The 57671-nt window shown below is 23.4% G+C and carries 74 protein-coding genes (2 of these 74 cut by a window edge); 56 read left to right on the top strand and 18 right to left on the bottom strand.

Features of this window, described 5'->3' with window-relative positions:
- Nucleotides 1-557, bottom strand: partial view of an HAD family hydrolase gene (locus AACK81_RS04290; protein WP_338962981.1) — the 5' portion only. 268 nt of this gene lie to the left of the window's left edge; the window shows 557 of its 825 coding nt (coding positions 1-557); its start codon is at nucleotides 555-557; its stop codon lies beyond the left edge, outside the window.
- Between the two features lie 10 nt (nucleotides 558-567).
- Nucleotides 568-909 carry a thioredoxin gene (gene trxA / locus AACK81_RS04285; protein WP_338962978.1) on the bottom strand — a complete coding sequence of 114 codons (342 nt, stop codon included), beginning with the start codon at nucleotides 907-909 and terminating at the stop codon, nucleotides 568-570.
- Nucleotides 910-1430: 521 nt separating this feature from the next.
- Here trxA and AACK81_RS04280 point away from each other — a divergent pair.
- From AACK81_RS04280 to AACK81_RS04245, 8 genes are all read left to right on the top strand, one after another.
- A complete protein-coding gene (locus AACK81_RS04280; protein WP_338962976.1) occupies nucleotides 1431-2813 on the top strand; it encodes an MFS transporter in 1383 nt (460 codons plus the stop codon).
- A 265-nt stretch (nucleotides 2814-3078) separates the two neighbouring features.
- Nucleotides 3079-4020 carry a rolling circle replication-associated protein gene (locus AACK81_RS04275; RefSeq protein WP_338962974.1) on the top strand — a complete coding sequence of 314 codons (942 nt, stop codon included), beginning with the start codon at nucleotides 3079-3081 and terminating at the stop codon, nucleotides 4018-4020.
- 1191 nt (nucleotides 4021-5211) lie between these two features.
- Nucleotides 5212-5811: a hypothetical protein gene (locus AACK81_RS04270; RefSeq protein WP_338962972.1), complete on the top strand. Its 600-nt coding sequence runs from the start codon at nucleotides 5212-5214 to the stop codon at nucleotides 5809-5811.
- 113 nt (nucleotides 5812-5924) lie between these two features.
- Entirely contained in the window at nucleotides 5925-6929 is a 1005-nt protein-coding gene (locus AACK81_RS04265; protein WP_338962969.1) for a hypothetical protein, read from the top strand.
- Between the two features lie 201 nt (nucleotides 6930-7130).
- On the top strand, nucleotides 7131-8855 hold the full coding sequence (gene ptsP / locus AACK81_RS04260) for a phosphoenolpyruvate--protein phosphotransferase (protein WP_422397367.1): 1725 nt from the start codon (nucleotides 7131-7133) through the stop codon (nucleotides 8853-8855).
- Between the two features lie 84 nt (nucleotides 8856-8939).
- Entirely contained in the window at nucleotides 8940-9449 is a 510-nt protein-coding gene (locus tag AACK81_RS04255) for a PTS glucose transporter subunit IIA (RefSeq protein ID WP_338962965.1), read from the top strand.
- A gap of 108 nt (nucleotides 9450-9557) precedes the next feature.
- Nucleotides 9558-10520, top strand: a complete 963-nt coding sequence (locus tag AACK81_RS04250) for an alpha/beta hydrolase (protein WP_338962962.1) — start codon at nucleotides 9558-9560, stop codon at nucleotides 10518-10520.
- 344 nt (nucleotides 10521-10864) lie between these two features.
- The gene (locus tag AACK81_RS04245) at nucleotides 10865-11194 is read left to right on the top strand and encodes a hypothetical protein (protein WP_338962959.1); all 330 of its coding nucleotides are present in this window, start codon (nucleotides 10865-10867) and stop codon (nucleotides 11192-11194) included.
- Nucleotides 11195-11240: 46 nt separating this feature from the next.
- Here AACK81_RS04245 and AACK81_RS04240 read toward each other — a convergent pair whose 3' ends face one another.
- From AACK81_RS04240 to AACK81_RS04190, 11 genes are all read right to left on the bottom strand, one after another.
- Nucleotides 11241-12548, bottom strand: a complete 1308-nt coding sequence (locus AACK81_RS04240) for a hypothetical protein (RefSeq protein WP_338962957.1) — start codon at nucleotides 12546-12548, stop codon at nucleotides 11241-11243.
- Between the two features lie 329 nt (nucleotides 12549-12877).
- Nucleotides 12878-13015 carry a hypothetical protein gene (locus tag AACK81_RS04235; protein ID WP_338962954.1) on the bottom strand — a complete coding sequence of 46 codons (138 nt, stop codon included), beginning with the start codon at nucleotides 13013-13015 and terminating at the stop codon, nucleotides 12878-12880.
- Between the two features lie 257 nt (nucleotides 13016-13272).
- The gene (locus tag AACK81_RS04230) at nucleotides 13273-13815 is read right to left on the bottom strand and encodes a hypothetical protein (protein WP_338962953.1); all 543 of its coding nucleotides are present in this window, start codon (nucleotides 13813-13815) and stop codon (nucleotides 13273-13275) included.
- Between the two features lie 25 nt (nucleotides 13816-13840).
- Nucleotides 13841-14032 carry a hypothetical protein gene (locus tag AACK81_RS04225; RefSeq protein WP_338962950.1) on the bottom strand — a complete coding sequence of 64 codons (192 nt, stop codon included), beginning with the start codon at nucleotides 14030-14032 and terminating at the stop codon, nucleotides 13841-13843.
- A 112-nt stretch (nucleotides 14033-14144) separates the two neighbouring features.
- Nucleotides 14145-15086, bottom strand: coding sequence for an ABC transporter ATP-binding protein (locus AACK81_RS04220; protein WP_338962949.1), 942 nt, complete (start codon nucleotides 15084-15086; stop codon nucleotides 14145-14147).
- A 47-nt stretch (nucleotides 15087-15133) separates the two neighbouring features.
- The gene (locus tag AACK81_RS04215) at nucleotides 15134-15940 is read right to left on the bottom strand and encodes an ABC transporter ATP-binding protein (RefSeq protein WP_338962947.1); all 807 of its coding nucleotides are present in this window, start codon (nucleotides 15938-15940) and stop codon (nucleotides 15134-15136) included.
- Nucleotides 15941-15979: 39 nt separating this feature from the next.
- The gene (locus AACK81_RS04210; protein WP_338962944.1) at nucleotides 15980-16534 is read right to left on the bottom strand and encodes a hypothetical protein; all 555 of its coding nucleotides are present in this window, start codon (nucleotides 16532-16534) and stop codon (nucleotides 15980-15982) included.
- Complete coding sequence (locus AACK81_RS04205; protein WP_338962941.1) at nucleotides 16527-17372, bottom strand: site-specific DNA-methyltransferase; 846 nt, start codon at nucleotides 17370-17372, stop codon at nucleotides 16527-16529. The genes AACK81_RS04210 and AACK81_RS04205 overlap by 8 nt, the downstream gene beginning before the upstream one ends.
- Before the next feature lie 178 nt (nucleotides 17373-17550).
- Nucleotides 17551-18597 (bottom strand): nicotinate-nucleotide adenylyltransferase, encoded by a 1047-nt coding sequence (locus tag AACK81_RS04200; RefSeq protein ID WP_338962938.1) that lies wholly within the window; start codon nucleotides 18595-18597, stop codon nucleotides 17551-17553.
- On the bottom strand, nucleotides 18597-19496 hold the full coding sequence (locus tag AACK81_RS04195) for a deoxyribonuclease IV (protein WP_338962935.1): 900 nt from the start codon (nucleotides 19494-19496) through the stop codon (nucleotides 18597-18599). The genes AACK81_RS04200 and AACK81_RS04195 overlap by 1 nt, the downstream gene beginning before the upstream one ends.
- A gap of 19 nt (nucleotides 19497-19515) precedes the next feature.
- The gene (locus AACK81_RS04190) at nucleotides 19516-20874 is read right to left on the bottom strand and encodes a DEAD/DEAH box helicase (RefSeq protein ID WP_338962933.1); all 1359 of its coding nucleotides are present in this window, start codon (nucleotides 20872-20874) and stop codon (nucleotides 19516-19518) included.
- A gap of 282 nt (nucleotides 20875-21156) precedes the next feature.
- Between AACK81_RS04190 and AACK81_RS04185 the strand changes: the two genes are divergently transcribed.
- The 5 genes from AACK81_RS04185 (at nucleotide 21157) to AACK81_RS04165 (ending at nucleotide 23354) form a co-directional block, all read left to right on the top strand.
- Entirely contained in the window at nucleotides 21157-21384 is a 228-nt protein-coding gene (locus AACK81_RS04185; RefSeq protein ID WP_338962931.1) for a hypothetical protein, read from the top strand.
- A gap of 56 nt (nucleotides 21385-21440) precedes the next feature.
- A complete protein-coding gene (locus AACK81_RS04180) occupies nucleotides 21441-21650 on the top strand; it encodes a hypothetical protein (protein WP_338962928.1) in 210 nt (69 codons plus the stop codon).
- Nucleotides 21651-21719: 69 nt separating this feature from the next.
- The gene (locus tag AACK81_RS04175; RefSeq protein ID WP_338962926.1) at nucleotides 21720-22235 is read left to right on the top strand and encodes a hypothetical protein; all 516 of its coding nucleotides are present in this window, start codon (nucleotides 21720-21722) and stop codon (nucleotides 22233-22235) included.
- Nucleotides 22236-22427: 192 nt separating this feature from the next.
- The gene (locus AACK81_RS04170) at nucleotides 22428-22808 is read left to right on the top strand and encodes a hypothetical protein (RefSeq protein ID WP_338962923.1); all 381 of its coding nucleotides are present in this window, start codon (nucleotides 22428-22430) and stop codon (nucleotides 22806-22808) included.
- 114 nt (nucleotides 22809-22922) lie between these two features.
- Entirely contained in the window at nucleotides 22923-23354 is a 432-nt protein-coding gene (locus AACK81_RS04165) for a hypothetical protein (protein ID WP_338962920.1), read from the top strand.
- Nucleotides 23355-23371: 17 nt separating this feature from the next.
- On the opposite strand, the gene typA is transcribed toward AACK81_RS04165, so the two are convergent.
- Entirely contained in the window at nucleotides 23372-25216 is a 1845-nt protein-coding gene (gene typA / locus AACK81_RS04160) for a translational GTPase TypA (protein WP_338962917.1), read from the bottom strand.
- 118 nt (nucleotides 25217-25334) lie between these two features.
- Nucleotides 25335-26087: a hypothetical protein gene (locus AACK81_RS04155; RefSeq protein WP_338962915.1), complete on the bottom strand. Its 753-nt coding sequence runs from the start codon at nucleotides 26085-26087 to the stop codon at nucleotides 25335-25337.
- Between the two features lie 337 nt (nucleotides 26088-26424).
- Here AACK81_RS04155 and AACK81_RS04150 point away from each other — a divergent pair, with 337 nt between their 5' ends.
- Nucleotides 26425-27087 carry an FMN-dependent NADH-azoreductase gene (locus AACK81_RS04150; RefSeq protein ID WP_338962913.1) on the top strand — a complete coding sequence of 221 codons (663 nt, stop codon included), beginning with the start codon at nucleotides 26425-26427 and terminating at the stop codon, nucleotides 27085-27087.
- 119 nt (nucleotides 27088-27206) lie between these two features.
- Nucleotides 27207-28118: a BspA family leucine-rich repeat surface protein gene (locus tag AACK81_RS04145; protein ID WP_338962911.1), complete on the top strand. Its 912-nt coding sequence runs from the start codon at nucleotides 27207-27209 to the stop codon at nucleotides 28116-28118.
- A gap of 32 nt (nucleotides 28119-28150) precedes the next feature.
- Here AACK81_RS04145 and AACK81_RS04140 read toward each other — a convergent pair whose 3' ends face one another.
- On the bottom strand, nucleotides 28151-29416 hold the full coding sequence (locus AACK81_RS04140; protein ID WP_338962909.1) for a rod shape-determining protein: 1266 nt from the start codon (nucleotides 29414-29416) through the stop codon (nucleotides 28151-28153).
- A gap of 279 nt (nucleotides 29417-29695) precedes the next feature.
- Between AACK81_RS04140 and AACK81_RS04135 the strand changes: the two genes are divergently transcribed.
- From AACK81_RS04135 to AACK81_RS04020, 24 genes are all read left to right on the top strand, one after another.
- Entirely contained in the window at nucleotides 29696-30478 is a 783-nt protein-coding gene (locus AACK81_RS04135) for a fructose PTS transporter subunit IIA (protein ID WP_338962907.1), read from the top strand.
- Complete coding sequence (locus AACK81_RS04130) at nucleotides 30438-31865, top strand: PTS fructose transporter subunit IIC (RefSeq protein WP_338962905.1); 1428 nt, start codon at nucleotides 30438-30440, stop codon at nucleotides 31863-31865. Before AACK81_RS04135 ends, AACK81_RS04130 begins: the two co-directional genes overlap by 41 nt.
- Before the next feature lie 9 nt (nucleotides 31866-31874).
- Nucleotides 31875-32213, top strand: a complete 339-nt coding sequence (locus AACK81_RS04125; RefSeq protein ID WP_338962903.1) for a hypothetical protein — start codon at nucleotides 31875-31877, stop codon at nucleotides 32211-32213.
- Nucleotides 32214-32463: 250 nt separating this feature from the next.
- On the top strand, nucleotides 32464-32769 hold the full coding sequence (locus tag AACK81_RS04120; protein ID WP_338962901.1) for a hypothetical protein: 306 nt from the start codon (nucleotides 32464-32466) through the stop codon (nucleotides 32767-32769).
- Nucleotides 32770-33510: 741 nt separating this feature from the next.
- Nucleotides 33511-33831, top strand: a complete 321-nt coding sequence (locus AACK81_RS04115) for a hypothetical protein (RefSeq protein ID WP_338962897.1) — start codon at nucleotides 33511-33513, stop codon at nucleotides 33829-33831.
- A 199-nt stretch (nucleotides 33832-34030) separates the two neighbouring features.
- A complete protein-coding gene (locus AACK81_RS04110; protein WP_338960236.1) occupies nucleotides 34031-34981 on the top strand; it encodes an IS30 family transposase in 951 nt (316 codons plus the stop codon).
- Between the two features lie 102 nt (nucleotides 34982-35083).
- Nucleotides 35084-35248, top strand: coding sequence for a hypothetical protein (locus AACK81_RS04105; protein ID WP_338962895.1), 165 nt, complete (start codon nucleotides 35084-35086; stop codon nucleotides 35246-35248).
- Entirely contained in the window at nucleotides 35248-35598 is a 351-nt protein-coding gene (locus tag AACK81_RS04100) for a hypothetical protein (protein ID WP_338962892.1), read from the top strand. Before AACK81_RS04105 ends, AACK81_RS04100 begins: the two co-directional genes overlap by 1 nt.
- A 2-nt stretch (nucleotides 35599-35600) precedes the next feature.
- On the top strand, nucleotides 35601-36065 hold the full coding sequence (locus AACK81_RS04095; RefSeq protein ID WP_338962889.1) for a hypothetical protein: 465 nt from the start codon (nucleotides 35601-35603) through the stop codon (nucleotides 36063-36065).
- A 2-nt stretch (nucleotides 36066-36067) separates the two neighbouring features.
- Nucleotides 36068-36361 carry a hypothetical protein gene (locus tag AACK81_RS04090; protein ID WP_338962887.1) on the top strand — a complete coding sequence of 98 codons (294 nt, stop codon included), beginning with the start codon at nucleotides 36068-36070 and terminating at the stop codon, nucleotides 36359-36361.
- A 3-nt stretch (nucleotides 36362-36364) separates the two neighbouring features.
- The gene (locus tag AACK81_RS04085; protein ID WP_338962885.1) at nucleotides 36365-36526 is read left to right on the top strand and encodes a hypothetical protein; all 162 of its coding nucleotides are present in this window, start codon (nucleotides 36365-36367) and stop codon (nucleotides 36524-36526) included.
- Nucleotides 36526-36768, top strand: coding sequence for a hypothetical protein (locus AACK81_RS04080; protein WP_338962882.1), 243 nt, complete (start codon nucleotides 36526-36528; stop codon nucleotides 36766-36768). Before AACK81_RS04085 ends, AACK81_RS04080 begins: the two co-directional genes overlap by 1 nt.
- Before the next feature lie 5 nt (nucleotides 36769-36773).
- A complete protein-coding gene (locus AACK81_RS04075; protein WP_338962880.1) occupies nucleotides 36774-36971 on the top strand; it encodes a hypothetical protein in 198 nt (65 codons plus the stop codon).
- 3 nt (nucleotides 36972-36974) lie between these two features.
- Complete coding sequence (locus tag AACK81_RS04070) at nucleotides 36975-37160, top strand: hypothetical protein (RefSeq protein ID WP_338961813.1); 186 nt, start codon at nucleotides 36975-36977, stop codon at nucleotides 37158-37160.
- The gene (locus AACK81_RS04065; protein WP_338962877.1) at nucleotides 37160-37984 is read left to right on the top strand and encodes a hypothetical protein; all 825 of its coding nucleotides are present in this window, start codon (nucleotides 37160-37162) and stop codon (nucleotides 37982-37984) included. The genes AACK81_RS04070 and AACK81_RS04065 overlap by 1 nt, the downstream gene beginning before the upstream one ends.
- Before the next feature lie 16 nt (nucleotides 37985-38000).
- Nucleotides 38001-38159, top strand: a complete 159-nt coding sequence (locus AACK81_RS04060; protein ID WP_338962874.1) for a hypothetical protein — start codon at nucleotides 38001-38003, stop codon at nucleotides 38157-38159.
- A 40-nt stretch (nucleotides 38160-38199) separates the two neighbouring features.
- On the top strand, nucleotides 38200-38388 hold the full coding sequence (locus tag AACK81_RS04055; protein WP_174480113.1) for a hypothetical protein: 189 nt from the start codon (nucleotides 38200-38202) through the stop codon (nucleotides 38386-38388).
- Between the two features lie 16 nt (nucleotides 38389-38404).
- Nucleotides 38405-38779, top strand: a complete 375-nt coding sequence (locus AACK81_RS04050) for a hypothetical protein (protein WP_338962871.1) — start codon at nucleotides 38405-38407, stop codon at nucleotides 38777-38779.
- Nucleotides 38780-38797: 18 nt separating this feature from the next.
- Nucleotides 38798-39979: a hypothetical protein gene (locus tag AACK81_RS04045; protein ID WP_281748638.1), complete on the top strand. Its 1182-nt coding sequence runs from the start codon at nucleotides 38798-38800 to the stop codon at nucleotides 39977-39979.
- A 14-nt stretch (nucleotides 39980-39993) separates the two neighbouring features.
- Entirely contained in the window at nucleotides 39994-41712 is a 1719-nt protein-coding gene (locus AACK81_RS04040) for a hypothetical protein (protein ID WP_338962866.1), read from the top strand.
- A gap of 3 nt (nucleotides 41713-41715) precedes the next feature.
- Nucleotides 41716-43413, top strand: coding sequence for a hypothetical protein (locus AACK81_RS04035; protein WP_338962863.1), 1698 nt, complete (start codon nucleotides 41716-41718; stop codon nucleotides 43411-43413).
- A 4-nt stretch (nucleotides 43414-43417) separates the two neighbouring features.
- Nucleotides 43418-43540 (top strand): hypothetical protein, encoded by a 123-nt coding sequence (locus tag AACK81_RS04030; protein WP_255495889.1) that lies wholly within the window; start codon nucleotides 43418-43420, stop codon nucleotides 43538-43540.
- Nucleotides 43541-43558: 18 nt separating this feature from the next.
- Entirely contained in the window at nucleotides 43559-44791 is a 1233-nt protein-coding gene (locus tag AACK81_RS04025; RefSeq protein WP_338962860.1) for a hypothetical protein, read from the top strand.
- Complete coding sequence (locus AACK81_RS04020; protein WP_338962857.1) at nucleotides 44742-46769, top strand: hypothetical protein; 2028 nt, start codon at nucleotides 44742-44744, stop codon at nucleotides 46767-46769. Before AACK81_RS04025 ends, AACK81_RS04020 begins: the two co-directional genes overlap by 50 nt.
- Here the strand turns inward: AACK81_RS04020 and AACK81_RS04015 are convergent, their stop codons facing one another.
- Nucleotides 46770-47051 carry a hypothetical protein gene (locus AACK81_RS04015; RefSeq protein WP_338962856.1) on the bottom strand — a complete coding sequence of 94 codons (282 nt, stop codon included), beginning with the start codon at nucleotides 47049-47051 and terminating at the stop codon, nucleotides 46770-46772.
- Nucleotides 47052-47201: 150 nt separating this feature from the next.
- Complete coding sequence (locus tag AACK81_RS04010) at nucleotides 47202-48908, bottom strand: hypothetical protein (protein WP_338962854.1); 1707 nt, start codon at nucleotides 48906-48908, stop codon at nucleotides 47202-47204.
- A 63-nt stretch (nucleotides 48909-48971) separates the two neighbouring features.
- On the opposite strand from AACK81_RS04010, the gene AACK81_RS04005 reads away from it, so the two are divergent.
- The 17 genes from AACK81_RS04005 to AACK81_RS03925 form a co-directional block, all read left to right on the top strand.
- On the top strand, nucleotides 48972-50132 hold the full coding sequence (locus tag AACK81_RS04005) for an Mbov_0401 family ICE element transposase-like protein (RefSeq protein WP_338962852.1): 1161 nt from the start codon (nucleotides 48972-48974) through the stop codon (nucleotides 50130-50132).
- A 990-nt stretch (nucleotides 50133-51122) separates the two neighbouring features.
- Nucleotides 51123-51443, top strand: a complete 321-nt coding sequence (locus tag AACK81_RS04000; RefSeq protein ID WP_338962897.1) for a hypothetical protein — start codon at nucleotides 51123-51125, stop codon at nucleotides 51441-51443.
- Between the two features lie 199 nt (nucleotides 51444-51642).
- On the top strand, nucleotides 51643-52593 hold the full coding sequence (locus tag AACK81_RS03995) for an IS30 family transposase (RefSeq protein ID WP_338960236.1): 951 nt from the start codon (nucleotides 51643-51645) through the stop codon (nucleotides 52591-52593).
- Nucleotides 52594-52695: 102 nt separating this feature from the next.
- A complete protein-coding gene (locus AACK81_RS03990; protein ID WP_338962895.1) occupies nucleotides 52696-52860 on the top strand; it encodes a hypothetical protein in 165 nt (54 codons plus the stop codon).
- A complete protein-coding gene (locus AACK81_RS03985; protein WP_338962892.1) occupies nucleotides 52860-53210 on the top strand; it encodes a hypothetical protein in 351 nt (116 codons plus the stop codon). The genes AACK81_RS03990 and AACK81_RS03985 overlap by 1 nt, the downstream gene beginning before the upstream one ends.
- A 2-nt stretch (nucleotides 53211-53212) precedes the next feature.
- Nucleotides 53213-53677, top strand: coding sequence for a hypothetical protein (locus tag AACK81_RS03980; RefSeq protein WP_338962889.1), 465 nt, complete (start codon nucleotides 53213-53215; stop codon nucleotides 53675-53677).
- 2 nt (nucleotides 53678-53679) lie between these two features.
- Nucleotides 53680-53973, top strand: coding sequence for a hypothetical protein (locus AACK81_RS03975; RefSeq protein ID WP_338962887.1), 294 nt, complete (start codon nucleotides 53680-53682; stop codon nucleotides 53971-53973).
- A 3-nt stretch (nucleotides 53974-53976) separates the two neighbouring features.
- The gene (locus tag AACK81_RS03970) at nucleotides 53977-54138 is read left to right on the top strand and encodes a hypothetical protein (RefSeq protein WP_338962885.1); all 162 of its coding nucleotides are present in this window, start codon (nucleotides 53977-53979) and stop codon (nucleotides 54136-54138) included.
- Nucleotides 54138-54380, top strand: coding sequence for a hypothetical protein (locus AACK81_RS03965; RefSeq protein WP_338962882.1), 243 nt, complete (start codon nucleotides 54138-54140; stop codon nucleotides 54378-54380). Before AACK81_RS03970 ends, AACK81_RS03965 begins: the two co-directional genes overlap by 1 nt.
- Nucleotides 54381-54385: 5 nt before the next feature.
- Nucleotides 54386-54583 (top strand): hypothetical protein, encoded by a 198-nt coding sequence (locus tag AACK81_RS03960; protein WP_338962880.1) that lies wholly within the window; start codon nucleotides 54386-54388, stop codon nucleotides 54581-54583.
- A gap of 3 nt (nucleotides 54584-54586) precedes the next feature.
- On the top strand, nucleotides 54587-54772 hold the full coding sequence (locus tag AACK81_RS03955; RefSeq protein WP_338961813.1) for a hypothetical protein: 186 nt from the start codon (nucleotides 54587-54589) through the stop codon (nucleotides 54770-54772).
- Entirely contained in the window at nucleotides 54772-55596 is an 825-nt protein-coding gene (locus AACK81_RS03950; RefSeq protein ID WP_338962877.1) for a hypothetical protein, read from the top strand. Before AACK81_RS03955 ends, AACK81_RS03950 begins: the two co-directional genes overlap by 1 nt.
- 16 nt (nucleotides 55597-55612) lie before the next feature.
- Nucleotides 55613-55771, top strand: a complete 159-nt coding sequence (locus tag AACK81_RS03945) for a hypothetical protein (protein WP_338962874.1) — start codon at nucleotides 55613-55615, stop codon at nucleotides 55769-55771.
- A gap of 40 nt (nucleotides 55772-55811) precedes the next feature.
- On the top strand, nucleotides 55812-56000 hold the full coding sequence (locus tag AACK81_RS03940) for a hypothetical protein (protein WP_174480113.1): 189 nt from the start codon (nucleotides 55812-55814) through the stop codon (nucleotides 55998-56000).
- Nucleotides 56001-56016: 16 nt separating this feature from the next.
- Nucleotides 56017-56391, top strand: a complete 375-nt coding sequence (locus AACK81_RS03935; RefSeq protein WP_338962871.1) for a hypothetical protein — start codon at nucleotides 56017-56019, stop codon at nucleotides 56389-56391.
- An 18-nt stretch (nucleotides 56392-56409) separates the two neighbouring features.
- Nucleotides 56410-57591: a hypothetical protein gene (locus tag AACK81_RS03930; protein WP_281748638.1), complete on the top strand. Its 1182-nt coding sequence runs from the start codon at nucleotides 56410-56412 to the stop codon at nucleotides 57589-57591.
- Between the two features lie 14 nt (nucleotides 57592-57605).
- A protein-coding gene (locus tag AACK81_RS03925) for a hypothetical protein (RefSeq protein WP_338962866.1) crosses the window boundary here: on the top strand, nucleotides 57606-57671 show its 5' end (the start). It continues 1653 nt past the right edge of the window; the window shows 66 of its 1719 coding nt (coding positions 1-66); it begins with the start codon at nucleotides 57606-57608; its stop codon lies beyond the right edge, outside the window.

Here is a 57671-nt window from a genome sequence, read left to right as displayed (position 1 = left end):
ACACTATGAGAAGAAGTAGCAAGTTCTAAATCTTTTATAGTATTTAATTGTTCTAAAATTGGATTAACTTGTTTTTTCTTTTTACAAAATAATAAAATTTTATACATACCCTCATCGGTATTCTCATCAATTTGTTTAGTTGGTAGGTTATTAAAATTTTCCATAATTTTAACTTTTAGTGATCTGCGATTAATTAAGCCTGTTTTATTATCGGTACTATATCCTCACATTGCTAAATTATTTTTATTAGCAAATTTAACTATTGTTTGTATTTGCTCTTTTGTTAATGATTTTTCATACAATATATCTAATCTATTATCATTAGTAATATCAAGGATGTTACCACCATTATAACAAATAATATGACCGGTTTTTTCGTGCATTAAACATGCTTTTGCAATATCAATGGTTGAACTTGGTGCTCTTCCTGTTGCAATAATAACTTTAATATTTTTTTGATATGCTTTTTGAATTGCAATTAGATTTTTAGGATGAATTTTTCATCTACTTTTTAGTAAAGTTCCATCTAGATCAAGAACAATTAATTTAATAGCCATTATAAATACCTTATTTTCCCATTTCTTCGATAATATTAGTCATATCTTTTTCAGAAACTAAACCAAAAGTTTTTTTAACTTCTTTTCCTTCTTTATTAAAATAAATTAATGTTGGAATTGATTGAATTTCATACTCTTTTGCTAGTTCTTTAGCTTTGTCAACATCAACTTTAATAAAATTAATATTTTTGTGTTTTTCGTCATTAGCAACATTTTCAAATCTCGGCCCTAACATTTTACAAGGACCACATCATTCTGCTGAAAAATCAATTACTGTTATTTTTTTTGATTGTAAAAGTTGTTCAACTTCTTTTATAGAATTAATATGTTGTATTTTGCTTTCATTATGCATGTGTTCACTACCTTTTCTTTTAATTTATTTTATGGTTTAATTCTATCATTAGTTTTAATTTTTAAAACATTAAACGATAAAATAATTTTTTTAATTTTAGTTATTACTATATAAATATTTATAATTTTTTTAGAATAAATTCATAAGAAAATTGTAAATTATTTTGTTTAAAATTAAAGAAATATCTTTTCAATTTTAGAATATATCTGTTATAATCTGAAATATATAGGTTAGGACTAAACAATTTGAGAAGGGGATAAATAAATTATTAGTATATTTTATAAAACTGTTTAATAAATAAATGTAAATGAATTTTAAAGGTGTAGAGTTAATATTTATTTATGGTATTTCAAAAAAATAGTTTGGTATAGAGTTATTTTTTAATTTTTAATATTATTTATTTTTCCACAAAAACAAAAATTGTAAAAACCTATGTGTTAAAGTATGTTTATATTAAGTTTTTAAGAGCAGGTTATTTGGGTTACTATAATTTATGCATCCTTTTAGAAGGAGAGTAAAAAATGTCTGTTTTTAATAGACTTGCATGTGTTTTTAAGCCACCTGCAAAAAAAGAAATTTTTAGTGAAGACTTAAAGCAAGTTAATAAAAAATTTATTATTTTACGTAATCAAGTTTTTGGTTTTAGCATTTTATCATATATTCTTTACTACTTTACTCGTCAAGCGTATACAGTAGCGGGTTCTGCTTTAGAAAGCAATGGTAGCATAACTAAAATGGAGTATGCTTTAATGGGAACAATTTTTGCGGTTGTTTATGGTGGTGCTAAATTTATTATTGGAAATGTCGCTGACCGTAGTTCAGGAAGAGTAATCATGATTGTTGGATTATTTGTTTCTTCTATTTTAAATATTATTATGGGTGGTGTAGTTGCTTTTGCTGGAACTAAAATTAGTGTTGGCCCATTTGTAATGATGTTGAGTTTGATTGCGATGTTGGCTGTTTTCCAAGGTATGGGTTGACCAGCTACAGCTAGACTATTTTCTCATTGATTTACTGATAAAGAACGTTCAGGACGTATTGGAATTTGAAACTCAGGACAAAATATTGGTGCTGCTTTATTACCAGTTGTTGTTATTTCTTTAGTAACAGTACTTGATCCGGGTGGAACAATTTATGGTTTATATTTTTGAATTCCTAGTATTTTTGCTTTAGCTATGATTCCATTATGTTTATGAGGATTACGTGATCGCCCCGAAGCAGAAGGGTTACCTACTGTTGAAAAATGAAAAGGTGTTCTAGAACATAAAGAAGAAAAAGCAGAACTTAATTGAAAAGAAATTTTTGTAAAGTATATTTTAAAAAATAAATTTTTATGAATATTAGCATTTGCTAATATTTGAGTATATGTTGTACGACAAGGACTGGCAGGATGAACATTAATTTTAATGAAAGATGTTCATGGTTTAGATTTAAAACATAGTAAATGATTTGCTGCCTGTTTTGAATTATCTGGTTTATTTGGTGGTATTTCTGCAGCATATTTTGCTAAGTGATTTTTTAATAATCGTAAAGCACCATTAATGATATTTGGATTATTAATTGCACTTTGTGGACTGGTTTTATTGCAAGTTGCTCCTCGTGGTAATATGCCTATGCTTATTACTGCTTTAATGATTGCTGGTTTTGGTGTTTATATGCCACAAGCAATGATTGGTGCTACTGCTATTGAACTAACAAATAAGAAAGCAGCTGCTACTGCTTCAGGATTTACAGGATTATCTGGTTATTTTCTTGGTGATGCTCTTTTTTCAAAAGTAGTAATTGCTGGTATTGGTAATGAAAACTGAGATTATGTATTTTATTACTTTTATGGTTGTATTGTTGCTGCTATTATTTCATTAGCTTTACTATGAACAAAAAATCAAGATAATAAAATATTATAAAAATATTATTAAATTAGCACCCTTATTATGGTGCTAATTTTTTTATTTAAAATGATATTTTAATAATAAAATTAATAAAATTTTATTGATTTTCAAAGTTGCGGTGTTATAATAAATTTAATTAAATTAAGTAACGTTTTTCTTTTATTTTGTTTATAGTTATATTTTATATAATTATGTGTTATTATATTTTTGTATTAATCAATTAATCAATAATTAACTATTTAAGCATTTATGCTTCACTCGAAAGGTAGTTTTTTTTGTTATGCAACAAGATTTTTATATTAAAAAGGTTTTTTATGCTTGTTATGTGAAAAATATAGTGTTACCTATTTCATTTTTGAGTAATATTGGAAATAAAAAAGGTAAATGTTATGTTGGTAATAAACAAAAATTGAAAAATAGTACTGTTCGTGCAAAAAATAATTTAATTCAAAAAGCATTACATAATTTTTATGATAGTAAAATAATGAGTTTTGTTACTTTAACCTATAAAGATAATATGCAAGATATTAAAAAGGCTAAAAAAGATATTGGCTTATTTTTTATTAAATTAAAAAAATGATGAAATGACCCTAAACGTTTAAAATATTTAGGTGAATTAAAGTATTTTTATGTTTATGAATATCAATCTCGTGGAGCAGTTCATTTTTATATAGTTTTTAATAGAAAAGTACATAAAAGTATGTTATTAGAATGATGAACTCATGGTTTTAGTGATTTAAAAGTAGTTAAAAAAGGAACTAATGAATTTGTTATTAAATATTTAGGAAAATATGTTACAAAAGCATTTGATGATGTTAAGTCTTTAAATCAAGTGGATGTAGGCATTAAAGCATATGCTTTTAGTCGTAATTGTAAAAATCCTATTGTAATTCGTGGTATTAAGAAAATAACAATTCAAGATATAATTAAAGCAAGTTTTAATGCTACAAATGTGTTTTATTTTAAAACTCCAAAAGATAGTGATGGTAATACTATTTTAACTGGTGGTATTATTGAAAGTACTGTTGTAAATGATTATTTTAAGGATTATGAAGATTATGAACGTTATTTATATTTAAGTGCTTTATCACATAAATACTATTTACGAACTAGTGAAATTGGCTATTTAATTCATAAAGATAAAGATGTTTTAACTTGGTTAGATAAAGTATTTGGTGATAAGGTTGAAAAAATAATTTTTGGTAATAAAAAGTTAAATTAAATTTTAATTATAATACTTGTATATATATATATATATATATATAATGTTATTTGTAATTATGCTTTTATTCGAGTGAAAGTATAATTACGTTTTTTTATACTTTTTTTATTTTTTATGTTATTATTTATACAAATATTTATTTGCTTAATGATTGCGTTAATGTAACGAGTTAATAGTAGTAAAGGGTTGTTAAGAGTAAATATTTAACTATTACAATTGTTTAAGCAATTTCACTCGAAGGATAATTAAATATTTATTTTTTTTAGTTATTTCGATTGTTTAAACATAATAGTTTTATTAAAGACAATTTAATATTTTTACGTAATGTATTTATATATTTATATGATTTTTTTAAAAGAAGGAGAGGCATACCTCGGTTCTATTAAATTAAAATTCAGGTTAAGTATGTAGGGTAATTTATTCTTTTTCCTATTCGAGTGGGATTTTTTTTATATTTATTAATTTTATATTTATTAAAAATCAAAAAAAATAAAAAGGTTAATAAAGCAATATTAAAGGTTGGTTCCAACCAGAACCTTGGTTGGTGGAACCATGGGCTTTAGCCCATTGGGGTAGGTTGCGAAGCAACTAGGGGCAACGCCCCTAAGAACTTGAGACACACAAAATTATTGGTTATTAGCCTACTAGTATTATTTTTTATTTTTACTAAGTAGTTTTTTTATGTTTTTTTGTAATGTCTTAAAGGAAAAATATATTGTTATTTTAAAATAAATCTAGTTATATATTCTTATTTTTTATTTAATGAAATTACAATATATTATTTATGGGGTTTTTCTTTTACATATTGATAGAAAAAATGAAATTTAGTTGATTCAATTATTCTTTGTAAGTAAAACAATAATTTCTTATATATAAAAAATATATATTATGAACTTTTAGTTTTAATTTAAATAGTTCTCTTAAAAAGAGATATTGGAATAAAATCAAGAAATATAAGCAAATTGAATTAATATAGAAACATATAAATAGAACATTTAACATAAATATTAAAATTTCAAAATAAAACCTATATTTCTTTAAAAAGAAAATGAAAATATTATGTTAATTTTAAAATATGTTTAAAAAATCTTTGGAAACTTTTCTCAATCTTTATGCAATAAAATTTTAATTATACATAATAGAGAAAACGTGTTATTAATATAAGTTTAAAAAGGAAAGAAGCAAAGACAAATGTGTCCAATAAATGGTAATAGTGCCAGTATAAGAAATCAAAATATGGAATCTTTAGTGGTGGGAGTAGAAAATAATAATGAAATAGTTATTACTAAAACTAAAAAAATTATTGCAGAACTTGCAAATATTAATTTAAGAATTCATTATTATACCAATTACATTAATCAATATTGAAATAGTGATGAACAAAAATATAAAAATAAAGCAAGAATATATTTTGATGATTTAGGAGAAATTTATGAAAATTTACCAAAATTTATTAAAAAAGAAAGTGAAATAAGTTCAAATAATTGTTGTTGAAAAACTATTGAATATTTATCTTCTCCAATTGTATTATTAACAGGTATTTCAATTAGAGTAGCACAAAGATATTTTTCAATAGCTGTAGTATCAGAAAAGTCTATAATAGGTAAAACTTTTATAGAACAATTAGAAATATTAGGCAAAGGAATGTGAGAATCATTAAAAATTCCTGAAAATTATGCTATGGCTGGTGTTGATACACTTACATCTTATTTTTTATCTTACTATCCATTTGGATTAAAAAGTATTATTGATTTATTACCTTCAAATCAATTAACACAAAAAAAGAATTAGATGAATATTTACCACTCGAAATTATTATTAATAAATTAGAAAAACATTTAGAATTTAAAGAATATGAAAAATTAAATAAAATTAATTCGAACTTAGATAATTTGTGTACTAATTTGTTAACAATTATCAAAAAACATCATGTAATAAATCATATTAAAGATGAATTAAAAAATATTGATTTTAATGATGAATTTACTTTTGAAAAATTTAATTCTTTAATTAGTGCAGAAATCAGTAATGATTTTTTAAAAGAACTTTTAAATGAATTAAGTGAATTATCAAAAACTGATTTAAAAAATGAAGACTATTCTATTAAAGAAATTATAAAAAATAGTTTATCCAATACTAACTTTTTTTTAACAACATTATTAATAAATCATTTAGTTATTACTGTTTCTTCTGCTTATACTGCTGAAACATTAACATGAGAATCTTATACAGAAGATATAGTATCAATTAATAATATTATTTCAACTATTGTTCGTGCTACAGTAATGAGATTTGTTAATGAATATTTTATTAAAAATGCATTAAATACAATTTTTGAACCAGTAAAAAATTATTTTTGCCCTCAAAATAATGATCATACATTGCTACAATCATTTAAAAATTGAGTTAAAAATCAAAATAAATTAAGTCAATTAGGAGTCTTTATCGTTAGTTTTCTTTTTATTAGCGCTATTACTAATGCTATTAAAACTTATGCAGCAGATGTTACACAAAATAAAGGAGATTGAAAAAAAGCTTGAATTCAATTTAAAGAAACATTTCCAAAATTAGGAATGGTATTATCAGCACTTGGTGTAACTAGTTCTGATTTATATAATTTAACAAATAAAATGAAACCAGCTTTTAAATTAATATATAAGCAAGAAGAGCAACAAAAGATTATTGATGAAGTATTATCTGAATTACCAAATATAATAAATCAAGCAAATGGGAATGCTGCTAGTGATGGAAGAGATTTTCTTACTAGAAGAATAAATGGTCATATTAATAATATTAATGAATGAGATGAAAATGATGTGCAAGATATAAATAACTCAGATAGAGAATCTCTTATTCCTAATAATAATCATAATCATGATCGTTCTCTTATCCAATGCGTAACTATCTAATTATATTAATATAGTGAAAAGATTCCTACTTTTAATTTCATTAAAAGTAGGAATTAATATATGAAAAATATTTAAAAATATTAAAATCATTTTTATTTATAAAAAGTTTAAATTATAATAAATATTTTATACAATATTTCATTTTTTTATTATAATTTAGTAGACTATTAATAAACATATTTTATAAGGAGTGAAATATATATAATGTTAAAAATGAAAGGTATTGGTGCTAGTAATGGCATTGCTCTAGCCAAAGCATTAATCTTAAAACATGAAACTATCAAAACTAATCCTAAAAAAATTAATGAAAAAGAAATAGAAGGAGAAGTTAAAAAGTTACATGATGCTTTAAAAATAGCAGGTAATGAAATTAAACAACTCATCCAAAATACAACAAAAACTTTGGGTGAAGAAAAAGCCGCTGTTTTTGAAGCTCATTTTTTAGTAACAACTGATCCAGTATTAATTGAAGATACTGAAAAGTTAATTAAAGAAGAAAAATATAATGCTGCTAATGCTTTAGAAAGTACTGCTAATAAAGCAATTGCAACATTGCAAGCAATGGATGATGATTATTTTCATGAACGTGCTGCTGATGTTATTGATGTTCGTGATCGAATTTTACGTAAAATTTTAAATATTAAAACTATTGATTTAAGTGCAATTAAAGAAGAAACAATTATTGTTAGTCATGATCTAACACCTTCAGAAACAAGTCAATTGAATCCTAAGTTTGTTAAAGGATTTTTATGTGATATTGGTGGTAGAACTTCTCATGCAGCAATTATGGCTCGTAGTCTTGGTATTCCAGCAGTTCTTGGGTTAAAAAATGTTATTACAAAAGTAAAAAATAATCAATTTTGTGTATTAGATGGTAATACTGGTGAAATTGAAATTGATTTAAATAGTAGTGAAAAAAATAAATGAGTTGCTAAACAAAACGCATGAATTGAAGAACAAAAAGAATTATTAGTATTTAAAGGTAAATTAACTAAAACCAGTGATAATCATGAAGTAAAGTTAGAAGCAAATATTGGTTCACCTAAAGATATGATTAAAGCAATTGAATATGATGCACAAGGAGTAGGACTTTTTAGAAGTGAATTTCTTTATATGGAAAGTAGTGATTTTCCAAGTGAAGATATTCAATTTGAAGAATATAAAAAAGTATTGTCTGCTACTAAACATAAAGTTGTTATTAGAACTTTAGATATTGGTGGTGATAAAGAATTATCATATTTAGATTTACCAAAAGAAATGAATCCTTTCCTTGGTTATCGTGCCATTCGTTTGTGTTTAGATCGTAAAGATATTTTTAAAACTCAGTTACGTGCTTTAATTCGTGCTTCAGCTTTTGGTAAATTAGCTATTATGTTTCCAATGATTGCTACTGTTGAAGAATTTAAAGCAGCTAAATCATTATATGAAACTTGCAAAAAAGAATTAATTAAAGAAAAAGTTAAAGTTAGTGATGATATTCAAGTTGGAATGATGATTGAAATTCCAGCAGCAGCAGTTAATGCAGAAATATTTGCTAAATATGCGGATTTCTTTTCAATTGGAACTAATGATTTAATTCAATATAGTTTAGCCGCTGATCGTATGTCAGAAAAAGTGTCTTATTTATATCAACCATATCATCCATCAATTTTACGTTTGATTAAGATGACAATTGATGGTGGACATAAATATAATCGTCCTGTTGCCATGTGTGGTGAAATGGCTGGTGATAAAATTGCTGTTCCACTACTAGTTGGTCTAGGGCTAGATGAATTTTCAATGTCTGCATCTAGTGTTTTAGAAACTAGAAAAATTATTAGTACTTTAAATAAAAAGGATACAGAAATATTAGCATCAAAAGCATTACAATGTGAAACCAATGAAGAAGTTAAATCATTAGTAGAAAAATTTTTATCAAAAAAATAAAAATATTATTTATTTTTAAAGTTACATTATTTAATGTTAAAATTATAAACATCTAATTTACATAATTTTGAGGAGAATCGACATATGTTTTTCAAGAAAAAAAAACAATTACCTTTATTAATTTATGCACCAGTTACTGGTAAAGTTATTAACCTTAGTAAAGTTGAAGATCCAGTATTTGCTCAGGAAATGTTAGGGACTGGTTTTGCTATTATCCCTGAATATAAAGGTAAAGATGGAGTTGAATTTGTATCACTATTTGATGGAAAATTAGCAACAGTATTTAATACAGGACATGCTTATGGTATTAAAGATGTAAATACAGGTATTGAATGTTTAGTTCATATTGGTATTGATACTGTTGAATTAGCTGGTAAGGGCTTTGATATTAAAGCTGAACAAGGTAAACCAATTAAAAAATCAGAAGTAATTGTAGTTGCTAATTTACAAGAAGTTAAGAATAAAGGTAAAAAAGTAACAACACCAATTGTTTTCATTAATGAAACAATGGAAGGTTATGTTGTAAAGCAAGTAGTAAAAGATGATGAACAAGTAACGGTTGGTCAATTAATTGCTGAAGTCACTAAGAAGTAAATATTTTTATTAAAACAAAACCATTTAAGGTTTTGTTTTAATAAAAATAAAATTAATTTGATAAAATATTAGTAAGTATTTATATATTATTGGAGGGTATCATTTATTATGGATAATTTTTGGCAACATTATTGATGAGCAATACTTATCGTAGTTTTAGCTATGTTAATAATACTTTATATTTTATATAGAATTTATCAAATTTTCCATATTGATTATCACTGAGAACTGAATCATCATTTTCCACAATGAAGTAACGAGGGAATCATTACTAGGGATAACTATTTTTTACATACTGAATTTAAATTTGTTGATAATAGTAAATATATTATTATTGGTATTCATGGTATGGGTGCCTCTTTAACAGACTTTAAAACAGCTGCTAAGTTTTTTACTAAACATGGTATTTCATTTTTAAGTTTTGATCAACGAGGTTGAGGAGAAAATGAAAAATGAAAATATCATACTTTTGGAACAACTATTAATGATATTAAAGATATTATAACGGTTTTGAATGAACGTTATCCTAATAAAAAAATTTTATTAATGGGTGAATCATTAGGTTCTGCATTAACAGCATTAGCAATTAAAAGATTACCAAAAATGATTGATGGTGCAATTTTAACTAATTTTGTTACTAAGAAACAAATATTTAAAATAAAACCTTCATTAGTTTGTCATGCAATTTGAGGATTTCTATTTTATAAACATCATCCATTACCTATTACTTTTGATATGGAAACAATTTCTATTAATTCTAATTATATTAAAAAAGGGAAAATTAGAGCAATGACTAATATGAAATTTACATTATTATTTTCCTTACAAGCACAAAAATTAAGTAAACAAGTACCAAAAAATCTTAATAGTGCTAAATGTCCGGTTTTGATTGTTCAATCTGCAAAAGATATATTTGCTGATTTTGATAAAATTGCAAAAAATAATAAACGTTGAAGACAAGGGATAACTTATAGTTTTTATGAAGAAGGTAATCATGCAATTTTAAATGAACCCAATATTAATATTATTTTAGAAGATATTTTAACTTGAATAGAAAAAGAACATCTATAATGATTATTTATGATATTAGATCAAAAAAATAATTAGAAAATTTAAAAATAGTAAATAATAGTTGATTGCGTAATTTTTATTTTATAGTTATAATAGTATTTATAATTTAATAATTGTTCATACCTAGTATAGTTAAATTACTATACTAGGTTTTATTAAATTAAAATTATATGTGAAAAGGAAGATAAAAATTATGAATATTATTACAATCAAAAAGAATTAATGAATGAAATTGAAGGTTTATTAGAAGAAATTGAAAATAAAATTGAAGTAGAAAGAAGAATTGATGAAACTAAAAAGAAATATTAGGTGATATTTCAGATTCTGTAGGTACTCCTGCCTATATGCAAACAGCTGGACTAGTACAATATATTAAACAACAATTAAACGAGGAGAAGTCAAAAACAAATTCTAATATTAAACAATTAATGTCAATTATGTCAGAACTTAATGAAGTAAAAGAAAAAATAGATGTCACAGGTCAAGATTATAATTGACGTAATGCTAGAAAATATAAAACATCTAATAATCCTGAATTTTTAAAAAGAATTGAAAACCTTAAAGTTGAGTGTTTAGAAATTCACAAAGAATATTTAATTAATAATTCTAATCAAATGACAGAAAACCAACCATCAGCATCTAATCAAAGTAGTGTAAGACAACATTCATTGTAAAAATAATGCCTTAATTAATGCATCATTTTTTATATATTAAATTTAATTATTTTTTAAATTGAAAACTAATATTATCTAAATCAATTGCTAAACTACAACCAGCAATTAAATTTGGTGATGAAGTAACACGTGCATTTCATTGATAATAAATATTATTATCATCATGGTATACATAAAGTTCAATAATTGGAAGTTGAATAATAAGATCAGAAATTGCTACAACTTTATAAGGATTTTGTAGTTCATATTTAATATTTTTATTAGTAGTAATATTATTAGTATCACCAGTAAGATTATTATTTTCTTTATATGTACCCATATTATTAATTGATAGTTTAGAATTATTAAAATTAAATTTAGGATAAAGTTGTGAAAATTGTTCTCAATTTTTTGCATATTTAGTTCAATTTAAAATGATTTGTTGATCACTATTTTTTGATCAATCATTTTTATTAATATTGCTAAAGTCTTCTTTATAATGATAGTTAATACTTTGTTTTATATTTTGGACATTTCATTTTGTATAGTAAATTGCTACTAAGTTATTATCATTATCAAAAATAAAATTTAATGAATAATCTTTTATATTTAGGAAAAGGGGTGAATTTTTAATAAAGTTAAATATGTTAGTATTTTCAACAATTAAGTTAATAATATTATTTGTTAATTGGTTACTAATTAGTTTGTTTAAACTGCTTTTATTAATGAATTGTTGACTAATATTATAAGCTATTGCTAAAGAAATTTTATTATTAATAGCAGCATCAGCAATGTAATATAATCCTAAGTTCTCACTAAGATTGTTATTATTTTCAATTTTAGAAGCACCAGCAATGTTAGAAATATCAATATTTTGTTCAAGACCACCAAATTGTAAATATGTTCAATTATTGTCACCAATAAAATTATTTTGTTGATATTCGCTAAAATTGTAAGCATCAGAATAATTAGGATTGCTTTTAAGTGATGTTACTTTCTTCTTGGTAATCATTTCTTGTTTTGTATTTTCAATATCTGATTTATCTTTATTAGGAATAGTAACTTTGGTATTATAAACTAGGTTACCTGTTGTATCTACTAAGAAGACGTTTCTAGCATTGGTAAAAGTATAACTTTTTAATGCTGAAGTATCATAACTATAAAATTTATGATCGGTTGTTGATTGGTTAGTAATTCAGTCACTATTATTTAAATATTGATATTGATTATTAAATAATGATGTTTGATTAGTAGTGACGTTTGCTTTTTGTAAATCATTTTTGCTACTATTAAAGTGATTTACACTAGTTAAAATAGTGGTACTTGTTGCTAGTGAAAAAATACCAACTGTTAAAATATTTATTGTTTTTCTCATATTTTATACCTTTAAAGTTAATATATAATTTTAATAAAGATATAAAGTTTATATCATCATTAAAATTATAACGATATTAAACTATCGTTATTTATATTATAGTACTTTTAACGAAATTCTACAATGAATTTTAAAGTATGGTAAAGTTTTTATTTTGATAGATTATGTTGTAAAAATGTCTTCTAATTATTAAATATCATGAATTTAAAAATAAATATAAATGATTATTTACAGTAAAAGAATAAAACTAATTTATAATTATGAAAAGGAGAAGAAATTAAATTATTACATAAAAAAATAAAGTTACTTAGGTAACTTTATTTATGAATTTACATTTGTTTTTTTGAACTTGAACTTTTTTTCTCATTTCTTATTTCATCTGTTGCTTTTCTATTTATTTCAGCTTCTTTGATATGTTTTTCAGCAACTTCTTTAAATTCTTTAAAATCATCTCAAAGTTTTTTCATAAGAAAAACCTCCGTTTTTAATATAAAAAACCTATTTACTTTAAGAATAAAGTAATAAGGAAAAAACTAATATTAGTTTTTAATAATTATATATAAATAATAATATATTAATTTAATGATTTTAATTTTTTATTTTAGGTAACTTTTTTAATATAAAAAATATTTATTAATGTAACACTAATGTACTTAGTTCATTATTATTTCAAATGAATACCCAATAAATATTTATAATTTAATTATAAGTTAATTGAAAGTATCTATCTAGAACAACTTGGGTTTAATTTACAAAATTGTTTATTGAAGTCTAAAATTAAATATATTTCTTGTATAAAATAAATATTATTTTTTATTGTTCCATATTTTAAATTTATAATAATTCTTTTAAAAAAATTATTATTTTCTTTATTTATTAAGCTTAAAGTTTCTTCATTAAAATGATATTTTTTTAAATTATTTTTCAAAATTAGGAATTGTTCATTTTTGATATATTGATAATTTAATGGTGAAGTTAGTATATTCACTAACAATCATTTTTCATCACTTAGATGCATATTTTTATTAATTATTCTGTTTTTTTTATTTTTAATGCAGTCAATAATATTTGTTATTAAAAATGAATAATTTTGTTTATTAACAAATTCAAGAGCTCCAATTAAAGGTTCTGTAGATAAGAGTTTTCTAAACTTTTTTGTTTCTCTATTAGACAATAAATGACTGTCTGTAAGCTCACAATATATTTCTTTTTTATTTCTTAAATGTATTTTATAATCTATTTCTCCTTTATTATCGTTTTTATCCAATGATTCATATGATAAAAAAATATTTTTAAAATCCTTTGAATAAAGAATTAAACATGAGATAAAATCATTTATTTTTAAATCTAATGTTTTTTGTTTCAGAAACTATACTGCCGTCTTCATATATATAATTATTGTAAGTTATTTCATTGGTAAAATAAGAAGCAATATTTTTATTTTCTATTGTATTTAATATAAATTTAGATTCTAATAATTTCATTTAATAATAACTCCATTTAGATAAAAAAATCATTAATAAATGATATTTTTTTGTTAATTTTGCTTTTTCATATTGAACTTGTAGAACTAAGAATTGATATTAATGTTAGTTTTTACCCCATAATTCCAGCTTCATATAAATGTTTAAAGTGACCTTCTTTAACTTTTAATTCATCAAAAGTACCAACTTGAACTAAACCTTTTTTTTCTAAAACTAAAATCTTATCAACAGTTTTAATTGTTGATAAACGATGGGCAATAATAATACTAGTACGACCAATCATTAATTTATTAAATTGTGCTTGTATTTCCTTTTCGACAATATTATCTAAAGCACTAGTAGCTTCATCTAAAATTAATAGTTCTGGATTTTTTAAAAAGATACGAGCAATAGCTACTCTTTGTTTTTGACCACCAGATAAGTTAATCCCACGTTCACCTAAAATTGTATTATAACCATTAGGTAATTGTTCAATGTAATCATGTAAGTTAGCTTTACTTGCAGCAATTTTGATTTCTTCTAAAGTTGCTCCTTGCTTAGTATAACTAATGTTTTCGGCAAATGTGCCAAATAAAATTTGTGGATCTTGTTCAATATAGCCAATATGATGTAAGTATTGTGCTAAGTCAATATCACGTAAATCAGTATTATTATTAATTAAAATTCTTCCTTCAGCAGGGTCATAGTAACGTAGTAATAACTTAGAAATAGTAGTTTTTCCGACACCAGTTGCACCAACAATAGCATAACTTTTACCTTTTTCAAAAGTGAAAGAGAAGTTATTTAAAATTCAGTCTTCTTTTTCATCATAGCGGAAATTAAGATTTTCAAAAATAATATCACTAGTAATTTGTTTTACTGGTAAGGCTTTTTCTTTATTAACTATTTTTGGTTTAATATTAAGAATTTCATTAACTCTTAAAATTGAAGTTGATGTTTTAGCTCAATTACCTAAGAATTGAATACTTTGAATAACTGGGAAAATTAAAGTGTTGACTGCTAATAAAAAAGCAATTAGTGTTGGAACACTAATGATGTGTTTACTTACAAACATGAAACCAGCAACTAAACCAACAATGTTAATTCCTGTTAGTAATGTAATTAGTAATGCTCTAGTAAAACTTTCAAAAGTAATAGTTTTTTTGCTGCTTGATAATATTTAAGATGTTCATTAGAAAATCTTTTATTTTCACTTTTTTCTGTAACATTACTTTTAATTAAAGTAATAGTATTTAGTCGATCAGTAATATCAGCATTAACTTCAGTGTAAACTTTTCTTCATTTATAGTTTAAATAACGAATAATTTGAACATTTAATACTGATATTATTAAAATTGATAAAACAATACCTAAAACAATTAATGATAATTGTCAATTTAAAGAAAAAATAACGTAAATTGAACCAAAAAAAGTCACAATTGAACTAAGCATAGTTAAAGGAATAGATTGCATATTTTCACCAATAACACTAGTATCACTAATTAGTTTTGTTAAAGTGTCACCAATTTTGCGATCTTCATAATATGACATATCTAAATCTAGTAAATGTTTTAAAACTTTATTTCGATATTTAATTTCAACTTTAACACCAATGATGCTTCCTGTTAAATTACGAAAGTACATAAATAATCCTGATGCAATTTGTAAACTAATTAAAATATAAGCTAAAGTAGTAATTTTTTCTCATTGAAAACCATCGGGGGTAGCTAAAAAATTATTAGTAATTTTAGGAATAATTACTGAAATTATTGAAGAAGCAATAGTGGTTAGTATTGCAATTAGATAAAGTAGTGGATATTTTTTAAAGTATTTAATAACTGCGCTTAAGAAACCACTTTTTTTTATTTTTGCTGTTGTTTTTTCTTTTGTCGGCAAAGCAGTAATTTTTGTTTTATTTTTTTTGGACATAATATTTGATCTCCTTATTAATAATTTATTTTTTATTTGTTATAGTGGTAAACCCAATTCTTTTAATGGAATATAATTAAAAAAATAACGACAATTACTATCTATTATATAATTTAAAGTATCTTTATATTCTGGTTTTTTAAATCAATCACTTAATAAATATCAGTATTCAATTTTGCAATTTAATATTGATAAAAGTTTTTGTCATTGTTTTCTTTTAAAATCACAAGTTTGTAGTTTTTCATCAACACTTCCAGCAACATTTTGTGTTTTAATTTCAATAATAAAAAAAGTATTATTCTTATATACAAAAATACTGTCATCTGGTAGTAATTTTTTTGATAAAAAGTAATTTCAGTTTAAATTGTGGTGTTTTTCTAAATAAACATAGATTGCATGTTTTTTGAAAATATTTGCAACATGTTCTCCCATATAAAACAATTCAAATGCATCATTTTGTTTTAAATTGTGAATTCCAATCATATTTTTAATTTCATAATTTTCCTGTTTTTTAAAAAATGAATATAACTCTTTTTCTCCTTCAAAAGCGAGACCAGTTTTTGTATTTGCACCACCGATTCCATTTTTAACCATTATTATCATCCAATCTTTTTTTTGCTAGATTAAAATATTCAATATTATTTTCAATTCCTATGAAATTTCTATTGTGCATTTTACATGCAAGACCAGTTGTGCCACTACCCATAAACGGATCTAAGACAATATCATTTTCATTAGTACAAGCAATTATAATTCTTTTTAAAAGATCTAATGGTTTTTGTGAAGGATGTTTACCATAAATTTTTTCAAATGGTTTAGGAGTAGTTATTGCTCAAACACTTCGCATTTGCTTATCTTCATTCTTAAAATTATCTTCTTCTCATTTAGAATATTTCATATCTTTGTAATTAAAAACATGTTTAGAATTGCTATCTTTTTTTGCTCATATTAATGTTTCATGACTAGCAGTAAAATTTCTACAACCAATATTAGGTGTACAATTAGGTTTGTATCAAGCTATATCATTAAGAATGTGAAAATTTAGCTCTTGTAAAATAAAACCACAAATATAAATAGAATGATAAGTTCCAGTAATTATTAAAGTTCCATTTGGTTTTAAAATTCTTTTGCATTCTTTAATTCATTTTTGATGAAATTTATAATTTTCAAGAAAACCTTTACTTTTATCTCATTCACCTTTATTAACAGATGTTCTTTTGCCAGCGTTAACACTATAACCATTATTTGATAAAAAATAAGGTGGATCGATAAAAATAAAATCAACTAATTCATTTTTCATTTTTTTCATTTCAACAAAACTATCTCCAAAAATAAGATTTATTTTTTTAACTTGATTTGAATTTGAATTATCTATTTTAAGTTTAACTGTTTTTCCATTTTTGGTTTCTAATTCTTTACTCACTAAACTCATTATTAGTACTCCTTAGTTACAATTATTTGTTTATATTATTACAATACTATTTAGTTTATTAAATTTCCCTTTTCTTTAATATTATATATTAAATAATTAATAAATAAGTATTTTACTGTAGATACTATTTGTTAATTTTTATTACTTCACGTTTCATATATTGTTAAAAACTTATTATTTAATGGTTTTTTTCTAGTAAATGCTTTTTTAAAATTTCTAGATAGTATTTAAAAGCAACAGTTAAATCTTGAAAGGCAAGTTTTCTTAATTCTTCAACATAATAATGGTTACGTTCAATTGATATTTTATCTGCTAATAATACTATTAATTCTAAAGGTTTCATTTCGTTTGCACCAGTAGTGTGTTTAGCAATTGCATGAAGAACTAAATCATCATGATACTGATAATGATGTTTTAAATACAATGCTGCTACATAACCATGTCAAATTGGAAATGGTTCTTGTAAAATTTCTTTATTATATTTTGTTAAAAATTTAGTCATTTTACTTTTACTTCATTGTTTGCAAAGGTCATGATAAGTTCCTGCAATTAGGGCTTTATTAGCATCTTCGTTATAATGGATTGCTAATTTAACAGCCATTTTACCAACATTAATACAATGTTCAGTTCTATTGTTATCCAAATTTGCTTTTAAACGCTCATAACTATATATTAAATTATTGTTAATATAATCATTAATTTTTATATCAATTTGATTAATAATTTCACCATTTCTAATTTTGGCAGAGCTAATATCACTACTTGGTCGAACTACTAAATTTTGACACTTGTATTTTGACATTAGTTCTAATGTTTTACGATAATGAGGGCGATTAACAACAATAATTTTAACTAAATTAATTAACTGTTCAATTCCTTGTCATTTATTTAAAGTATATAAATTATCAGAACCAATAATAAAAAAGAATTTGTGATTTGGATAGTTTTCAATAAAGTAGTTAATAGTATTAATAGTATAACTAGGTTGCTTACTTGTTAGTTCATAATCATTTAATTTTATTCAAGAATAGTTTTTAATAACTAAATTAATCATATCGACTCTTTGTTGATCGCTAGCACTGACACTATCTTTTAACGGATTTTGTTTTGTTGGTAAAATTCAAACTTCGTCAAGTGAAAGTTTATGATAAGCTGTATTTGCAATGTTTAAATGTTGATTATGAAATGGATCAAAAGTTCCACCAAAAATGCCAATTCTTTTCATTATTTGTTAGTTCCTAATGATTCTAAAATTTCTTTATTATATTTTTTTGTTCTTATCATTTTAATTTCATGTAAATAAGGTGGATAACCATTAATTCATGGCGTTTCTAAAATTTTTATTTTAGTAAGCAACAATGGATGATAAATAATGTTAATTAAAGTTTGAAAACCAAGGTAACCCATTCCTAAGTTAGCATGACGATCTTTATGAGCATTGATTGGGTTTTTAGAATCATTAACATGAATAACTAATAATTTATCTAATCCAATAAGTTGATCAAATTGTTGTATTATTTGTTCTAAATTATTATTAAGATCATAACCAGCATCAGATAAGTGACAAGTATCTCAACAAACACCAATTAGTTCGGGTCTTTTTACATTATTAATAATATATTGAAGTTGTTCAAAAGTAGTTCCTACTTCACTACCTTTTCCTGACATTGTTTCCAAAGCAATTTTTACAGTTTGTTTTTCTAAACATGCTGCATTTAGTCCTTTAACAATTTGATCTAAAGCAGTTTGTGGTAAAGCACCAACAGCGCTACCTGGATGTAAAACCAAAGTTTTAATGCCAATATCTTGACAGCGAATTATTTCTTGTCGTAAGAAATCTACTGCTAATTGGTAAGTACTTTTGTTAATACTATTAGCCAGATTAATAATGTAAGGAGCATGAACAATAAGATTATTAATATCAATATTTTTTTCAATTAGTTTTTCTGTAAATTCTTTAATAAATAATGCTTTGGTTGATTTACGAATTGTATTTTGTGGAGCACCTGTATAAAACATAAACGTATTGGCATTATAACTTAGAGCCTCTTCAAGAGCACCCAATAAATATTTTGGTGCTTTCATTGAAACATGAGATCCAATAATTAATTTGTCATTTTCCATCTTGCTTCCTCTTTCATTATTAATTTTCATCAAAAAGTTTTTTTCTTCTTGCAATTGCTTGTGTTTTTTTAATTTTCTTAATTGATGCTTTAATGTGTTGTTTTCTTGTTTCTTTTTTTATTGCTTCTAAATCTTTATTAAATTTTTTCTTATAACCAGGAGTTACATTTTTATTTTTTTTAAAGCGATTAATAACATATTGCTCTTCTTTATTTCTTTCTATTTTTCGTTTATGAATAAGGATGTTGTCATTAGTAATTTCTGGTAGTAACTTATTATCTTTAATTTTATAGTATTCTATTGGAACATTTAAATTTTTTAACTTATGAATAGTAGAATTATCACTCTTATCATAAAATACATAAGAAATACCTGAATAGTTAGCTCGTCCTGTTCGCCCTGCTCGATGAAAATAATATTCTAGATTATTTGTCGGTAATTGTAAAGAAATAACATGAGATACCCCTTCAATATCAATACCACGTGCTGCGATATCTGAACAAACAACATATTGATATTCAAAATTTTTAATACGTTTAAAAGTTTGAGAACGTTCTCGTGCTGGTAATCCACCATGTAAGATTGCTACTTTTTTATTTTCTTCAATTAAGACGTTTGCAATTTCTTCAATATTTTCTTTGTTATTAACAAAAATTAAGCATAAATAAGGATCAAACATTGTTAATAATGATTGTAGTTGTTTTTTACTATCTTGATGATGACGATTAATAAAAATATGTTGAATTTTTTGAGATTTATTATCAATACTAATTGTAGTAGCGTTAGTAATATATTTTTTTAATCAAGTAACTAGTTGGGGTAATATTGTTGCTGAAAAAGTCATAATTTGAGTATTTTTATTCATTTTAGTAATTAAAAAATCTAAATCTTCCATGAATCCCATATCAAATAACATATCACATTCATCAATAACTAAAGTGTTAGTAGTAGTAATTGCTAACATATTAAGTTCATATAAACGTTTTAATCTAGTTGGAGTTCCAATTACAATTTGTGGTTGATTATTACTTAAATTATTACTTTGACGAATAATATCTTTGCCACCCACTAAACAAGCAATGCTAATATTTTGATCTTTAATTAAAGCTTTTAAAAAATTGAACGTTTGTTGAGCAAGTTCACGAGTAGGTGTAATAATAACTGCTTGTGTTACTTTTAAAGTAACATTACAATTATTTAAAATTGGAATTAAATAAGTATGAGTTTTACCACTACCAGTAGCACTTTTAATAATTAAGTTTTTATTAGTTAATGCTAAAGGAATAATTTCGGTTTGGACTGGTGTTGGATTAATTAGTTTTTCTTTTTTTAAATTTTCAATTAGTCATGGTTGTAAATTAAATTGTTGAAATGACATGCGTTCACCTTTTTCTTTAATGCAATATTAATATTTTATCTTATTTTTACTAAGTTCTTTAAAAAATAAGATAAAAAACTTTATTAAAAGTAATAATAATTACTATTTTAATGTTTAAGATTATTAATTTTCAAAAAATAAAAAAATACATCAGTAATTTATACAACTAATTGTTTATTTAAATTTCTACTCTAATAAAAGTAAAATGTCAATAGATTATTTTTAATCATGTAAAATTAACTTAGAAAAAAATTAAGGGCTTAGAAAAGAGGTTTGTAATTTATGTCAGAAGAAGATGAAGAAGAAAAGAAAAAGAAGAAGAAATCAACAAAAATTATTGCTGGTCTTATCGGCTCTGCAGCTTTAATTGGAGCCACCATTGCTGGTGGTATGACAGCTATTGCTGAAACAGAAGGAGAAAAAGAAAAAGAAGAGGAAGAAAAAAATAAAAAAAATCAAATAGTTCGATCTCTAAACAATCATCAATTAGTGATAATAAACAAACTTTAGCAGTAATTTTCAAAAACAAAACAAATCTGCAATTAAAACCTGAAGACAAATTGAAAATGACAAGTCCAGAAACTATAAAGGAGGTTATTAAAGAGAGACTAATTGAAAGTAATCCACAATCAAATTTAATAAAAGAAAAAATTATTTTAGGTAATTTAAAATATAATAATATGAACATTAAACCAACTACTTTAACAGTTGAAATGACTTATGATGACCCTTTAGTTATTGGAAGTGTAATTTTAAATGTAATTTATCCAAAATAAAAAATAAGAAGAACTTGTTTATAAAATGACGCAAATTTATATATTAAGAAAATTTAGGGGGTTATTTATATGCAAAATAATTTAAATATAATGTTTTTAGTTAATTGATCAGATTTTTCAATAAAGGACTGAATAATCATAGGATTATCAATATTATTATTAATGCTAACTTTTATTTTTATTTTAGTTATTTTTCTTTTTAAAAGAAAAAGATTTAAGTTTAAAATAAATAATATTATAAGTGATAATTTAGTAAAAATAGGTAAAAATAATTATAAATTTTCAAGTAGAAATGCTTTTATACTCTTTAATGAAATTAAATCAATAATTTTAGATAAGCGTTATAAGTATTTTTATAAATTTAAAAAGAGATATAAAGATGGTAGTTTAAATAATGAACTTTTTGATATAGTTCAAAAATATTATTTAAAAAATGAAAAAGAATTAAAGAAAAAACCAAAACCTTTATTTGAAACTAAAAAAAATGATAAACCCAGTGATGCTGTTAATAAAAAAGATGATAAAAAAGTTAAATTTGTTTTTGATGATCAAGAAATGACAGTAAAAATTGAAGAAGATAAATAAAACTACTCAATTGAGTAGTTTTATTTATCTATAACTATTTTTTTATATTTTAAAAATATGTATAAAAATTTAACACCAAATATTCTAGATATTATGATATAATTTTTTAAACTTAATTTAAGTTTTCAACTCATTATTTTAATTTTTAAAGTATATGGGTTTTTTATTTTTTTGAAAGGAAGATAAAAAGATATGTATAGTAAAGTTAAAAAAATAAAAAGTATATATAAATTTATTGCTGAAATTAAAGAAGAAATAAAACTTCCAGAAGGATTTGAAGAAAGAAAAATGTACCATGCTTGAATACAAGAGCCACTTTGCAATGTTGTAGATACCACTTGATATTATGAAATTCATATAAAAATTCAAAATATTGAAAAAAGATTAAATAATAATATTAATAAAACTAGTTTAAAAGAAATCAAAATAGAATTGGAAAAAATAACAAAAGAAATTGATCAAAAAAATGGTTGAGATATAGAAAAAGATAATAATTTTATTGATGAAATAAATAAAATAAGTTTATCAATCCAACATAAAACTAAAATTAATAATAAATTTATAGCAAAATAAAAATAGTTACCAAAATGGTAACTATTTTTCTAAATTAAAAAAGATGCTAAAATCAAAAACATAAACTTAATATAAGTTTAATACACTATTTATTTTAAAAAGGAAATATAAAATATGGATATAATGTTAGAGAATAACAATAACGAAAAAACAAAAGATGAATCTATTTTTGTGCCTTCTCCCGCTATTTTTGTAGAAATTTCATTTGAAAACATTAAAACTAAAAAACAAAAACATGCAGAAAGACAAAAACAATATTTAGTAAAAAATAAATCAAATCCTGAATTTATTAGAAAAAAAAGAGAAGGAGAAAAAAGACGCAGAAAAAAATATATTGAAAAGAAAAAAAATAAAGAACTGCTTGATAAGCAAATTCAATTAATGATTAATGAAGTTAATAACTTTGCTAATTATGAAACAATACAGATAGAAGATATATTGCAAGAAAATCAAAAAATTCTGTCTTTAAATGATATTATTGATATTGAATCAGAATATTGAGTATCTACAGTTAACTGTGTAAATTATAATCCTTTTAATCTTTAAACAAAAAATCGTAAGTATTACTTACAATTTCTATTTTGTTTACGTTCATTTTCAGTCAAGAATTTTTTACGCATACGAATATTTTGTGGTGTTACTTCAACTAATTCATCGCTAGCAATAAATTCTAAAGATTCTTCTAAACTAAAAATAGTTGGTGGTGTTAATCTAACAGCTTCATCATTACCTGAACTTCTAGTATTTGTTAATTGTTTTGCTTTGCAAGGATTAACATCTAAATCTTTATCACGATTACTTAAACCAATAATCATTCCTTCATACACTTTAGTTTGCGGTTTAACAAATAAAGTACCACGTTCTTCTAAAGAATTTAAAGCATAAGGTAATGTTGTCCCTGTAATCATACTTACTAGAACGCCATTTCTATTATTATTAATTTCGCCTTTTAATGGTTCATATGTAAGGAAACTACGAACCATAACACCCGTTCCACGAGTAATATTAACGTATTGACGACCAAATCCAATTAATCCTCTTGTTGGAATATGAAAAATAATTTTATCACGAACATTATCAGAATCCATATTAGTCATAATACCTTTTCTTAGATTTAAATTATTAATAACAGTACTACTATATTCAGTAGGATGATTTAAAATAATTTCTTCGACTGGTTCAGTGGTGTGTCCTTTTTCATCTTTTTTAAATACTACTTCCGGTTTAGAAATACCTAATTCAAAGCCTTCGCGACGCATATTTTCAATTAAAACAGATAAATGTAATTCACCACGACCAAAAACTTTAAAACCATCAGCATTACTTCCGGATAATTGTTCTATTTTTAAACCAACATTAGTTTCTAATTCTCTTGTTAAACGTTCTTTAATTTTATTACTAGTTACTAGTTTACCTTCAGTTCCAGAAAATGGTGAATTATTGACAAGGAAATTCATTGACATTGTTGGAGCCTGTATTGTAATTGGTTCCATTGGCACAACATTATCTTTATCACAAATAGTATTACCAATTGTTATATTTTCAATACCCGCTATGCAAACAATATCACCAGCAACAGCGTTTTTAACAGCTACTCGTTTTAATCCTTGATAAACAAATAAATATTTTAATTTTGCTTTTCTTTTTAAATCATAATCATCAACAACAATTATTTCTTGTCCTTCAGAAATAGTACCTTGAAATAATCTACCAATTCCAATTCTGCCAATAAAACTATCATAATCTAATGAACTAATTTGCATTTGTAAAGGCTCATTATATTTTACTAATTTAGAAATTTTAGCATGTTTAATAATTGTTTCAAATAATGGTTCTAAATTTTCGCTTGGTTGATTCAATTCATATTGGGCAATACCTTGTTTAGTAATTCCATAAAGTGTTGGAAAGTCTAACTGTTCATCATTAGCATTTAATTCCATAAAAAGTTCTAATACTTCATCTTTTACTTCTTCAATTCTTTGGTCCTTTTTATCAATTTTGTTAATCATTAAAATTGGATTTAAATTATGTTCTAGTGCTTTTTGCAATACAAAACGAGTTTGTGGCATTGGTCCTTCAACACTATCAACTAGTAAAATAACACAGTCTACTGTTTTCATAATTCTTTCAACTTCAGAGGAAAAGTCAGCATGACCAGGTGTATCAATAATATTAATTTTTGTATTACCATGCATGATTGAACAATTTTTAGAATAAATAGTAATTCCTCGTTGACGTTCTTGATCATTACTATCCATTATTTGTTCAACAATAACTTGGTTTTGATGAAAAATATTTGATTGCTTTAATAAAGCATCAACTAATGTTGACTTTCCAACATCGACGTGTGCTATCACTGCAATATTAATAATTTTTTGTTCAGCAGAAACTTTTTCTTGTTCAGACATTATTCATTCTCCGTTATTCTTAAATTTTGACATTATATAAATTATACGCAATATTTTTAAATTTAGTAAAATAATTAAAAAAATAATTTATTTAAAATGATTTTTTGACATATAATAATTATCTAAATCTTATGATTTGTGATTTTTTTTCATTTTCATCAGTTTTGTTTCTATATTTACTTTTATCATTATTATTTAAAAAATTATTTTGTTGTATTTGTTGGGTTAATAAATATGTTTGTATATCATTAAAATTATTTGTATATATAAAACTGCTACTAGGTTTTGATATTTTTATTTCAATAAATAAACTGTCTTTAGTGTGTGTTTCTAATGTATTAGTATAATGTTTTTTATTAATTAAAGATGTGTTAATTTTTGTTGTTAATTTTCATATTTGATTTTTATTTGGTAATGATAAATCTAATCGTTTTTCATTTTTTAATTGTTCTGAAAATTGATGAGATATTGTAAATAAATATTGTAATTCTTCATCTGTTATGTTTTCTTGATTTATTAATTCACCTACAAATAAATTTAATTCACTTAATATTTCAAATAATTGTTGAGGTTCTTTTTTATATTTATTAATAAAAAAACTAAATTTTTTTATTTGTGCTAAATATTTGTTTAAAATTTTATTTAATTTCTTTTTTATCTTTTTGTTTTTATTGAATTTTCTTTGAATTTTATTTCTATATTTTCTATTATTTTCTAATTCTAAAAAATATTTTTGTTGTTTATATAAATCATTATTGATACTTGCAATTGCATTAGTTATTTCAGAAATTTTAAATCTGTAATTAATTAAAGTACTAATTTTTAAATTTCTATTCATCAATTCAAGTAATTTTTGTTTTCTTTCATTCATATTTTTACCTCTTTCCATTTTTTTGATAGTCTGATCTCAAATTTCTTAATAATTATAATTTGTGTACAAGTACTAAAATCTCTATAATAACTAACTTATATCTATTTTTTAGATTTAATATCTATTTAATTTAAAATTTTTCTATAAACTTTTTTAAAAGTTTTACACACTTTAATAATAACACTTTATAGAAATTGATAAAATTATAATAAATATTTCATTTTTTTATAAAACTATATTTTTATTTATTATTTTTTAATATTTTTTAAAAAATAATAAATAAAAACTGATAAAATCAAATTACAAAGTTATTTTAGATATTTCGGAGGCAAAAATAATGGCAAATAAAGTATTAGTAATTCGTTCTTCTATGATTAAAAAAGAACTATCTTATTCTGAAAGTTTAGTATCTCGTTTTGTTAAATATTATCGTGAATTTCATCCAGAAGATTCAATAATTGAATTAGATTTAAATCAAATACCAATGGCAAGTATTACTATTACGCAAAAAAACTTTACTTCATATTTTAATGAAAAAGATTCTGATTATTATATTAATCAACTAAAAAATGTTAATAAAGTTATATATACAACACCAATGACAAATTTTAATGTTACTAGCATGACAAAAAATTATTTAGATCACATCTTAGTTGCTGGTAAAACTTTTGATTATAAATATACCAAACAAGGTGAAGCTAGAGGATTATTACCACATTTAAAAGTTCAAATTTTGGCGACACAAGGAGCACCATATGGCTGATATTTATGAGGTAATCATGCAACTTATTTAAAAGGAACATGAGAATTTGTAGGTGCTAAAGTAGTAGAACCAATTCTTATTTGTGGTACTAAGGTTCAAGAACTTCATCAAAATGATGCTAATTTACTTATTGGTTCTAAAATATTAGCAAAAGGTGGAGGTTTACCAGCATTAGGACCAGAAAAAACGATGGATAAATTTGAACAGTATATTAAAGAAGCAGCAAAAAAGTTTTAACTTTAAAAAATAAAAATTTTTAGTCAAAAAATATAATTTTTGTGAATTTACCTTCAAAAAGTAGTAAAGTAAAATTGACTTCTTAAATAAAGTTAAAATAAAATAGAAGGATGAAAAAAATGAAAAAAATATTGACAGCATTAAGTGTTTTAACACTTGCATCGGTTGCAGGAAGTTTAACTGTAACTGTTTTAAACACAAATTCACAAAAAAATGATGTTTTAAATAATAAAACTCAACAAGATACAATTTACATTGATAAAAATGGCAAACAAATAACAACTAATGAAAGAGATTTATCAAATATAAATAGTAAAGAAATTGTTCAAATTGGTTTTTATAAAAATGATCAGGGAGAAATTCAAGTTGTTAATATGCCAAGAACAATTGAAAAAGTACCTAATCAATTACCATCAGAAATTACATCTTTACAATTTATGTTTATATTTTGTGAAACATTTAATCAAGATTTATCATCTTGAGATACTTCAAATGTTACGAATATGAATTGAATGTTTCATGGTGCTATATCTTTTAATCAAAATATATCAAATTGAGATGTATCTAATGTAACAGATATGGGTGGTATGTTTTGAAATGCAGCATCTTTTAATCAAAATATATCAAACTGAAATGTTTCAAATGTAACAGATATGAATTGTATGTTTGATAATGCAAAAGTTTTTAATCAAAATCTTTCAAAGTGAAATACATCAAACGTAATAGATATGAGCTATATGTTTACTTTTACTTCATTATTTAATCAAGATTTATCATCTTGAGATACTTCAAAAGTGACAAGTATGAGCTATATGTTTGATAGTGCTTTATTATTTAATGGAAATATTTCAACTTGAGATACTTCAAAAGTAAAAAGTATGAATGGTATGTTTTTAAATGCAATATCTTTTAATCAAAATATATCAAATTGAGATGTATCTAATGTTATGAAATACGAATGTTTTTCTTTTGAATCAGGAATTGATAACTCAAAAAAATTACCAAAGTTTAAAAAATTTTTAATAATTTAAAATACTAGTTAGTTTAAAATTTTTATAGTTTTTTATCCTAAATCTTCGTCCTTTATTAGAATTTCACGACTAGGATTTTGTTCAATTATTAATTGTTTGTAAATTGTATCACGATATTTTACACAACCATCAATAACATTATCTAAAGGATTTGGAGCAGTCCGCACTTCAAAAAGATCTCCTTCATATTTTTGACGCATTGGTTTTGTACCTTTTTCAGTTTTAACTTCAATATAATATTCTTTAGCTAATTCTTCTTCAATAAATTTATCAACTTTTTTAATATAAGCTCCACCACCACAAATTGTGATTCCCTTACCTTTTTTCTTTAAATCACTAATACTTCCAGCAGCCTTGTCACCAGCAGTTCTTAGTACTCTACGAATGGCTGGAATAATATGTTCTTTGAATTGAACTTGCATAACATTTTCACGAATTTCTTCTGGTGTAATTTCAATAGTTTTAGAAATTGACATTGTTTCTCCTGGCTGAGAATTTAATCTAGGTAATGAAAAACCCGAAATTGTGTATGGTTTTTCATCTTGATATTTCATAAGTGAACCAATATTTTTAATAACATCTTCAGCTTCTTTTATTCCAACTTTTAAGGCATGTTTTTTTATAATATATTCTTGAACTTTTTGTATTAAATAGTCACCAGCACAATGTGTTGTATATGAATATAATATTGAATTATTACTAATAATAGCAACATCAGTACTGCCACCACCAATATCAATGCACATAATTGCACTTCCAAAAATATCTTGCCCTGAACCTAAGGCTGCCATTTTTACTTCTTCTTGTACAAATCCACGGAGTGCTCCTAAACGATATACAATATTTTCTAAAGCTTCTTTTTGTACTGAATTAATTTCACTTGGTGTTGCCATCAACACAATCAAGTTACGATTTTTATCTAATTTTTCATCTTTTTTTATAGAGTTGTTTTTACTTTGTTTTAAATCTTTAATTTCAAGTCTAAAATCTTGAAAAATCTTAGTAAGAATACGTTGTAAAGCATCTGGATCAGCAATATTACCATCACGAACTGGACGTTTAATAATAACGTTTTCATTTGTTTTGTCAGTTAAAGCCTTAGCCTCTTCACCGTAAAGAATTCTATTTTTTTCATAGTCTTCAGCTAAATAGGTTGGAGCATCATATCTAAGACCTATATTAATATGTCTAGCTTTAAAGTTTTCGGTTCCGATATCTAAAGCTAATCATTGATAATCAGTTATTGATTTAATTTTGTTATTTTTCTGATTTAAATTTTCTTTTCTTGTTTTAAACATTTCTCTAATTTTCCCTTTCTTTAAATACTTAAATTTTATCTAAATTAATTTTACATGATTTTATAAATAAGTTATTTATATTAATTTATAAGGAAATATGGGATTAATGTTGATAATTTTTATTTATTATATTTTGTTTAAAAAACAGCAAAAACTTTGAAGTATGTAATATATCTAATTTTATAAATATTAAATTTAATTGAATAAATAGTTAAAAATATATTTTAATTATCTGAAAAAATCTCTGGTTTTTATTAAAAAAAGGAGATAAAATAATCATTGGAAAAGAAGGTAAAATTGAAAATAACTAATGATTTATTAAACAACTCACATATTATTTTTGAATCTAATATTAAAATTCAAATAGAAGCACTAACTAAAATTACTGATTTGGCATTTTCATTAGGTTATATTACTAATCGTGATGAATTACTAAAAGCATTTCTTGCTCGTGAGCAAGAATCATCAACGGGTTTTGAAGGTGGAATTGCAATTCCACACGCTAGAATTAAATCAATTAAAAAACCTGCAATTCTAATATTATGTAATAATAATGGTATTGACTGAAAAGCAATAGATGGACAATTAACAACTTTTATTATTGCTTTAATAATTCCTGAAACACAAGCAGAAAATTTACATTTAGATATTTTAAGTACACTTGCAATCAAACTTGTAAATGAAGATTTTCGTAAAAAATTAAAAAATGCAACAAATTCACAAGAAATAATATCACTTATTAATGATGAAACAGTTAAAAACTGTACTAAAAAAGAAATAAAAACAATGAAAAATAAGGAAACAAAAAAAATTGTTGGAGTTTCTTCTTGTACAACTGGAGTAGTTCATACTTACATGTGTAAAGAATTATTAGAAACCGCAGGAAAAGAACTAGGCTATCAAGTACATATTGAATGTCAAGGTCAAAAAGGACCAGAATATGTACTAACAGAACAAGAAATTAAAGAAGCGGATGTCGTTATTTTAGCAACAGATGTTGCAATTGACTTAGAACATTTTATTGGTAAAAACATATACTTGTGGTACAAAACCAATAGTTAAAGATGCTAAACAAACTATTAAAGAAAATTTAACAAAAGCAAAAATATACGGTGAAACCAATGGAAATAGTGGTGATTTCATTTTAAATGCTTCGAAAGGTAAACCAGCAATTTTAAAACATTTATTAAGTGGAGTATCATATATGATACCATTTGTTGTTTTTGCTGGTTTAATTTTTGCTATTGTTGGTGGTATCGCAAAAGGCACTTTTGGTAATGGATTTGAATTTAAAAATTCATGAGAAGAACAACTTGCTTGATTAAAAACAAATCCACCGGGAGTTAATTCTGGATTAATTGGTGGTACAACACTAATGCATGTATTAATGATTATCAATAACATTGCTGGTATTGGCTTTACATTGATGATACCAATCATGGGTGCTTATATTGCTTATTCAATCGCAGGACGTCCTGGTATTGCTCCAGCAATGATTATTACATTTTTATTAGTATCACCTGGTACGGGAATGTGATTTGGATGAGGAGTGTTTAATCTTACTGCTAGTTCTAAAATTGATGCAAGTCAACCTTTTCAGGGTAATGCTAATGTTTCATGAACATTATTTGGTGCTCTTTATGGAGGACTAATGGCTGGTTATTTAGTTAGATTTGTAAATTCATGAAAAGTGCCAAAATGATTATTACCAATTATGCCAATTATTATTATTCCTGTTTTTTGTACAGCAATTATTGCAATTCCAACCGCTTTCTTTTTAGCAGTACCGTTTGGATATGTAATGGGTGCATTGGATTATGGTTTAAGTTGAATGGGGTTACATCCAAATATAGGGTTTTTAGTTGGATTATTATTAGGAGCAATGGTTGGATTTGATATGGGTGGTCCAATTAATAAAACAGCTGTTCTTGTTGCAACATCATTAATGGTACAAGATGGTGGTCGATTAATGGGACCAGTAGCAGCAGCGATTCCGATTGCACCATTGGGTTGTGCATTAACATCAACAGTATTTAGTCGTAAATTATTTACAAAACAAGAACAATCATTAGGGTGAAATGCCTGATTATTAGGGTTTATGGGAATTTCTGAATCTGCTATTCCATTTGCAGTGAGAGATACATGAAGAACAATAGTTGCTAATGTTATTGGTAGTGCTGTTGCGGGTGCTTTAGCATTTGGTTTTGGTGTACTTGGTCATGTTGGGGCTTGAGGTTCTTTTATTATTGCTTTATTTGGTGGTGTTACTAATATTGATGGTAGTTATATTGGTATTTTATGATATGCAGTAGCTATTATTATTGGTACGGTAGTACAATCTATTATTTATACTTCACTTTTATTGCAAAAGCAAGGATTATATAGATCTTCAATTTTAACGTTATTAAATAAAATTGGAATTAAAACTAAAAATAAAAAAAGAAAATAATATTAATATATGAATAATAAAAAAAATTGATGATTTGAAAATCAATATAGTCGAAGTACAATAACTATTGATGATAAAAAAATAACTATTTATCATAAAGGATTAACAACTTTTAGTTTAAAAAAACAAACTAAAAATACTATTATGATTAATAATATTAATTATTTAGTTCTTAGAAAGCCAACTTTTTGACAGTGTGGATACCTTTATTTTGTTTTAAAAAATGAAATTGAAAAAACTAATAATCAAGAAATTTTATTATCTAATTTATGTATAGCCTTCAAACGAAAAAATGAATTTAAAGAAGCAGAAGAAATTAAGAGTATTATTGATAATTTAATTATTTAAACTAAAAAAGCATTTTAATGTCAATATCGAGTGAAAATTTCCCAAAAATATTTATAAAAAAATAAATTATTTTGGAAAGTTACAGTGTTAAATAAATATAAACACGAATTCCAAATAAACGTTAAAAATTTAGCTTTAAATTTTGATTTGCGAACTTTTTTTTGTATAATTTAATTAAGTTTAATATAAGTTTTTAACTCATTGCTTTAATTTCAAAGTAAATGAGTTTTTATTTTGAAAGGATGAAAAAATGAATAAAAATTTACAAGAAGAATATGAATGAATTAATAGAGAATTGAAAAAAATAATTATTAATAAAAATCAATTTACTCCAGAAATTATTAGTAATAGAGTTAATTTAGCTCAAACTACTATTGTTGATATTAATGAAAATTTAAAAAAACAAAAGATTAGCAAATTTAAAAAAATTAGTTATTCAATATTGAAAATATTTACTTTTGGAAAAATTGATAAAAATAAAATAATTAAAGAAAAAAATGATTTTTTTATAAAAATATCAAAAGAACTTTTGGGAGCGTGTCGAAGATGTCGGTAACTAAAAAGTTTTAAAAATAGCTCCTTTCTTTTTTTACCCTTGAATTAAAAATAAATGACAAAAGACGAGAATAAAAATCTTGTCTTTTTTTGTGTAATTGTAAAATTTTAAAATTTTTATTATTAACATCCTTTAAATATCTACTACACGCAGTGACCAAGTAGGAGAAAGTTAATAATTAATAACCCTCTTTAACGCTATTATCAACACGTGTTAGGGAACTAAAAAAGTGAACTACAACACAGTTGTTAAAAATAGTAGCTAGAACATGTGGACTTGCATGGATAAATAAAAAGTGGAGTGATACCTAATAAAATATACTAACCATTAATGGTAATTCTTGGGGTGGGAGCGAATTGGAAACTAGTATATATAGACCTGTTGTAGGGACCTATTGTATTAATTCTATTCTTTATTTAACCAACCTTGCCACTCCCCAGTGAGCAAGTGTTGGTTTTATTTTTTATTTTTTTTGAAAAATTTTTTTGGGCGAGAAAATAAATTTCAAACTTGTAAAAAAAATTGAGCGGTGCCGGTTCAATTAAAATATTAATTTATTAAACATAAATTAAATAAATATTGAATCGAATGCCTCGATTTCTTTTTAAAATTTCACAATTTATTTTTGAGCCCAGAATTGCTGGAATGAATAAAACGAATAGTAGTATTATTAATAATCTAAAAATCAAAATATATGTTCTTTATGCTAGAAGCAACAGAACATATTAGGAAAGGATTATTATGCAAATAGAATTTAAAAAAGAACAAATTGTTAAAGATAGACCACAATCTATTCTTATTGATTATGGTGAATATAAATTACAATGTCCAAAATGAATGGTTAAAAATAATAGTTTTATTGCTGATGATAAATATACATATTGAGTTTTTAATTTAGAAAATATTAAAAGAGAATTAAGTGGTAATGAATTAATAAAATTATTAGAACCATATATTAAAGACCAAAAAATAACTGTTAATAAACCAACCGCTCCAAAAGAATATTATCTTAATGATATAAAACTTGAACCATTAAAATTTTATGAACAGCATAATAGTTAATTTATCGGTGAAATAACAGATAACAAAACTAAAATTACTAATCCTTGTTTTAAATATAACATTACGTGAGAAGAAAACAGAAAAGATTTTAAAATGCTGAGTTATACTTGTAAGTGCAAGTAAATAAAATTGCAAAAAATTCTCATATAAAAATTTCATAATGCTAAATTTAGTTTAGAAAAAAGTAAGGAGTTTTTATATGAGTTATAAACATCTTGGCATAGATGAAAGGATTTATATTGAGAATCAATTGAAATTTAAATTTAAAATTAGTGAAATAGCTAAAAATCTTAATCGAAGTATTAGTACTATTATTCGAGAAATTAATAGAAATAAAGATAATAATCATTATTTTTCATTAATTGCACAAAATAAAGCTGAAAATCGAAAACAATCACATATTAGTTTTCATAAGTTTAAAAATAAGAATTTAGTAAAATATGTACAACAAAAATTACTATTAGGTTGATCACCTGAACAAATTTATGGCAGAATTAAAAATTTTCATAAAGAGTGAGTTATTAGTTTTAAAACAATTTATACTTGAATTTATTTTGGAATGCTTGATAAAGTTACTAGTAAAAATTTAAGAAGAAAAGGTAAAAAACGAAAATCTAAAGAAAATCGTGGCAAGTTTAATGGTAAATCAATTAAAGAACGAGATATAAATGTTAATGATCGTATAACACTTGGTCATTGAGAAGGAGATACTATAGTATCATCACGAGGTAAAAGCAAATCATGTTTAATAACTTTAGTTGAAAGAGTATCACGATTTACTTTAGCAATATTAGTTAAAAACAGAACTACTAAAGTTATTAATAAAAATGTTAGTTATTATTTATCAATTCTTCCTAAAAACATTGTTAAAACTATTACTTTTGATCGTGGCAAAGAATTTTCAAATTGACAACAACTTGAAAAAAATTTAGATATAAAAATTTATTTTGCCAATCCATATTCACCTTGACAAAGAGGTACTAATGAAAATACTAATGGTTTAATTAGAGAAAAATTTCCTAAAAAATTTATTTTTTCAAAAACTAATAAAAATGAAGTTCATAAATTTATATTGTCTTTAAACCAAAGACCAAGAAAAATACTAAATTATCTTTCACCAATCGAATATTTGGATAGAAAAATAATTTAGTTGCACTTACCTTTACAATTTAGCAAATAAATAATCCATATAAACATGATGATTTACCAATTAATTATTTAGTTACTTCTTATAAGGAAATTTCAACTCATAATGAAAAAGTATTTTTGTTGAACATGTAAACAACATAAATTAGATTATTTATTCTTTAATACTAATGATATAAAAACAAGAAAAAACTTTTTAAGAGACAAAAACGGTAAAGCAATTTGTTATGACTGTATCTTAAATGTTAAGTTAAGTAGGGGGTATAAATAATGAATAAAGAAAAACCATTTGCTGTTAAAGACCAAGAAATTATTAATGAATATAAGAAAAAACGTAGTAAAGAAATAACAGAAGAACATTTAAATAATATAGAAAAATTAAGAGAAGATTTTAAAAAAGAAATTATTAATAAATATAAAGAAAAATTAAAAAAAGATTTTAAAAAAGAAGTTATTAATGAATATAAGAAAAATTTAATTTGTTCATTAAATATATTTTTAGGTCATTATATAGAACAATACAAAAAAGAAAAAGAAACATTTTATCAAAATCAATTAAAAGGTTCAGTTGATATTATTGAATTATTAATTAATAAAATAAAATCCAAAGAATTTGATTAATAATGCAATATGACTTAATTATTGGAATTGACCCTGCTGGTATTGGTAATAATGGAATTGTTATATATTCAAATGAAACTAATAATATTATTTTTAATGAAACATTCAATACATTAACTGTTTTATGAACTAAAAATATTTATAAAGAAAAATTTCAATTAATTAAAGAAAAATTTATTGATAAAAAAATATTAGTTATTGTAGAAAATTTCTTTTTAAGTTCAAAACAATTATTAACTAATCCATTAGCAACCCCTAAAATTATTGGTGCATTAATGGTATTAGTACAAGATGTTATAAATTGAGATTATCTAGAAAGTGAACCAAAAAATAAAACTAAAATAGAAAATTATAAAGGAAATATAAAATTAACAAAACATGAACAAGATGCTTATAAACATATTCAATATTATTTAAAAAATCATAAAAAAATATTAATTTTTGATAATTATTTAAGGAAATTATAAAAATGAAAGATAAAACAAATTATGTCAAATTAACAGTAAAACTTAGTAACACTATTGAAGCAAAATATTACGAAAAAGGTAATAAAGAATTATATTATAGTGTTCGTGGTCAATGAAATGGATTAAACTATGTTACTTTAATTTTTAATAAACCAAAACTTTATAGACGCTGTATTTTATTAAACAAAAACGATGAAATTATAGTAACTGGTGAAATCTTTAATACTTTAAATATTCAAAAAAATCGTGCATTTTGTTCAATTAATGTTAAATGATTTAAAAAATGAAAAGAGTAAAAAATGATATTATGAGAAATTTTATTAATAGTACCAATATTAATAACCAGCATAACACTAATAATATTTTTATTATTTATTATTAAAGAATTAAAAAATGAATATAAAGTATTAAAAATATTAAGTGAAATTGCTAATCAAATTGAAAATAAGGAGAATAATTAATGATAATATTACCTACTTTGTTTGAAAATAAAGATGAAATTGAAATATTATCACCATTTCCCAAAGCAATTCATACAAGTAATGATATTAGAGCAATTATTTTAAGACAATATCCAAATGTTAAATCAAAACACATAATTGTTTCTGACCCAGAAAGTAATGTTGCATTAATAGTTGGTGATAATGATGTTTATCAAGGTTGAATTAAAGTAACAGTTAAAAAATTAGAAATTAAAGGATAATAACCATGACTAAGCGCGAATTTTTAATTAAATGAAATGTAGACGAAAAATTATTTTTTATTGATAATGTTGAATTTTGTACAAGTGAAACATGTGTAATGTTTAATTGAAATGATAATTATTTAATGATTGATTATCATTCAAAAGAGATGAAAAAATTTATAGAACTATTAAATGATTTAAAACAAATTAAAGGAGAATAAATTATGTTAGATGAAATTTTAAAAGTAATTTTTGATAGAACAGATAAACAAGAATTAATTTATATGATAGAAAGATTAATTCTTGTTACTAAAAATCCATCAGAAACAAAAAAATGACTTATTAAAGAATTTGATAAAAATCATTATGTTTTAGAAAAATTATTGAATATGAACGGAGAAGTTAAATAATGCCAAATGAAAATACACAATCAAATTATACTTTAACTAAATTAATTAGAACTGGAATAAGTCCAATTTGTGCAATGATTGGTACAAGTGCTTATTATGGTCAAGTAATTGCAAATCCAGTATTAGGTTCAATTAATAGTTTATTATTTGGTAAAAAATTAGGTTTAGATATTTGAAATTTAAATCAAAGACCAAATACTAAAACTAAATTAATTAATAGTTCTAAAAAAATAGCATTAGGATTAGGAACAATTGGATTAGCAAATTATAGTAAATGAACAAAGAATAATATTACTCCAATTATTCCAACAACACCAATGCCAATAACTACTACAACTACAACTGAGGGTCCTCCATGATTACTATTAAATAAACAAGAAAATCAGTCATTAATGGATTGAGATACATATATTAGTTTAAATGCTTATGGTATATCAAATCTTATTAGTGGATTAACTGAGTTAATACCTAATAAATTTGAAACAATAAGAAAGATTTGTAATATGGCAACTGGTGGATGTTTAATATCAAGTGGTGTTGCTATGGGTATTAATAATGATTTTAATAATGCTTATGCAGTACCTACCATAATTGCTGGTGCAAGTGAAATAATCCATAATTTACTACCTATGGAAACAACTAATCATATTCAAGAAATGCAAGAAACATCATTTAATAATGAAACTTCAAGATTAATTAATGATAATAGATTTTCAATTAATAGTGAAACAACCAGTCAATATGGTAGTGATAATATGAGCGAAGTACCATTAAATCATGATAATGCTTCACTAAATTGAGATTATAATCACATGAATTTATAAAGGAGGTGAATAATTTATGAATAAAGAAAAATTACTTGAATATTACAATGAAAAATTAAAACAACATGAAAAAGATTTAGAAGACATACGACTGAATGAACGTTTAATTGCAAATCTTTTAATAGATGCAAAATGTATGATTGAAAGAATTATTAAAGGTGAATTTGATGAATAATCAAAAATAAACAATAAATAATCGAAAGGAAAATATTGAGATGAAAGAATTTTTACATGAATTAATAATTATTGGAACAAGTGTTGGAACATTAATTTGCAGAGAAATTATTGTTTTATTAAAAAGATTTATCACAACTCCAAAACATGTTAGAGCAAATAACAAAATTATCAAACATCAAAAAAAATTAGCAAAATTAAATGAAAAGATTAATAAAGAAAATAAATAAAAAAGTGGTGATGTAAATGTTAGAAAATGAAAATAATGTTCAACAAACAACTGAACCTTTAACTGAAAATAATGCTCAACAAGAAATAGAAAATAAAGTTAATGAAGCAGAAAATAAGTTAAATAAACTTAATCAAGAAATTAAAGAAAAAGAAATAATTAATATATTTAAAAAATATCAAGTTAAAACTGAATTTTATGATTATTTAAAATTTACAACAAGTAATATAGAAAATTCAAAAATTGAAGAAACTATTAAAAAAATGATTAAAGAACAACCAGTATTTAAAGAAATAATTAATACAGGTGGTAAACAACAAACAATAATAACAAATCAACAAAATTCAATAAAAAGTACATTATTGGATTATAAAAAAAATAATAATTTATAACAGAAAGGAAATCAAAAAATGGCAATACAATTCAATAAAAATTTAGATAATACCGAAAAATTAGTAGAAGCACCAGAGTTTATAGAATTTTATAAACAATCAAATTCACCATGAGCAAGTTTTTTTCCTATCGAAATGGTTAATTCAACAAAAATTGAATTTATAGTTAAAAAACCAAAAAATTCAGAAATTAAAGTATTAAAATGAAATGATAAAAGCAAAGGATTAGATGTTAGTTATGCTGAAACTGTTAAAATTTTAAAAGAAATTAAAGAAGAAGCGGTTGCGGGTGAAATAATTGCTAATGTTGATTTAAATGCTGAAAATGGACAAAATTTATTAAATACAATGCAATATGAAGTTGCTAATGACTTAGCAGATTATTTAGCAAATAATGATACAAATGTAATTGCAAAATATGCAACTAAAATAGACATTACTGATAAAACACCATTAGGATATTTAAAATCAATGTTAGATGCTTGAAATACTTTATTTCAACTAAGAAATAGTAATAATTGTCGTTTTTTTATTACTAATAATCTTTATGATACTATTGTTTATTTAGCCAATAACAAAGGTCTAATTACTGATAATCAAATTGCTCAACAATTAAGATTAAATGGAAATGATTTATACATCAAAGGTGTACTATGTCAAATTGTAATGGATGATTATATGACATTTACTGATAATAATGAAACTAAAATTATGTCTTTTGTTTTAGCAACACCAAGAGCAATGAAAAGATATATGTTACAAAATACAGTTGTATATGTTCAAGATATTGCTGATGGTAAAGTTGGAAGAAGATATTTAGTTGGTGGAGAAGTAACTGGTGAATCAATACCCTATATAACAGATGAAGAAACAACTTCACGCTGAATGTTATGTGCAATTGTTAATAATGATAAAAATGATTTAAAAACTAAAATTACAAGTTTAACAACTGATATTACTGCAAATGTTAATAACAATAATAGTGAATTAAATACACAAATAAAAAGTACTAATGAACTTAAATCATTAAATCCTAATTTAACAAATCCAACTATTAAATATTTTAGTGATGCACAAGGAAAAACTAATGTAAGTAATCAAAAACAAAAAGCAGGTGACTTATATATAACCATTACTGCTAATGTTAATGACTTAAATTATAAAGGAACAACAAATCCAATTAAAATAACTCTTAAATAAAGGAAATTAATATTATGCCAATCGGTACAACTAGTACAGCAATACTTTTAAACATAAATAAACCAAAACATACTAGAACAAGTAACCAACAAGAAAATAAAAGTTTTTGATGAGAAATTTTAGAAATGATTGGTGTACAAGTTATAGCAGTAGCACTTGCTCCTTTTACTGGTGGATTAAGTGAAAGTGTAGCCCTTGGATTAGGTGCAAGTGATTTAATTGCTAGTATTAGTGCTGTTGGTGTAGAATTTTTAACTGATTTTACTATTAATCAAGTTTATGATTATTTAAAAGGAAATCTAACACCATTAAATACTTTTTTTAATATATTACCAGCATTTGCTGGACTTAATAAAATTAGTCGTGGTTATCGTACAACTAAATTTATTAAGTTAGCACAAAAAACTAAAACATTAGAACAAGTTGGTATTAAAGAAGCAAAAAACTTACAAGAAATTATTAGTCAAGTAAGTGGAAAAGAAATTTTAACAGATAAAATTATTGGTAATAAACGTTATTTAATGAATTATAGTTTTACTCCTAATCGTGAAACAGTATTACGAGATTTAGGATATGTTGCTGAAAGACAATATAAGAATAATTTTCAAAAACTAGAAACAGAAAAATTAATGGAACACTTATTATTACAAAATACATTAATAAAATTAAGTCCACAATTAACTCCTAAATTTAAAATTAAAGATATTGAAAAAGCAAATAACTTTTTAAAAAAATTTAATACTGATTTAAAAGAAGTATTAAAAATGAATCAACATGATTGATTAAATTTAGTTCATACAATACATACAGAAAATAGATATGGAAAAACTTTAATTTTAGATTTACAAAAAATTCGTGCTAATGCTATTAAATTTAATTTTAAAAATAATGTTATTCATCAACTTGTTTTAAAAGCAAATCAAACTTTTAAATATTTTGATATTAGATTTTATTTAAAAAAAGGTTTAAATAAATTTTGAAAAGATACACCATATTTTGAAAAAATACGAGAAAGTATATATAAATTACAAGAAAAATTTGAAAAGTTAGAAAAACAAGTATTTGAAAAAATTCAGAAATTAAAAGAAAAAGCAACTGATTTATTTACTAGTGCAGAAAAAAGAGCAATTAAACACGCACAATTAATTCCATTAAATTCACCAGTATTTATGGGTTGTAAAATTCAACCTTTGTCATTAGATAAATGTGCAATTACTATTTATCATCGCAATCCTAAATATAAACCAATTACAGTTGTTGATAGTATTCTTAAAGCAAAAACTTTTGTTACTCAAATACATCCATTCCATTGATATCGTTGATATAGTGGTTGATACATTGGTTATGGAGTTAATCAAAATAAATGATTAAAAGCAATAGCATTTGCTCCACCAGTGGTGCAACAAGTAATTAGAGATAGTTTTAAAGTATATAGAGAAATATTTAGAACTATTAGAACTTATCATAAAGTAGTAAATGTTATTAATAATCCTATTGAAAATATTAACAAATCATTTAAAAATGTTGGTTTAAAATTTAGTGTTAATACTTTATTTGGTACTGGATTATTACATCATTTAGAAAAGTTTGCATATAGTCAAGTTGTAACAAAAAGTAAGAAAAAAATAAAAAAAGGTAAAAATAAAATACAAAAAGAAATTGAACATATAACACATAAAAAAACAAAAAAACATACTCATCATTATAAACAAGCATTTTTTAAGGAATGATAAAATATGATTAATAAACTTTGAACTGGTGTCAGTCTTGAAAATTATAATAACTGATATCCATTAACTGGAAAAATTACAGAAACACCACAGCAATACATACAAACATGACCTAATGTTAATGATTGATTTAAAACTTTTGCTATTCGTGCTCAAAATGATATTAATGCTTATCTTGGTTTTATTTTATCGAAATTTCCTTTTGATAGTTTCAAAGATGAATTAATTAAAGAAACATTAAGAGATATGGTATATGTAACCACTGAACATTGAGTTTTCAATCGTACACCGATTGAATTTAATGTTGATGCTACTATTCAGTTTAATAATGGTAGTCAATTTAGTGCAAGTAGTATTCCAACAATTAATGTATGAGATTTAGCACCAAGTAGAATGAAAATATGGGCAAGACTAACAGAATTAAAACAAATATTATCAAATTATAATGATGATGAAATAGATGTTGAAAAAATTGATTTAAAAGCATTTTATACTAGAAATCAAGTTGATGAATTAATTGAACAACAAAAAGAATTTACATTATCAAAACAAATTAAATTATATGATGATTTAGTTGATGATAATGAAAATGAAATATATAGAGGTCCTGTTAGTAAATTTATTAATAAAGGTTATGTTGCAACAGATTATGATAAAGAAACTGAAACAATGATTTTAGATTGACCTGATGAAATTGGTACATTACCACCCGAAGCACTACAAAATAATCCACAAATTGGTGATTATACACATGCACCAACTTGTGATTTTTCTGCTAAACAACAGAAAAATATTACAGCCTTAACTAATAATAAACAAAATAAATTAATTACTGGCCATGGTATTAATCTTACAGAAGATAATGTAATATCTGTAAGTTCTTATTTGGTAACACCACAAGATTTTTTAAATAATCCACAATGAGAAGAACAAAAATCAATGATTTTAACAAGAAATACATATTATCAAATTTTTTGGTCACCTAATATGTCAAACAGTCAAGGACTTAAAGGAGTATTTTTCTTTTATGGTGCAGTACCAACAGCCCATAATGTAGCTATTGATTCAGCAGGTTATTACTCAAATTCTACTAATGAAATTAAAGCTCATTTAAGTGTCCAACCTGAAAATGATGAATTAATACTATCATATTTTGATGGTAATTCTTGAATAGTAACTAATCTAGATGGAAATAAACTAGGAACTAAAATATATAAGCCTAAGACAAATAATAAAATTTATAAAATTAAAAGTAATACATTAGATATTAATTCACCAAGTGTAATTAATATAGATAAACCTATAAAAATTAATTCAAAAAGTTTAGAAACTAATGAAATAGAAGAAAATAATTGAGATATTGAATTAAAAGATATTCCTCCAAAACCAAGTCCAAGTCGTTCAAATTGAAAAGAAGTAGGAACAAGAGAAAAAAGTAAAATAGGTAATTGACAAATTACTTATGATTTTCAAGAGAATAAACATTATAGAGTTTATTATTCTTGAAGTATATATAATCCAGTTTATAATATTTTAGAATTTTTTATAACTGATAAAAAAACGATTAGTGTACCAATGCACACTTATAATGATAGTACTAATATAATAATTTTATCTCTTAATCAATCTAAATTGATTACTATTTTTACTGTAAAAGGTTCAAGAAATGGTAATGTATGAAAATTAGAAGAATTGCAGGAATAATATTATGTTTTTTAAAATAATAAAAATTATTTTAGGTTTAATTGGAGTTTTATTATCTTCTGCAGTTGCTGGTTTAATTATATTTATTATAGTAAAAATTGTATTAAAAATTAATCAAATATTTTAAAGAAAGGTGGTGAATATTATGTTAGGTAGATTTTTAAGAAAAGATAAAAGTACTAATAATGAAGAAAAAACTAAATTAACTTTTTTAAAAGGTAAAAGTACACATGCTTCTATTTTAAGTTATTTTGGTTTTAATGATTTTAACCATGAAACTTATTTTACTGATTTTGTAGCAGAAAATAATGCTAATTTATATAATGCTCCATTAGAAATAAATAATGAAACTATTAAACAATATTTAATTCAACAAGAATTTTATAGAAAAAATTGAAATTCTATTTTTAAATTAAGTAAATTAGGAATTAGTGGTTATTTAATTTTTATTGCTAATGATGATTTATATTTTCAAGTCGTTGATATACAACAAAGAGTTTATGATATTACTGGTAAATTAATTCAATGTACTATTTTTTATGATAGTTATGAACAAAATGCACAAATGGTAAGATTATTTGAAATTTATACATTAAATAATGAACAAGTAACAATTAATCGTGCAATTTATAGTATTAGTGATAATAAAAAACAATTTCCATTAGATTTTAAATCATTCATTAATAATCCTAATTTAGCACAAGAACAAACACTAAATATTAACTATATACCAATAGCAATTATGAGAAATAAAGCAAATGAGCTAGCAGATTGTAATAAAGTAATGGATAAAATTAAAGCATTAGATGTTATTTATGAACAAATTGTTTTAGATACCATTTTAAATTCACCTAAATTTATATTTAGTCAAACTTATGGCAATGTTCAATCTTTAATAGAAGACGCAGTAAGAACTTTGGTTACTAAAAATTACATATTTAAAAGTGGTGGAGATAATAATGAACAAAATGAAAATATTAATATGACAAATAGTAATTTTAAAGGTAAAAATTTAACTGATATATACGATTGAAATGTTAATGAAATATTTAAACGTTGTGGTATTCATATACCAAGTCAAAAGAAATCAGCACAACAATCAGTTCCAGAAAGTACAGCTGTAAATATTTCAACTATTAATTATATTGAACAAAAATTATGACAATTTAATATTGATATTCTTAAATTTATTCAAATATTAGTACGTTTAGATAAAGACTTATTAAATAGTAAAACATTTAATATTAATGATGAACAAGAAATTAATAATTTAACAGTTAAGTTAAAATTATTTAATCCAGAAAATAACCAATTAATAGGAGAGAACAATGGAAAACAACAACAAACCACAAACGAAGTTTCCACAGAAACAAACTAAACTTAATCAAGCAGAAGTAGAAAATGATTATTTAATTGATAATATTCCTTATGACTTTACTAATATGATGCGCGCTACTAGTGACCCAGATATTAATAGAGCATATGATGAATTTAAAAAAAGAACCATATATATTTATGAAATTGAGCGTTTATTTAAAAATAATGAAAATAATAGTTTAAGATTTTCAGCAAATACTATTAAAATTGGTTTTATTGATATTGATAAAGTATTAAAAACTATTGCTGTTGAAACATCAGACTTTACTATGCAATTAAATCAAAGAGCAAGTACTAATATTAATGACAATACAATTGAATATAGTATGACTGATATTAAAAATTTAATATTTCAAGAAATAAATTTATTAAATCAATTTAAGTTATATGCTGTATCTATTAATGAACCATTAACTGAAAATAATATTGATAATTTATATATCATTAATAATTATTCACAACCTTATCAAAATCCAAAAACAAGAAGTACTAAAAGTATAACTATTATTAAAATTAAAGATTTTAAAACAAGAGATGGTTATCCAATCATTATTAAATTACAAAAACCATTAGATAAAGATACAAAAGTTATTGGTTTAAAAATTAAAGCCCCTAGAAGCATGATTTTTGGTAATATAAAGGTACTTGGTGAAATTGACAATATGGAAGTATACCCAAAGTTATTTGTTAAAGATAAGATAGCATTTCCGCTATTATCAATGCCTATTGAAACTCAGCCAAAAGTTAGAATATTACAACAATGATTTAGTGAACAAATATTACCTTGAAATTTAGCAAAAGAATTTATAGGCCAAGAAAAATCAGTTTTAGATTTGATTAAAATTAGTAGTGGAACTGAAACAAGAAGAGAAGTTATTAAAAACGCAAGAGTGACACATGCTTGATTAGGATATGAAATGGGTACTGTTTGAGATGGTAAGTGACCATTAAAAAAACAAAAAGAATTAAAAGATAAAGAAGTTTGAAATTTTGCTGGTGAAAGTCAATTTTATCAATATGTTGCAACCAATAATAGATTTGATGATATTGAAATTGAAATAAAAGATGCACCAACTAATGATAGTTTACAACAATTATTATTAGATATGCTAAGTTATACATATAATTATAATAGGAATTTTGATGGTGCAACATATGATGATAAAGGTGTTCCAGACAATGAAATTGCAAAGTTAAGAGCAAAATTTGAAGGACAAAAACCAGAAGAAGTAATAACTAATTTATTTAAACAATGAAAATTGGATTATCCAAATTATATAAATTTACCACAAGTTCATATTTTTAAGAAACTAGTAATTATGTTATCAAATAATATTTATTCAATTATGTCAATTAATAAAGGTTTAAATGATGATAATAAAATTTTGTTACCCTATTATTTTGAATTAAAATCGAGTCCAATAAAACCTACTGGTAAAGATATTTGAAGATTTAAAGATACCAAAGTTATATTAAAATCTGAGTATTTTGATTTTACAGATATGAATAACATTAAACTAAGAAATAATGATATTAGTCAAAATGAATTATTTAAATTAGACGATAATCAATTTAATTGATTATCTATAACCAATGAACTAGAAACTAATAATATACCTTCATTAATTCCATCAGATTTAACATTAGCAAATGGTGAATATGGAAAATATTTTACAAAATTAATCATTAGTAATAATAAAATTGAAAATGCTTTAAATTTATATGGTTCAAATAAATCTCAATTATTTTCTAAATTGGAATTTTATAAAGAAATATCACAAATTGATAATAATAGTGAATTTGAATTACAAATCGAAAATCCGATTAATAATCTAAATCGGATTGAAATTAGTGGAATATTTGGTGCTGAAAATTATGATTTTATTTTAATAACAGATAAACAAGAAATTGATTTAAAAAATATTAATTTATTCGATAAATATAATGAAAATATTTCTTATATTAACTTAGAAATTTAATTATTCAAAATAATTATTTGTGTAAGTACCATCTCATTTTATATCTTCATCATGATGCTTAATTTTTGAAAAATACAATCTAGTTTTATCAGGGCTATATCATTTATTTCATCAAATTGTAGTATCACCATATACTCTTTCACCATTTGGTTTTAAAAATGAATTTTCCATATTATGGGTAAGCACCCCCCCCATGATTAATCCAATTGTTCCAGTTGTAGCACCAGTTAATGCTAATACTAATGTTATTTTACTTAAATTTGTTTTTATTCATGTTTTCATATTAAATTACTCCTTTTTTCCTTGATTTTACTTATAAATTGTACTATTTTTGATTATTTTTACAAGTATGCTTTTAAATACAAAATAACGCCTAAATTAAAAGCGTTTATTTTGTGAGACCTATACTATTAATAATATTGAAATTATTTATTATATAGCAAATGTGAAGATACTTTTTTTCACAGTAGCATTATTTTTACCCCTAATTACATTTTTATATGGATATAGTGCATAAAATAATGCATCATATGGGTCTTGATACATATTTCTGTCAGGAATGTTAGTTTTTGTTTCATCATAACGTAATTCTTCTAAACATTGAGTAGTTTTTGGTAAATCATTTTTATTTGCATAAAAGTTTCCATAACTCATAATATTTCTCATTCAAACTACTCTATTAGTTAATCCGGCTTCTTGATTTAAATTTGAAGCATGTTTAATAGCAGTTTGTGTTATTAAAATTGTATTTTGTTCATCTATTAATTTTTGATTTAATCAATCCATGGCAGTTCGTGCTTTATCATCATAAAAATAAATTGCTTGTTCAAAATTTTCAAAATTATCCATTAATCCTAAAATTTCATTAACATAAGCATTAATTTTTTCATTTTCATTAATAAAATCATTTGGAGTAACTACTAATTCACAAATAATATAAGCATCATAATAACCAGTATTATTATATTCTTTAAAACCAACTACCATAAATACAGTATGGTCTTTTGGTCCCGTAGCTCAATCAATACCAACACTATAAAAATCAAATTTATACATTTCTTTTTCTTGATTATAAAATTGTTTTAAGTCATATGATTGTCAATATTTTACAGTTTTTTGAAATGGAAAAATTGTTGCATCACTATCTAAAAATTCAAAACCATAAAAAACAGTATTAAATTCATCAGGATTACTTTTTTTCATTTCTAATAATGTTCTTTTTTGAATATCTGGTAATTTATTTCAAAACGGTTGAATAGTAAATCTTAAAACAAATAAACCTAAACCACTAAACATATCTTGATTTTCATAATAAATTTTGCCAACTTTTTTAAGATTTTCCATCACTTTATCATTTAATGGTAAAAATGGCGTACAGTATTTTAAATAAAATGGATGGTATTTATCATAAGGATTACATGTAAAAGTAATAAAAAAACTTTTATAAAAATAGCGAGTAATCTTTTTTCCAAAATTAGGACTATATATATTTTTATCAATAAACGTTCAACTTCATTCTTTAATAGGTTCTTTTGATACTTTAATACGATTACTTCTAAACATAGAGTTTTGTAAACGTTCATATCGATATGTTAATTGTTTTTCTGTTAGTGTTTCTTTTTCTTCTGCCATAATAATTTCATCTGTTCTTGAACCTAAAAAACTTGACCCACCTGCTTCTTTTCCAAAAATTTTATTACCATTAGCATAACCAATAAAGTCAATTTGTTGATTATTAGGAAAAATAATACATCCACCATCCTTAGTTATTTTTCATTTAATACCATGTGGATTATTAGGTAATAAATTAATATTATATTTATCTAATAAAACTTGACAAACATTCATTAAAGCACCAATTGTAGTTTCACTATGAGTATTTTCATATCTTCTTACTTCTTGAACACTACTATCACTAAAATTACAACATATAAATAAATCAAATGCTAAACAATTTCAAGTTTTTCTTGTTCCCCGTGCAGTTGGAATAAAACGATAAAAACAATTAGTAGTAAAATATTCTGCTCATTCATCACCAACAAATTGTTTAAAAATATCTCAACTAAAACCATAATTATTATCACTAAAATTAAGATTATATTTTTTATTTAATTGTGCATAACTAGTGATAAAAGCCATATTTACTCCTTATTAACATATATAAGTTAAAATTAAATTATTTAAAAGAAAGGAAAATTAAAAATGATAAAATTACCATTTCCTAATCATTTTGATTGAGACAAACACTATTTTAATCAAGATGAATTAAATTTACAACAAACAGAAGAATTATTTGCAAAAATAGATGATTATTTATGAAGTATATGTGATAAATCTGAATATAAATCATATAGATTTAGAAAAAGAAAATTAAAAACAAAAAAAGGTTTATTAAATTATAAACGACGTATTTGTATACATTATAACCCAAAAACACAAAAAAAGGAATTTGTTTCATTGCTAGATAACTATCTTGGTGTTAAAAAGTATAGTAAATTAGCACCAGATGTTATTAAACAAATTTTAAAATATTTTGCTGATGATAAAAAATATCGTGATGTTTGTGATACTTTTATTGAAGATTTAATAAGTAATAGTACAGTTTGTAGAACATATCAAAAATTTGAATTACCAAAAGCAAATATCCCTAAAATACTATTGCAACCAAATCAAACTTTATATATAAATATTGATGATGGGCATAGAAAATTTAAGTTTAATGAAAAACACAATACTAAAAATTGTAAAAAATATTCTATGAGATTATTAGTATTTTGTACTGGTAAAAAGAAAAATGGAAAATTAATTAATAAAAGAGCTGTATGTAAAATAAGAGTATCAAAAACAGAAATTGGTGCAGAAAAAACAGCTAAATTTATTCAAAAATATGGTAATTTATATTTTGAAAACTTTGACCAAGCAAATTTAATAGTTTGTGGTGATAGTGCAAAATGAATTAGAAAAACTGCTACAATTTTAAATGCTAAATTTATTTTAGATAAATTCCATGCTTTTCATGTTTTATTTCTTGGTATAATGGCTGGAAGAAGAAAAAATAAAATTGCTAAATTACACTATCAAAATGCAATAACTTTATTTGAAAAAGGTCAATATTATGAATTAATTGATTTTTTACAATCATTAACTTTGCAATATAAAAAATTAAAAGTTGGTTATTTTATTAATGCAAAAGATGGTGTATTAAACCAAGCACTAGTTGAAAATATTGGTTGCTTTACTGAAACTAATATTAAACAAATTTTAAAGCATATGATTGGTGATAGAACTTATAACATTGATATGTATACAAAAATGGTTAATTTTAAATGCTATCAAATAAATACTGCCATCCAGTTATTATAAATTAAAATTAAAGATTTTAAAAAACCAAAAATAAAATAAAACTTATTAAAGATGCTTTAATAAGAATTTTTGTGTTATAAAAGTAAGTATTATTGTTGACTAATATTTTTCAAGTGTTAAGATTAACATACAATTGCATATTGAAGTCAAAATTATTCTCGTCTAACTTTATAATTTTAAGACAAATTTGAATATTATTGACAACATCGGTACGCTCCCCTTTTGGGAGCGTGTCGAAGATGTCGGTAACTAAAAAGTTTTAAAAATAGCTCCTTTCTTTTTTTACCCTTGAATTAAAAATAAATGACAAAAGACGAGAATAAAAATCTTGTCTTTTTTTGTGTAATTGTAAAATTTTAAAATTTTTATTATTAACATCCTTTAAATATCTACTACACGCAGTGACCAAGTAGGAGAAAGTTAATAATTAATAACCCTCTTTAACGCTATTATCAACACGTGTTAGGGAACTAAAAAAGTGAACTACAACACAGTTGTTAAAAATAGTAGCTAGAACATGTGGACTTGCATGGATAAATAAAAAGTGGAGTGATACCTAATAAAATATACTAACCATTAATGGTAATTCTTGGGGTGGGAGCGAATTGGAAACTAGTATATATAGACCTGTTGTAGGGACCTATTGTATTAATTCTATTCTTTATTTAACCAACCTTGCCACTCCCCAGTGAGCAAGTGTTGGTTTTATTTTTTATTTTTTTTGAAAAATTTTTTTGGGCGAGAAAATAAATTTCAAACTTGTAAAAAAAATTGAGCGGTGCCGGTTCAATTAAAATATTAATTTATTAAACATAAATTAAATAAATATTGAATCGAATGCCTCGATTTCTTTTTAAAATTTCACAATTTATTTTTGAGCCCAGAATTGCTGGAATGAATAAAACGAATAGTAGTATTATTAATAATCTAAAAATCAAAATATATGTTCTTTATGCTAGAAGCAACAGAACATATTAGGAAAGGATTATTATGCAAATAGAATTTAAAAAAGAACAAATTGTTAAAGATAGACCACAATCTATTCTTATTGATTATGGTGAATATAAATTACAATGTCCAAAATGAATGGTTAAAAATAATAGTTTTATTGCTGATGATAAATATACATATTGAGTTTTTAATTTAGAAAATATTAAAAGAGAATTAAGTGGTAATGAATTAATAAAATTATTAGAACCATATATTAAAGACCAAAAAATAACTGTTAATAAACCAACCGCTCCAAAAGAATATTATCTTAATGATATAAAACTTGAACCATTAAAATTTTATGAACAGCATAATAGTTAATTTATCGGTGAAATAACAGATAACAAAACTAAAATTACTAATCCTTGTTTTAAATATAACATTACGTGAGAAGAAAACAGAAAAGATTTTAAAATGCTGAGTTATACTTGTAAGTGCAAGTAAATAAAATTGCAAAAAATTCTCATATAAAAATTTCATAATGCTAAATTTAGTTTAGAAAAAAGTAAGGAGTTTTTATATGAGTTATAAACATCTTGGCATAGATGAAAGGATTTATATTGAGAATCAATTGAAATTTAAATTTAAAATTAGTGAAATAGCTAAAAATCTTAATCGAAGTATTAGTACTATTATTCGAGAAATTAATAGAAATAAAGATAATAATCATTATTTTTCATTAATTGCACAAAATAAAGCTGAAAATCGAAAACAATCACATATTAGTTTTCATAAGTTTAAAAATAAGAATTTAGTAAAATATGTACAACAAAAATTACTATTAGGTTGATCACCTGAACAAATTTATGGCAGAATTAAAAATTTTCATAAAGAGTGAGTTATTAGTTTTAAAACAATTTATACTTGAATTTATTTTGGAATGCTTGATAAAGTTACTAGTAAAAATTTAAGAAGAAAAGGTAAAAAACGAAAATCTAAAGAAAATCGTGGCAAGTTTAATGGTAAATCAATTAAAGAACGAGATATAAATGTTAATGATCGTATAACACTTGGTCATTGAGAAGGAGATACTATAGTATCATCACGAGGTAAAAGCAAATCATGTTTAATAACTTTAGTTGAAAGAGTATCACGATTTACTTTAGCAATATTAGTTAAAAACAGAACTACTAAAGTTATTAATAAAAATGTTAGTTATTATTTATCAATTCTTCCTAAAAACATTGTTAAAACTATTACTTTTGATCGTGGCAAAGAATTTTCAAATTGACAACAACTTGAAAAAAATTTAGATATAAAAATTTATTTTGCCAATCCATATTCACCTTGACAAAGAGGTACTAATGAAAATACTAATGGTTTAATTAGAGAAAAATTTCCTAAAAAATTTATTTTTTCAAAAACTAATAAAAATGAAGTTCATAAATTTATATTGTCTTTAAACCAAAGACCAAGAAAAATACTAAATTATCTTTCACCAATCGAATATTTGGATAGAAAAATAATTTAGTTGCACTTACCTTTACAATTTAGCAAATAAATAATCCATATAAACATGATGATTTACCAATTAATTATTTAGTTACTTCTTATAAGGAAATTTCAACTCATAATGAAAAAGTATTTTTGTTGAACATGTAAACAACATAAATTAGATTATTTATTCTTTAATACTAATGATATAAAAACAAGAAAAAACTTTTTAAGAGACAAAAACGGTAAAGCAATTTGTTATGACTGTATCTTAAATGTTAAGTTAAGTAGGGGGTATAAATAATGAATAAAGAAAAACCATTTGCTGTTAAAGACCAAGAAATTATTAATGAATATAAGAAAAAACGTAGTAAAGAAATAACAGAAGAACATTTAAATAATATAGAAAAATTAAGAGAAGATTTTAAAAAAGAAATTATTAATAAATATAAAGAAAAATTAAAAAAAGATTTTAAAAAAGAAGTTATTAATGAATATAAGAAAAATTTAATTTGTTCATTAAATATATTTTTAGGTCATTATATAGAACAATACAAAAAAGAAAAAGAAACATTTTATCAAAATCAATTAAAAGGTTCAGTTGATATTATTGAATTATTAATTAATAAAATAAAATCCAAAGAATTTGATTAATAATGCAATATGACTTAATTATTGGAATTGACCCTGCTGGTATTGGTAATAATGGAATTGTTATATATTCAAATGAAACTAATAATATTATTTTTAATGAAACATTCAATACATTAACTGTTTTATGAACTAAAAATATTTATAAAGAAAAATTTCAATTAATTAAAGAAAAATTTATTGATAAAAAAATATTAGTTATTGTAGAAAATTTCTTTTTAAGTTCAAAACAATTATTAACTAATCCATTAGCAACCCCTAAAATTATTGGTGCATTAATGGTATTAGTACAAGATGTTATAAATTGAGATTATCTAGAAAGTGAACCAAAAAATAAAACTAAAATAGAAAATTATAAAGGAAATATAAAATTAACAAAACATGAACAAGATGCTTATAAACATATTCAATATTATTTAAAAAATCATAAAAAAATATTAATTTTTGATAATTATTTAAGGAAATTATAAAAATGAAAGATAAAACAAATTATGTCAAATTAACAGTAAAACTTAGTAACACTATTGAAGCAAAATATTACGAAAAAGGTAATAAAGAATTATATTATAGTGTTCGTGGTCAATGAAATGGATTAAACTATGTTACTTTAATTTTTAATAAACCAAAACTTTATAGACGCTGTATTTTATTAAACAAAAACGATGAAATTATAGTAACTGGTGAAATCTTTAATACTTTAAATATTCAAAAAAATCGTGCATTTTGTTCAATTAATGTTAAATGATTTAAAAAATGAAAAGAGTAAAAAATGATATTATGAGAAATTTTATTAATAGTACCAATATTAATAACCAGCATAACACTAATAATATTTTTATTATTTATTATTAAAGAATTAAAAAATGAATATAAAGTATTAAAAATATTAAGTGAAATTGCTAATCAAATTGAAAATAAGGAGAATAATTAATGATAATATTACCTACTTTGTTTGAAAATAAAGATGAAATTGAAATATTATCACCATTTCCCAAAGCAATTCATACAAGTAATGATATTAGAGCAATTATTTTAAGACAATATCCAAATGTTAAATCAAAACACATAATTGTTTCTGACCCAGAAAGTAATGTTGCATTAATAGTTGGTGATAATGATGTTTATCAAGGTTGAATTAAAGTAACAGTTAAAAAATTAGAAATTAAAGGATAATAACCATGACTAAGCGCGAATTTTTAATTAAATGAAATGTAGACGAAAAATTATTTTTTATTGATAATGTTGAATTTTGTACAAGTGAAACATGTGTAATGTTTAATTGAAATGATAATTATTTAATGATTGATTATCATTCAAAAGAGATGAAAAAATTTATAGAACTATTAAATGATTTAAAACAAATTAAAGGAGAATAAATTATGTTAGATGAAATTTTAAAAGTAATTTTTGATAGAACAGATAAACAAGAATTAATTTATATGATAGAAAGATTAATTCTTGTTACTAAAAATCCATCAGAAACAAAAAAATGACTTATTAAAGAATTTGATAAAAATCATTATGTTTTAGAAAAATTATTGAATATGAACGGAGAAGTTAAATAATGCCAAATGAAAATACACAATCAAATTATACTTTAACTAAATTAATTAGAACTGGAATAAGTCCAATTTGTGCAATGATTGGTACAAGTGCTTATTATGGTCAAGTAATTGCAAATCCAGTATTAGGTTCAATTAATAGTTTATTATTTGGTAAAAAATTAGGTTTAGATATTTGAAATTTAAATCAAAGACCAAATACTAAAACTAAATTAATTAATAGTTCTAAAAAAATAGCATTAGGATTAGGAACAATTGGATTAGCAAATTATAGTAAATGAACAAAGAATAATATTACTCCAATTATTCCAACAACACCAATGCCAATAACTACTACAACTACAACTGAGGGTCCTCCATGATTACTATTAAATAAACAAGAAAATCAGTCATTAATGGATTGAGATACATATATTAGTTTAAATGCTTATGGTATATCAAATCTTATTAGTGGATTAACTGAGTTAATACCTAATAAATTTGAAACAATAAGAAAGATTTGTAATATGGCAACTGGTGGATGTTTAATATCAAGTGGTGTTGCTATGGGTATTAATAATGATTTTAATAATGCTTATGCAGTACCTACCATAATTGCTGGTGCAAGTGAAATAATCCATAATTTACTACCTATGGAAACAACTAATCATATTCAAGAAATGCAAGAAACATCATTTAATAATGAAACTTCAAGATTAATTAATGATAATAGATTTTCAATTAATAGTGAAACAACCAGTCAATATGGTAGTGATAATATGAGCGAAGTACCATTAAATCATGATAATGCTTCACTAAATTGAGATTATAATCACATGAATTTATAAAGGAGGTGAATAATTTATGAATAAAGAAAAATTACTTGAATATTACAATGAAAAATTAAAACAACATGAAAAAGATTTAGAAGACATACGACTGAATGAACGTTTAATTGCAAATCTTTTAATAGATGCAAAATGTATGATTGAAAGAATTATTAAAGGTGAATTTGATGAATAATCAAAAATAAACAATAAATAATCGAAAGGAAAATATTGAGATGAAAGAATTTTTACATGAATTAATAATTATTGGAACAAGTGTTGGAACATTAATTTGCAGAGAAATTATTGTTTTATTAAAAAGATTTATCACAACTCCAAAACATGTTAGAGCAAATAACAAAATTATCAAACATCAAAAAAAATTAGCAAAATTAAATGAAAAGATTAATAAAGAAAATAAATAAAAAAGTGGTGATGTAAATGTTAGAAAATGAAAATAATGTTCAACAAACAACTGAACCTTTAACTGAAAATAATGCTCAACAAGAAATAGAAAATAAAGTTAATGAAGCAGAAAATAAGTTAAATAAACTTAATCAAGAAATTAAAGAAAAAGAAATAATTAATATATTTAAAAAATATCAAGTTAAAACTGAATTTTATGATTATTTAAAATTTACAACAAGTAATATAGAAAATTCAAAAATTGAAGAAACTATTAAAAAAATGATTAAAGAACAACCAGTATTTAAAGAAATAATTAATACAGGTGGTAAACAACAAACAATAATAACAAATCAACAAAATTCAATAAAAAGTACATTATTGGATTATAAAAAAAATAATAATTTATAACAGAAAGGAAATCAAAAAATGGCAATACAATTCAATAAAAATTTAGATAATACCGAAAAATTAGTAGAAGCACCAGAGTTTATAGAATTTTATAAACAATCAAATTCACCATGAGCAAGTTTTTTTCCTATCGAAATGGTTAATTCAACAAAAATTGAATTTATAGTTAAAAAACCAAAAAATTCAGAAATTAAAGTATTAAAATGAAATGATAAAAGCAAAGGATTAGATGTTAGTTATGCTGAAACTGTTAAAATTTTAAAAGAAATTAAAGAAGAAGCGGTTGCGGGTGAAATAATTGCTAATGTTGATTTAAATGCTGAAAATGGACAAAATTTATTAAATACAATGCAATATGAAGTTGCTAATGACTTAGCAGATTATTTAGCAAATAATGATACAAATGTAATTGCAAAATATGCAACTAAAATAGACATTACTGATAAAACACCATTAGGATATTTAAAATCAATGTTAGATGCTTGAAATACTTTATTTCAACTAAGAAATAGTAATAATTGTCGTTTTTTTATTACTAATAATCTTTATGATACTATTGTTTATTTAGCCAATAACAAAGGTCTAATTACTGATAATCAAATTGCTCAACAATTAAGATTAAATGGAAATGATTTATACATCAAAGGTGTACTATGTCAAATTGTAATGGATGATTATATGACATTTACTGATAATAATGAAACTAAAATTATGTCTTTTGTTTTAGCAACACCAAGAGCAATGAAAAGATATATGTTACAAAATACAGTTGTATATGTTCAAGATATTGCTGATGGTAAAGTTGGAAGAAGATATTTAGTTGGTGGAGAAGTAACTGGTGAATCAATACCCTATATAACAGATGAAGAAACAACTTCACGCTGAATGTTATGTGCAATTGTTAATAATGATAAAAATGATTTAAAAACTAAAATTACAAGTTTAACAACTGATATTACTGCAAATGTTAATAACAATAATAGTGAATTAAATACACAAATAAAAAGTACTAATGAACTTAAATCATTAAATCCTAATTTAACAAATCCAACTATTAAATATTTTAGTGATGCACAAGGAAAAACTAATGTAAGTAATCAAAAACAAAAAGCAGGTGACTTATATATAACCATTACTGCTAATGTTAATGACTTAAATTATAAAGGAACAACAAATCCAATTAAAATAACTCTTAAATAAAGGAAATTAATATTATGCCAATCGGTACAACTAGTACAGCAATACTTTTAAACATAAATAAACCAAAACATACTAGAACA

Origin of the sequence: Spiroplasma endosymbiont of Lasioglossum villosulum, assembly GCF_964020195.1 — a bacterium.
Lineage (GTDB): Bacteria > Bacillota_I > Bacilli_A > Mycoplasmatales > VBWQ01 > Spiroplasma_E > Spiroplasma_E ixodetis_A.
This window is presented reverse-complemented; position numbering and strand designations above follow the sequence as displayed.